Here is a 57,671-nt window from a genome sequence, read left to right on the forward strand (position 1 = left end):
TGAGTTATTTAGCCAAAACTGTTCTCTCACCCCTTTTGCTTTGTATGTAAATTTATTCTTTTGCAAACATAGGAGCCCAAACTTAAAAATAACCATAGCTTTAATATACCGGATAATGCATCGCCTTATTGATTTCAATTGGGTTATTATATTTTCTGATAACCTCCTGCATGCTTTTGGTTTGGGTATTCAGTTCATCAACATTATGAATTTCCTTTCCATTGATATTAATTCTAAGGTCATTATTGGATTTGCTGATATTATTTCTTTCAAAAGCAAAAGGATCATTATAAAATTCCATAAGCAGCTTATGTTTTTGCTTTTCGTTAATAGGAATTGCTTTATTACCAAAGCTGGATTCCAGGAAATCTGAAGTAGAGGAGACTTCCGGAAGTTCTCTGCTTTTAACGAGCGTATAAAGGAAATTTTTCTTAGCATCTGATAGCTCAAAGATTAAACCGGGTAATCCACGCAGTTTAAATGGTCCTTCATTAAATGGAATGTCTTTACAGAACCAGGCCGTCCAGCTTCTCCCTCCAAATTTTGTAGTTGCTTTTTGTAAAGTATAGTTTTCTACCTTTTTAATCTCATCAGCAATTGTCCAATTGATCTTATCCGTAGTTTTAAATGTATAATATCCATTTTTAATGTTGATGAAATTTTCATTATCAAAAGAATTGATCTTTCTTTTAACTACCTGTCCGGTCATATCAGTATAGCTGAAGTTCGTTCCGAATTTTTTATTCAGTGAGTCTCTGATAGCGAGATCTTTTCCATAGAATTTTACCTCCTTCGGGGTGATATCCAGGATCATATTCACTTTTTCATATCCAGCCTCGGTAGAATCCATTTTATACTGAAGCTCATAAATAAACCGGTGTGTCTGAGACTGCACCAAAGCTGTTACAAGCAATGCTGATAAAGTAAAAAAACTTTTCATATCATGTGATTGGTCGTTTGTTGTTACTGGTTTCCCAAAACCTTAAACCTTAAATCCTGCAATCTCGCATACCGAAACCTGCTCTTACAAAAAAGGTTTCATTTCATCTTCAATCTGCGTTCTCAGCTCCATCAGGCGTTTGGCATACATTTCAAGCTGTTTTTCTTCCTCTGTTTCCGGTGTCCATTTTGGAACAGGGAGTTTTTTTCCATTTTCATCCACAGCTACAAATACGATAATACAATGTGTTTTCTTCTCAAAGTTGGGCTGTTTTAAATTTCTTGAAAAAACATTGATGGCAATATGCATGCTTGAAGTTCCGGTATAGATCACCTGAGCGTCTACTTTTACTACTTCACCGATTTTAATAGGATCATAAAAGCGGATTCCGCCCACATAAACAGTGACAGAATAATTACCACTCCAGGTTGTCGCGCATGCATAACCGGCCTGGTCAATCCATTTCATAACACTTCCTCCATGTACATTTCCTCCGTAATTAACATCTGAAGGCTCCGAAATAAACTGAAAAGTAATAGGCTTGTTCTGCATCTTTATAAAATTTGAATAAAGTTATTTAATAATTTCCAAAGTTTTAGATTAAATCCTACTTTTGAAAGACGAAACTTTCAATGAAAGAGAATTTTAACCCATAACAGATTTAGAACCCGTAATGAAGAAAGTATTTTATCTCAATACATGCGATACATGCAGAAAAATTTTAGCCCAATTTGACCTTACAGACTGGGAACTCCGTGAAATTAAAAAAGAACCAATTACAAAAGAGGAATTGGCGGAAATGCATAAAAAAACAAAGTCATACGAAGCATTATTCAGTAAAAAATCTACTCAGATCAAACTGAGAGGTCTGGATGTAAAATCATTAACAGAAAAAGATTTTAAAGAATTGCTGCTGGACCATTATACTTTCCTGAAAAGACCTGTATTTGTTACCGATAAAGAGATTTTCGTGGGTAATGACAAAAAAAATGTTGAAGAACTGCAGAAGTTCTTTGGCGTAAATGAATAAATTTAACTGGAAACTAATTTTGCAAATAATAAACCTTATAGGTTTTTAAAACCTATAAGGTTTGGATATAAACCCAAAAGAGGCTGTGAACAAATCACAGCCTCTTTTTTGCTATTTTTTTCAATTATACAAAAGGAGCTTTCACCACTTTTGCAGGAATGTTCTTGTTTCTTACCTGAATAAAGATTTCAGATCCTAATTTGAAGTGAGGTTTGTCTACGTAAGCAAGACCTAATCCTACTTTTTTCATTGGAGACCGTGTTCCGGAAGTTACTTTTCCGATCACGTTTCCTTCAGCATCCACCACAGGATAGTCATGTCTTGGAACTCCTTTATCTGTCAGTTCGAAACCTACTAGTTTTCTTGTAACTCCTTCCTCTTTTTGTTTTGCGAAAACATCTTTAGAAACGAAGTCTTTATCAAATTTAGTGATCCACCCTAAACCGGCTTCAATTGGAGACGTTGTATCATCAATATCATTTCCGTACAGGCAGAATCCTTTTTCTAATCTTAAAGTGTCTCTGGCAGCCAATCCGCAAGGAATGATCCCTTCTTCTTTACCAGCTTCCATTACGGCATCCCAAAGTTTTTCAGCACTTTCGTTATTGAAATAAATCTCAAAACCACCGCTTCCTGTGTATCCTGTGTTTGAAATAATCACATCATTTTCTCCGGCAACGGTTCCTACTGTAAAATGATAGTAAGGAATTTCTGAAAGATTTACGTCTGTAAGTTTTTGAAGAATTTCAGTAGCTTTAGGCCCCTGAACTGCCAATAATGACATCTCATCAGAAGCATTGGTCATTTTAGCCCCGAAAGTATTGTATTTTGAAATATGATTCCAGTCTTTGTCGATGTTGGATGCGTTTACTACTACAAAATATTTGTCATCTTCCATTTTGTAAACGATAAGGTCATCTACAATTCCGCCGTTTTCGTTCGGAAGGCAGGAATATTGAGCTTTTCCGTTTTCAAGTGCATCTACATTATTGGTAGTTACATACTGCAAAAGGTCTTTTGAACCCGGCCCTTCGATGAAAAACTGTCCCATGTGGGAAACATCAAATAATCCTGCTTTTTCTCTTACTGCAAAATGCTCCTCTGTAACCCCTGAATATTGAACAGGCATTTCAAAACCTGCGAAAGGTACGATCTTAGCTCCCAAAGAAACATGTTTGTCGTACAAGGCTGTTTTCTTCATATTTAATTTTTATTTCTTTATTTTAAAACTGTTAAAAGTCTCATTGAATAGGGTCATATAGTTTCCGTTCCAGTATTTCTGGCCGCAATTAATGGAAACCAAATATAAGTTTTTATCTTTTTGAAAAGCTTTGGTTACCCAGAACAGCTTCTCTTTTTCATCGAAATGCTCATAGAAATATTCTGTATATCCTTTCTGGCTCTTTTTTTCTTTTACATTATCCTCCGGGTCTTGGGATTGATAAAGTGCCAGCATAAATTTTTTTACTTCCGCTTTGGGAAGGGGAAGATCATGATATTCCGAAATGGTAATTGCCCCTATCTGGCTGGTAGGGAAAATATTAACAATTTCACTGTCGTTGGTAGATTTCCAGCCTTCAGGAACAGTAATAGAATAATTGGAATTTTCATAGACCTTTGCTTTTTGGGCAAAAAACAGACTTCCCGTCAAAAGTGCAGAAAAAAGCAATATTTTTTTCATCGTTAAAAATGGTGTTTATATTCTTCAAGGATGATTTTGAACCATTCTGTAAAGTTTTCAGGATGTTTGGAAATTTCCTTATCCAGATCTTCCATGGAAATGAATCTTACTTCTTCCACTTCCTCTTTATTTAAATTGAAATCAGTTTCATGATTTCCCACAAATACATGATCCAGCTCGTGCTCCCAAAGACCACCGCCTACATCTGCTTTGTAAATAAAATGGAATTTTTCAGAAAGATCTGCTTCAATTCCCAGTTCTTCCTTTAGTCTGCGTACCGCTCCTTGCTGATAAGTTTCCCCGTCACGCGGGTGCGAGCATACAGCATTGGTCCATTGGTTAGGAGAATGATATTTTCCTGAAGCCCTTTTCTGAAGAAGCATTTCTCCTTTACTGTTGAAAAGAAATACAGAAAAAGCACGGTGTAACAGGCCATTGATGTGAGCCTGCTGCTTTTCCATCAGCCCTAAAACCTCATCTTCAGGATTTACTAAAACAACAAATTCTTCCATTCCTACAAATGTAAGAGTAATAAATGTATTTTGGAAATTTTTAGATAAACATCATGCTTTTTGTAATCATGGCAATGAAATTGAGGAAGTCAGAAAAGACTGGCAGGTAAATTTGTCCATTCACTGAGTAGTTGCTTTTCAGATCTCCACTTTATGATGTAAAAATAAAATGTGAAATGAAAATTTTTAACTAATTCGGCTTGAATGGTTGATAAAATATTGATATTATTCTTTGAAAATAAGTTTTTATAGTAAAATATTAACATAAAGCAAGATTAATATGCCTGATAATGGTAAAAACGCTAACTTTGTTTTTTAATATTTAGTAATGGAATTAGAATACATTGAACACATTAGTCCTATTCTAAAGGATGGAATAAAAAATTACTTAATAGATATCGACGGAACCATTACTGATGACGTTCCCAATGAAGAGCCGGAAAGAATGGTTACCTGCGAACCCTACCCTGATGCTCTGGAAACGATCAACAGATGGTATGACGAAGGACATCAGATCTGCTTTTTTACTTCAAGAACCGAAAATCTGAAACAAATTACGATCGACTGGCTGGATAAGCATGGCTTCAAATACCACAGCGTGCTTTGCGGAAAACCAAGAGGAGGAAATTATCACTGGATAGACAACCATCTGGTAAGAGCTACAAGATACAAAGGAAGATTTACGGATTTGGTAGAAAAACAAGTGACCATTGAGGTATTCAAAGAAGACGGCGAATAAAAATATAATTCAAAGATTTAAAGATTAAATGTGAACCAGTACCTTTAATTTTTAAATCTTTCATTTTTTAATATACTTGATATTTTATGAAAGTTTTAGCAAACGACGGCCTGGATCAATCTGGAATAGATGCATTGACAGAAAAAGGCTTTGAGGTGATTACTACAAAAGTTCCCCAGGAATTTTTAGTAGATTATATTAATGAGCACAAAATCCGCACCTTATTGGTGAGAAGTGCCACACAGGTAAGAAAAGATATTATTGATGGATGTCCGTCTATCGACATTATTGGAAGAGGAGGTGTTGGTATGGATAATATTGATGTAGATTATGCAAGAGAAAAAGGGATTCATGTGATCAACACTCCTTCAGCATCATCGGAATCTGTGGCTGAACTTGTTTTCGCCCATTTATTTTCCGGGGCGAGATTTCTTCAGGATTCTAACAGAAAAATGCCAGTTGTAGGAGATACTGAATTTGCAGGTCTTAAAAAAGCATATGCTGCAGGTATAGAACTGAGAGGAAAAACCATCGGTATTGTGGGAATGGGAAGAATCGGCCAGGAAGTGGCAAGAATTGCTTTAGGACTTGGGATGAGAGTGATTGCAGCTGATAATAACGTCGGAAGAGCAAGTATCAAAGTGAAATTTTACAACAACCAGTTCATCAATGTTGATATCGAAACAGAGCCGTTACAGGATGTTTTAAAACATTCAGACTTCATTACTCTGCACGTTCCTGCACAGAAGGACGGTTATATGATCGGAAAGAATGAGTTTGAAATAATGAAAGACGGAGTGGCTGTTGTCAACTGCTCAAGAGGAGGAGTTATTGATGAAGCAGCTTTAATTCAAGCTTTGGACTCAGGTAAAGTAAGATTTGCCGGATTAGATGTTTTCATTAATGAGCCAACACCTTCTAAAGAAATCCTTACTCATTCTAAAATCTCCCTCACCCCTCATACGGGAGCTTCTACGCTTGAAGCGCAGGATAGAATCGGTCTTTCTCTGGCAGAGCAGATTTCAAGCATCTTACAGATTCAGTAATTTGGAAATGATATTATAAATAAAGCACCTTGGTTAGACCGAGGTGCTTTTTATATTAAAATGTAGTTTACAAATTAGATATTTTTGCTTTTCAACAAATCTCTGATCTCAGTAAGTAATTTTTGATCTTCTGTAGGTCCGGCAGGAGCTGGAGCCTCTTTTTTGTTCACTTTATTAGCCAGTTTGATGATCCAGAAAAGAACCATCGCAATACAAAGGAAACTGATTACTGCTGAAAGGAAGTTTCCATAAGCAACACCATTCCATGTAAGTTTTGCAATATTTTCTGCACCGGCTGCTTTCAATGCCGGGTTTAAGATCAGAGGCGTGATAACATCTTCTACCAAAGACGAAACAATTTTACCAAATGCTGCCCCAATGATCACACCGACAGCCAGATCGAGAACATTGCCCTTAAAGGCAAACTCTTTAAATTCTTTAACAAATCCCATAATTTATATTTTTTTAATTAGTATATACACAAAAATATAATTTAAAAATGTAAAAAACACTACTTTTTATGGTTTTTTATTCCCAAAATATTGAATTTTATGAGAAATTTATAGAATTTGATTTAATGAATATTTCAGCTTTTTTAAGATATATTATCTCATTAGTGAGGTCTCTTTATTTTTGTTATTGACGTGGCATCATAATGAAAAATCTTTTGTAATTTGCTTAAAAGTTTGATTTGCCTATGAAAGTTTTTACAGCAGAACAGATACGCAGCTGGGATCAGTTCACGATTTCTCAAGAGCCGGTTTCCTCCATTCAACTGATGGAAAGAGCTTCAATGGCTGTTGCACATTGGATTTCGGAACATTGTAAAAATCATAAGAAACTGGCTGTATTTTGTGGTAACGGAAATAACGGAGGAGACGGCCTGGCTGTCGCAAGAATACTTTATCTGAAAGGTTTTGATGTAGATGTATTTGTAAGCGATTCCAAAAAGAAATTTTCAGAAGATGCTTCTGTTAACCTGAAAAGACTTCGTGATTTATCCGGAATTTCAGTCAGGAAATTTGATCCTAAAGAACAATATAATTTTGATGATAAAACAATCATTATCGATGCTCTTTTCGGAACAGGATTATCCAGGCCGCTGGAAGGAGAATATAAAATGCTTGTTGAGCAATTGAATACTAAAAAGAATATTAAGATATCCATTGATGTTCCTTCCGGATTGTCTGCTGATGAAATGTTTGACCATGATCCTGTTATTCTGAAAGCTGATTATACACTGACCTTTCAATGTTGGAAAAGAACCTTCCTTCATCCTGAAACAGGGAAATATACCGGAAAAGTAGTACAGCTGGATATTGATTTAAGTAAAATATACGCAGATACAACTGATTCTGATTACTCTGTAATTGATGATCAGCTGGTGGGATCGATATTTATTCCAAGACAGGAATTTTCCCATAAAGGCAGTTATGGTAAGGCAGCCATCATAGGAGGAAGCTATGGAAAAATAGGAGCGGCAGTGCTGGCAACACGATCAGCTTTGAAAACCGGAGCAGGGCTGACCTTTACACTCGCTCCGGAATGCGGATACAATATTTTGCAGACCTCATGCCCTGAAGCCATGTTTATACAAGGAGGGGAGCAGTTTATCACAAATTTTGAAATTGATAAAGACATTACCTGTGGTGCGGGTCCTGGTTTGGGAACTCATTCAGGAACCGAAAAAGACTTTCTGAATTTTCTGAAAGACTATTCAAAGCCATTGATTCTGGATGCAGATGCATTGAACATCATTTCAAAAGATAAGAAAAATTTGAAATTAATTCCTGAAAAATCAATCATTACGCCTCACCCGAAAGAGTTTGAAAGACTTTTCGGAAGTACAGATAATTCTTTCAAAAGACTTGAAATGGCAAGGAAAAAGGCAAAAGATCTTGGTCTTTATATTGTTCTTAAAGACCACCATACCCAGGTTGTTACTCCGGAGGGAAAAGTATTCTATAATATAACCGGAAATGCAGGTCTTGCGAAAGGAGGAAGCGGAGATATTCTTACCGGAATTCTCACTTCGCTTCTGGCTCAGAAATATTCTGAAGAGGAAACCTGTATTCTGGGAGTATGGCTGCATGGCAGAGCGGCCGATATTGCTTCAGAAAAACATTCAAAAGAATCGATGCTGCCCACTGATGTCATTGATGCCTTTGGGTCTGTTTTTGAAGAACTGAACAGGAAGGCGGAGAGAAATCTGTAAGTAAACAGCTAATAAAAAAGGCAAATCTGTATTTCTACAAATTTGCCTTTTTATTTTTCAGTTTAAATGGTTTATTCCGGTTTCTCGTTTTCTGCTTCAGTAATCTTAAATTTCTTGGAAACGATCATGATGACAACCCCTGCAATCATAAAAGGAATCGAAAGAACCTGACCTGTATTCAAACCGCCAATCTGGATGAACTCATCTCCCTGCGGCTCTTTAAGGAACTCAACAAAGAATCTGATCGCCCAAAGAATGATGAAAAACAGACCGAATAACCATCCCTGCTGGTATTTTTTATTTGTTTTTCTGTATAATATCCATAGTAACATGAAAAGAAGAACATATCCTACGGCTTCAAATAACTGGCTCGGATAACGGGGTACAGTAAGACCATACTCACTGCTTTGTTGTGGGAAAAGCAAAGCAAACGGAGAATTCGGGTCAGCTGGTTTTCCAACGATTTCAGAATTGAAAAAATTCCCCATTCTTACAAACGCTCCTCCTAAAGCTACGACAATACCCAATCTGTCATATACCCAAAAAGGGTTTTTCTTAATGATTTTAAATGAATAATAAAGCGTGGTGAAAATCAGGGCAATTGTAGCACCATGGCTCGCCAGTCCTGAAAAACCTGTAAATTTTAAACCGTTTTTTGTGCTTATCGGTAAAAATACACTCCAGAAATCCTCTTTAAATAGTTCCGGCTGATAAAAGATAACATGTCCTAATCTTGCTCCCAGAATAGTCCCGATCAATGTCCATGTGAACAGAGGTTCAAGGTATTTCTGGTTCACATTATCAATCTTAAAGATTCTCGTCATTAAAACATACCCGAATCCAAAGGCAAAAACAAACATCAAACTATAAAAGTGAAGCGTAAATGATCCGATGTGAATACCTTTTGAAGGATCCCAGATTTTAAATGAAGTCTTAAGTTCTACTTTATCAGAATCAGTAATAGGTTTTACAGACTTTACTGCATATTTAAAAGTGGTGATATTTTCTTTGGTAACACCAGTATCAATCAACTTAAAGTTTTTATCAAAAAACTGATACTTGGAATCCTTATACTTTGCTAAAGTTGATGCCCCATAATTGTAATAAGCAGGTTCAAAATTGGATTCATTAAGAATCACAACGAAAGACTGGTTCTTGTCTGATTCTCTGTCCGGAAAAGCTGTAAGGTCTCCCATCTCTGTGGTAGAATAGATTTTTACAGGAACATTGCTTCCATTGATATCTAAAGTTCCGTCAGATAAACCTCCAGGGTATTCCTGTGCAAAAAGAAGCTGCGTAGTGAACGCAAACAGCACAAGATAAATTCTGAAAAAGATAGTATTCATTTTTCTATTGATTTAATAGTTTGATTATTGACATTTATGTTTGGGTGGAACAGGATCATAACCGCTTCCTCCCCAGGGATGGCATCTTAAAATTCTTTTAAATCCCAGCCAGAAACCTTTAAAAACACCATGTACCTGAAGCGACTCAATCATATAGTGAGAGCAGGTAGGTTCGTAACGGCAGTTTTTGGGAAGTAAGGGCGAGATGAACCATTGGTAAAATTTGATCAAAATTACCAGTGGAAATGTAATGATTTTATTGAATGTAAGTTTCAAAACAATGCAAAAATAGGGTAAAAAAATGAAAATTAGTTTAATTTTGTTATAAGTTTCGGAGATCGGAAATCCGGGACATTGATCTTAAAAAATAGAATTACTTTGAATCAAAATATCCCATTAGCTGAAAAATTAAGACCCAAAACCCTAAACGATGTTCTGGGGCAGGAGCACCTTACCGGCGACAAAGGAACAATCAGAAAGATGATTGAAAACAATACCCTGAATTCGCTGATATTCTGGGGTCCTCCGGGAACGGGGAAAACAACACTCGCTGAAATTATCTCTGAGCAGTCGGGGAGAAAGTTTTATAAACTTTCTGCAGTTTCTTCCGGGGTGAAAGATGTGCGTGATGTCATTGAGGATGCCAAGAAGCAGAATTTGTTTTCCGGAAAATCACCGATCTTGTTTATTGATGAGATTCACAGGTTTAATAAGTCGCAGCAGGATTCATTATTGCATGCGGTAGAAAAAGGCTGGATTGTTTTGATTGGAGCAACTACTGAGAATCCAAGCTTTGAGGTGGTTTCAGCATTGCTTTCAAGAAGCCAGGTCTATGTTTTAAAAGCTTTGAGCTATGAAAAACTGGAAGAACTGATTGATATCGCATCAGAAAGATACAATAAAGATGAAGGAACAGATTTTAAAATCCTTGAAAAAGAAGCTTTCATTCAGTATTCCGGTGGTGATGCCAGAAAACTGATCAATTCCGTAGAACTGGTTTTGAATCAGTATAAAAATTCGGGTACAACGGAAATCCTGAATTCTGATGTTCTTGAAGTTCTCCAGGAAACAATGGCTTTGTATGATAAAAACGGAGAGCAGCATTATGATATCATCTCAGCTTTTATCAAGTCTATGCGTGGAGGTGATCCGAACGGAGCGGTGTATTGGCTGGCAAGAATGATTGCCGGGGGAGAAGATATTAAGTTTATTGCAAGGAGAATGCTGATTTTAGCTGCTGAGGATGTAGGGCTGGCTAACCCCAATGCTTTGGTGGTTGCCAACAACTGTTTTCAGGCGATCAATGTGATCGGGAATCCTGAAGCAAGGATTATATTAAGCGAAACAGCGGTATATCTTGCGGTTTCCCCTAAAAGTAATTCTGCGTATATGGCGATTAATGAAGCGTTGGCTCTGGTAAAGCAGACCGGAAATCTGCCTGTACCTCTTCATTTGAGAAATGCACCTACAAAATTGATGAAAGACCTTGATTACGGAAAAGAATACAAATATGCCCATTCTTACGAAGGAAACTTTGTAGAACAGGATTTTCTTCCGGAAGAAATCAGGAATGTGAAATTATATGAGCCTGGTAATAATGCTACAGAAAAGAAAATTTACGAAGAGCTCAAGAAAAAGTGGAACAATAAATACTAAAATAAAAAAGGATGCTGAAAAAACGGCATCCTTTTTATATAAAATCTGTTTTTTTTAACCTACCATTTCAACTATTATAAAGTGAAAAATAGTGGTAAATATTTTTAAACCATTAAGGAGACTGAAGAATTAAAGTATAGTTAAGATAAATCATGCTGATTTTAAGTTAAAGCGAAGCTTATCTTAATAATCTTAACAGCTTAATACGATCTTAATGTTTCAAAAAAATCAAATTATTCGGTAGTGTAAATAAACAATGTTTTCTTACCGTTATAATCTTTTGTTTCTGTTCTTTTCTTGATTTCAGGATAAATCCAAGTGTTGGTGTCCGTAAATTCATATCCTTCAATAAATACAGGATTGTCTGCCGGAATATTGTATTGTGCATTCATATTGGATAACGTCATTCTATCAAGTACATTTTCTCCGTTCTTGAACTTATATTCGGTCACTCCTTTCGTAAAAACAGAACTGTATTTTTTTAAGCTTTGGGGAAGACTGGCTGGAGTATTGTATACTTTAGAAACCTGTAATACGTTCTTTTTTGTATTGAACAATTCTACTGTCCCAATGGCATTGTCAGCCACTGCAAACTTTACAGCAGGATTTTTTTGCTGGGCCAATAAAGTAGCAGAGGATAGAAGTAAAAAAGAATAGAATAGTTTTTTCATAATTGGAATATGTAACTGTTAAAAACGTGATAAATATAGTTATTTTTTATAAAATCTGAATAAAATCTTGAATTGTTTTACATTCTATTTATAAATAAAAACTTTTTTTCTGATTATCAGTCTGTGCTTTCATCTTTTTTATCCTTTTTATCTACCATATTTCTGATCATATTTTTCAGTCGCTGGAAAGTAAAAGAGCTTAATAATAAAATAACCCCGAGAGCAATAAAGGCACTGATTCTTGAGATATTATCCATTTGCCATACATCATAACCATAAAGTTTCAATACCATCAGGCCAACCAACGCAAAGCCAATCTTGTTATATTCCTGAATATTCTTTTTCAAACCGGTATAAATAAAAATACTGGCAAGAATTGTCCAGATAACAGGCAGATAAAGAATATTGAAATGTTCACTTGCTTTATAAGAATGCGGGAGATCATTGGAAACCATTAAAATATAAGAATGATGCAGCTCGCAGCTTACAGAAATGATTAGCGCCAGAGCCTGTATCCAGTAAGAAATCTTTTGCTTATGAAACGCTGAAGTAGGAATAATTCTGTATCCTATATATATAAAAGGAATCCATTGCAGAAGATGAAGGAAATAAAAGCTTAAATGGAGCTTTTTTGTTAAGACAGCGGTCACAACCAGAAGAGTCGAAACCGATGTATTTATTACGATCAGGAAGAAAAACAGATAAATCAGTAGGTTTTGAACATCATTTCTGATGCTCAGCAGTTTCCTGAAAAGCAATAAAATAAAAATATAATAAATGCTGAATAAAAATCCTGTGCTGGTAATGGCTGACCATGGCATTTCCGAAATATGATAAGTGATTTCAAGAAGAAAAGTAATATAGATAACCCCATAACTGATCACAGTAATAAGATCTTCAAAAAAGTTATTGCTTTTTTCCTGTGTCTCTTTCACGGTATTCCTTAGCAAATACAGATTAATCATGATGGAAACAATAGTAAAGGAACTTGTGATAAACGGAGGATTGAATATGATATTGAAATCTTTTGTTCCAAAATATTCAGTCCAGGTTATAAGCTGGGCGATCATCACCAATGGAAACAGGATATAAAAGAAAGTTTTGAAAATCTTATGACCTGTTTTTTTCCAGATAAAAAGAAGGAGGGTGGTTTCTATGGCCCAGATGCTGGTGATGAGATGCGTTTTAAACTGAATAGCAATCGCAATGGTTATAAGGCTGGTAACAAGCCCTGCAAATACAGAGTAAGCTACTCCAAAGCTTTTGCGGGTATATTCTCTGAAAAGTAAAATAGCATTTACAGCAGCAAAAATAAGCGGAAAAACAATCGGGGGTTCATATTTTAATGTATCAAAAATGTAAAGAAGCCCCAGAATACTTGAAAAATTAGCGAGAGCAAGTATTAAAATATCAGAGGTTGAAAGGATATTTCTTCTGAAGTAATCGTACAGACCAAAAATATAGAAAATTGCATAACTGATCAGATAAAAAGTAATGCTTAAAAGCTCCGGGCTTTCATGAGTCCAGAATAAAAGGTAGCCTGTTGTAAAAATATAAGCTGTCCATCCCACACTTTTCCAGTGCTGCAGAAAAGAGGCAGCCAGCATTCCTGTATTTAAAAGAGTAATATAAATAAAAAGGAAAAGATAATTACTTTGTCCTGTACTGATCATGAAAGGAGCTGCAAAACCTCCTATCAGTGAAAAGATAATCAATACTTCACTTTTATAGTAATAGGACAGGATGATAGAGGCTGCGGTAATCAGTGCCGTTATAATAAAAGCTGTATTTTGGGTAAACAGATGATATTCACGAAAGGCAATGGTAGCTGTGAAATACAGAACAGCAACACCGCCTCCTGTAATGATGGAAGAAAAAGCCTGATAATTTTTTCTGAGAAAATGCCCGGTGATGATGATTCCTGCTCCGGTACAAAAACCGATTCCCGCTCTTGCTGCTTCGCCGATCCAGTTTTTATCAATGGCATATTTTACAAAATAACCAATTCCGAGAACAAGGGTAAAAATTCCGATAATGGTAAGAACATTTTGTTTTAAAAAATCAGAAACAGGAGCAAGCCAGTCTTTTTGAACTGGTGTTGAGGTTTCTTCACTTTTTTCACGGTATGGTATATCTTCATGCTGAACCTGTTGAGGTACCTCTTGCTGCGGAATCAAACTGTTTTCCGTTGAGGTTGTTTTATGAATTACTTTTGTCTGAGCCTGAGCAGTCTCGTTGATTTTATAATGAAGATCTGAAATCTCCTTTTTCAATTTTCTGATTTTGCTGTTCAGATTATTGAAAATGATGAAGATAATTATAAAGATGATAACTGCAACAAACTCATTCATTTCATTAGTTTTTTATCAAATATAAAGAAATGTTTCAAATGCTATTTAAAAATTAACCCATCGCGGTATAAGCGATGGGTTAAATGGTATAGATAACTAACAATATGTTTTACTAGTTTGATACTTTGTAAATGTAGAATGACGCAATACTGGATCCTAATAATCCTGCCGTGATAACACCGGAATCTACAAGTCCGAAAGAAACTTTGTCACCCGCCTGGAATGAATACAAAGAATTGATGCTGGAATCGGAAAGTGTTAAGTTAACTGCTAATGCAAGATTGACCCCACTGAATGGACGAGTGTCTATCAAAGTGGTTACTGCAGATCTGGTTCTTGCGATAGCGATACCGGGAGATCCTGACAATAAAGAAGCCTGTAAACCTGTACCATATCTGAACGCAAATCCAACAGCATATACTCCGGTTGATGGAATATTATAAGAACCATCAGCATTGGTAAATAACGCCGCAGTTCCTATCGTTCTGTCGGCTTGTACAAAGCTGACAGGCTGGAAATCAGCAGGTAAAACCCCTAAATTCAGCAGGGTTATACCAGTTGTTTTTTTCGCAGAATATACAGAAGTGTTGGTTCCGGCAGCTGCACTTAGCAATGACGGGTCAACTGAGAATACCTGGGTAGTTCCCTGGTTAACAGCTAAAATCTGATATCCGGGTAGGGCTGTAGCGGCAGGGGTATCACGAACTTTCAAAGTTCCATTAACATCTAGAGTTGCAGATGGGTTGGCTGTATTGATACCCACCTGTGAGAATAATGGTAACGCTGCACATGCTAACATTAAGCTGTAAAGTTTAGTTTTCATGATCAAGATTTTTAAATTAGTTGCTAAGCAAATATACAACAAAAATTATACCCTGCATTGTGAAATTTTTAAAATTAACATTATTATGATGTAATATATTTAAACATATGTTTATATTTTAGTTAATATTTAGTCATAATTTGGTTGCGACTTATTATATTTATTTTTAATTTAACATATTGTTTATCAGTGTTTTGGTAAAAGATAATTCTCCCTATTGTGTGGGTTATTTATTGGTTTAAACAGAAGGTGTTATCCATAGATAATTTATTATAAAAGTTTTTTTGAATTTAATATTTCTCAAATGAATAAAAAAAACACTGCCGTAACGACAGTGTTTTTGAACAGATTTATTTGTTTTCTTAGCTTTCCAACAGGAATTCTTTATAATTCCCAAGAAAATCTACATTAGCGTTGATTGATTCAAGCTCTTTGAGTGCATTTTCATGCAAAACCTCCTTCCATGGTCCTTCTACATTGATAAAAAAGAAATAATTTCCCAAACCTGTTTTTAAGGTTCTGGATTCTATTTTGCTAAGGTTCATTTTTCTCCATGCAAAAACCGATAAAACCTGATGTAAACCTCCTGGATGATCTTCCGGAAGCGTGATGAGCATTCCTGATTTTTCACCCAGCGTTTCCAGTTGGTCATTTTGATATTGGTTCTGTTCTTTGGAAATAATGATAAACCGGGTATGGTTTTGTTCAAAATCCTGAATATTACGGTTCACAATTTTTAAGCCATATAAATTGGCAGCATACTGATTGGCTACTGCAGCAATAGGAGTCTCCGGGTTTTCAGAAACAAATTTTGCGGCCGCTGCAGTGGAGGAAAAATCCTGTTTCGGAATCTCTTTGTAATGAGTGTCCAGAAAATGGAAGCTCTGTGCAAGAGCCTGTGGGTGAGAATATATTCTTTCGATATTCTCAATAGAATTTTCCGGATGAATCATCAGGTGATGCGCAATAGGCATTACTGCTTCTGCTTCTATCTTAATAGACGGAGTCTTATATAAATAATCCAGCGTCATCGATACGGTTCCTTCAATAGAGTTTTCCAAAGGTACTACTGCTTTTACTACCTCTCCGTTTTCAACGGCATCAAAACAATCCAGAATGCTGGCTTGAGGTACTATTTCGTCATCAGGGAAAAGCTGTGCTGTAGCAAGCTGGGTGAAACTGGCATGAGGTCCCAAAAATGCAATCTTCATAATATAATATATAAGGGATGATTAAAATAATGGTACAAAGGTGCGAATTAATTCATAAACAGAGAGGGTGTAGAGTTTAAAGTTTAGAGTTTAAAGTGTAATGTTTTTAGTTGCGAGTTACGGGTTACGAGTTGCGGGTTTATTTTGTGACCGGATAATTTGAGATAGATATTTTAACTCTATTGAAAATTCACCCTTCACCTTTATAAAACCTCTACCCAATATTTCGTCGGGTATCTCCCTAATTCCTACAACCTACTACCTGCTACCTATCCTTTCCAGTTCTTCTCAATCAGTTCCATCAGAAAATCCGGACACCTGATTACTTTATTAGTTTTTGAATCTAAAAAGAATAGAGTAGTGGAAGCTTCTGTTATTTTAATATGCTCTTCATTGTAAATTTCATATTCAAATTCAATCCTTACCCCCGGAATTTTTTTAACATAAGTATGGATTTCTAATTTTTGATCATATAAAGCAGGGCGGATATATTTAATTTTGTAGTCCGAAACGGGAAGCCAAATTCCTTGGTTTTCAATTTCATCGTATGAAATTCCTATGCTTCTGAAGAGTTCAACTCTCGCTACTTCGAAGTACGTTGCATAGTTTCCGTAGTATACGTATTTCATTGGATCTGTTTCTGCGTAACGTACTCGTATTGAGTGTGTTGTGTGTATCATTTTAGGTGTTAAATTATACATACAAATATATTTTTAAATAATCAATACCTGCAATATTTTTTTTTGAAAAGAAAAAATTAGACCTTTGTCTTCCTTCTAAACACAGTACAAACAAAGAATAATCGGGGCTTAAAAAATGGATGACAATTTAATGATGATATGGCAGAAATGCCTTCAGTTTATGCGCGATAACCTGAACGCTGCTGAAGACAATTCTGACCTTAAAAAACTTGAAAAATCTTTCGATATGCTATTCGATAAGGTTCAGCCGCTTTCATTGGTGGCCAACAACCTTACGCTGATCGTTCCGAGTGATTTTTACAAGGAATATATAGAGGACAATTACCTGTCCTTACTTTCTGCTGCCCTGAAGAAAAATATTGGAAAAGGAGTGAAATTATGGTATTCTGTGATGGAAAACAGACCAAAAGGTGAAGAAAAACCTGTTACCATGAACATCAAGGGACAAAGCGTTCCTACTCCGAAAACACAGGAAACAATGCCGCAAGGTTTTTCTGCTAATATTGTAAACCCGTTTGTCGTTCCTGGAATTAGAAAAGTAAATATAGATTCTAACCTGAAGCCTGACTATTCATTTGATAGTTATGTAGAAGGAGAAAGCAATAAATTTGCAGCCACTGTAGCCAGATCCATTGCCAAAAGACCTGGAGCAACAGCTTTCAACCCGTTATTCCTATATGGAGGTTATGGAGTTGGAAAAACCCACCTGGGACAGGCTGTCGGTCTTGAAGTAAAAAATCAGTTTCCTGATAAAGTAGTTCTTTATCTGTCTTCTGAAAAATTTATCCAGCAGTTTATCTCTGCGGCTAAAGCTCATAAGCAGACTGAGTTTGCTAATTTCTATCAAATGGTAGATGTACTGATTATTGATGATATTCAGTTCCTGTCCGGAAAATCGGCAACACAGGACAGTTTCTTCCATATTTTTGATCACCTGCATCAGAATGGAAAACAGATTATCCTTACTTCAGATAAGGCTCCTGCAGATATTATGGATATCCAGGACAGAATTGTTTCCCGTTTCAAATGGGGGCTTTCTGCAGAAATTAAATCTCCGGATCTATCTACAAGAAGACAGATCATTGAAGATAAGCTAAGCAGAGACGGAATTGTTCTTCCTGGCGATATGCTTGACTTCCTTGCTGCTGAAGCAAAAACGAATGTAAGAGAACTTATCGGGGTTATCAACTCAGTGATTGCTTACTCTACAGTATATAAAAGAGACCTTAGTCTTGAGTTGCTTAAAGAAACCATCAACAGAATTGCTGCTAACCAAAAGAAAGTTATCAATATTCCTTACATTCAGGAAGTGGTTTGTGATTATTTTGGAATCAAAAAAGAGCAGCTGCTTTCAAAAACAAGAAAAAGAGAGATTGCATTACCAAGACAGCTTGCGATGTACTTCTCCAAAGAGTTTACCAATTCTACATTTACCAAAATTGGTGAGGAAATGGGAGGAAAAGATCACTCTACGGTAATGTACGCTTGTGATACGATTAAAGACGTTTCGAAAATTGATAAAGAAATCAAGAAATACGTAAAAGACCTTACTGAAAGAATCAAACAATAAATAAGGTTGAGCTTACATAAATTAAAATGAAGGATAGTTTTATTCTTCATTTTTTATTTAGTTTTGTCGTAACAAAAGACTTTTTTTAAAAAACAGGATATGAAAATTTTAATGGTTTGTCTGGGAAATATATGCAGAAGCCCACTGGCAGAAGGAATTATGAAAACGAAACTACCGGATCATTATCTCGTAGATTCTGCCGGAACTATTTCAATGCATGAAGGCGAACATCCGGATAAAAGAGCCATTAAAACTGCTGCCAATCATCATATTGATATATCGCAGCAAAGATCAAGACCTATCACCAGGAAAGATTTTGAAACCTTTGATAAAATCTACTGTATGGATGTTGATGTACTCGGAGATGTTGTTTCTAAAACTAAAAATGAAGAAGAACGTCAGAAAGTATCATTGTTTTTAGAGGTGTTGGGAGATCACAAAAATGCTGAAGTGCCGGATCCTTATTGGGGCGATATGAACGATTTTGAAAAGGTTTTCCAGCTTTTGGATAAAGGATGTGAGGCTATCAAAAATCAATTATCAAAATAATAAGCATGAAAATGCAAAATATTTCCCACAACCTTCACTTAACGAAAGAACAAAAAAAATAATACAATGCTTTTTTTACTCCCTGCTTATTTATCAGAAAATACTTCTATCAACCACTTTTCCCCTGTTCTGAAGGATTATATCATGCAGACGGACTATTTCTTTGTGGAAAATGAGAAGACAGCTCGAAAAGTTGTTAAATTTTTCGCTCCCGAAAAAAAACAGGCTGATCTGAAGTTATTTCTATTGGATAAATACACAGAAAATGCAGATATTAAGGAGGCTCAGGAGCTCATGCTGAAAGGGCAGGACTTCGGATTACTGTCAGAAGCAGGACTGCCATGTATTGCAGATCCCGGAAATCTGATTGTGAAATGGTGTCATGAAAAAAATATCAGAGTAGTTCCTGTTTCAGGGCCTTCATCCATTATTCTTGCCTTGATTTCCAGTGGTTTTAATGGGCAGGAATTCACCTTCCATGGTTATCTTCCTATTGATAAAGGAGAGAAAAAGAAACAGATCATGAACCTGGAAAGCTTTGTTCAGAAAACCGGATATTCACAGATTTTTATGGAAACTCCTTACAGAAATAACCAGCTTTTTGAAGATTTATGCAAATTTTTATCACCCAATACAAAGCTTTGTATTGCTGCCAATATCAACGATTCGGAACATGAATTTATCAAAACAAAAACCATAAAAGACTGGCAGAAACAAAAGCCGGAACTTCATAAAATTCCTGCAGTCTTCGTACTTGGGAAATAAACTTTGCTCCTGTAGTTGACAATAAGTACGAGAGTTTTTGAGTACAAAATAGAAAAAGGCTGTGATTATTTCGCGGCCTTTGCTTTTTTATTTAGAATGGGTTGGAATATTATAAATACGATTTATAAGTTTTCTTTTTTCGTTCTTTCATTTATTGATGTATAATTTTAACTAAAAATATTTCAATAATTAGTGATAAATATCATAGCATTTATATATTTTTGTAATGTAAAATGTTATAATTTTATATTTAAATATAACGCATTATGAATTTTAAAATTTTAATGTAATTGATAATATTTATGATCTTGTTTTATATAGTTTGATTTTTTATTATACATATCATAATTAAACTGATTTAAACGCTGCAAGTTAATTTAGCTTGTATTTATTGAATTACAAATGATGTAAGTTCCGTTTTGCTTACAATCAATTCAGCCCAATCAACACCAAAATATTAAAATATGATGACACGTAAAATTTTTTTTCCGGTATTGCTGATGCTGGCCATGCTGGTACCTTCTTTAATTCATGTATCTGCCCATGGATATGTAATGAGCCCTGCTTCACGAGGATATCAGGGAAGTCTGGACAAGGCTTCACTAGGTTATTCTGCCGCATTTAGTATCTATGGATCTGTTATTAATGAACCTGGATCTCTTGAAGCCCCAAAAGGGTTTCCTGCGGCGGGTCCTGCAGATGGAAAGATTGCCTCTGCTAATGGAAGCATCGGTGGAGACACTACACTGGATATCCAGACTGCCGACCGTTGGAAGAAAACCAATATTTCCACTGGTGTGAATGCCTTTATCTGGAAATATTCGGCGTATCATGCGACAGCAAAATGGCATTATTATATGACAAAGCAGGGCTGGAATCCCAATCAGCCTCTTTCCCGTCAGGATCTTGAGCTTATTGGAACTGTTGCACATAATGGGACACCTCCGCAGGATAATGTTTCTCATCAGATTACCGTTCCTGCAAACCGTAGCGGCTATCATATTATTTTGGCGGTCTGGGATGTAGCAGATACCACCAATGCATTTTATAATGTAATTGATGTTAACGTAACCTCCGGAACAGGAGTTTCTGCACCTGCCACCCCGACAGGCTTAGCACAGGTAGGAATAACAAGCACTTCTGCCAAAATAAGCTGGAATGCACAGTCTGATGCGGTATCCTATAACGTTTTCCGCAACGGACAAAACATTCAGCAGGTAACTACGGCTACATTCCACGATACTGGTTTAACAGCCAATACGACATATACCTATGAAATTCAGGCGAAGGGATCTTCAGGGCTTACTTCAGCGAAAAGTGCGCCACTCAATGTAAAGATAAACAGTGAGGGCACTCCTGAAAAGCCAACAGCACCCTCCAACCTGCATTCAATGGCAGTTACTGAAAACTCTGTTTCATTAATGTGGACAGCTTCCACCCATTCGCAGGGAATCAAGAATTACCAGGTATTTGAGAATGGAATCAAAGTAGGAGAGACTGTGCAAACAAGCTTTTTATGAACCGGATTGGCACAGGACACAGAATATACTTATACGGTAAAATCTGTTGCAATGAACGATCAGCTTTCTGATGTAAGTAATGAATTAAAAGTCAGAACAAAAAAAATTACATCAGGAAATGGTCAGACTTACTGTGGAGCAGAGCAGTATAACGCTGCCAATGCTTATCCTGCAGCCGGAACGAAAGTTTTTTACTCCTGTAAAATCTGGAAAAACAAATGGTATGCAAATCCGGGAGAAATGCCTGGAATCAATATGGTATGGGAGGAAATAAGTACATGTACTGAAGGGACAGGCTGCGCATCAGGCGGTGCGGTTACTTATTGTGGCGCACAGGAATATAATCCTGCGAAAACGTATTCAACTACAGGAACAAAGGTTTTCTATACCTGCAAAATCTGGGAAAACAAATGGTACGCAAATCCGGGGGAAACACCGGGAAATAATGCTGTCTGGAAAATTGTAAGCGATTGCAATGAAGGACAGAACTGTCAGACATCAGCTCTTACCAATAAAGAAAATGATCTTTCAGTAATTGTATCCGAACATATGATCAATTTTGCACCGGAAACGTATTATGCTCAAATAAGCAGGGTAGATGTCATTACCCCTCACGGACTTCAGATCATGACTTTTATAAATCCCGATAAAAACAGTATGAACATCAGCCGTCTTCAATCCGGAATCTATTTTGTGAAAATTCTTTATAAGGACGGAAAAAATATTACTAAAACCATCAGAAAATAACAAAAACGATCTGAAACATTAAAAAAGCCGTCCTTATTTTGTGGACGGCTTTTTTGGCAGAATTTATAAAAATATTTAACAGCCCTTAACAAGACTATTGCATTATTCTTGTTTTTTAGTATTCATCACTTAAAATTATATGATTATGTCTGATAAAAAATTAGCAGGAATCTGGATTGATACAGAGAAAGCCATTGTAGCCAGGAATCACGATGCACAAAATGTTTCTGAATTTATCCTTTGCAAACCGGTGAAAGCAGAGATACAGCATGGAAACTCCAGTGAAAATGCAGGAAATAATGCTGAAATTACCAACAGAAACAAGTTTTTTAAAGAAATTGAAAAGTTACTGACCAATTCTCAGGAAGTGTATATTACAGGACCGGGTGTAACACAAGAGGAGCTTAAGCACTTCCTTCATGATACGGCTCAGTTCAGAGATTTGAAAATTACATTGGGAACCTCACAGAAAATGGCAGATGAAAAGGTCCTCGAAACAGTAAAAGAATATTTTAATAGTTAAATTGTAGATAATGCAGTGAAAATCCGGGCATCGAAGATGCCCGGATTTTTAATAAGTTAATTTTAATCCTTTTTCTTTGATCTCCATTTCCTCCAAATAAAAATAATAACAGGAATAAGCAAAAAGAAAGGCCACAGAGAAATGATTCCAAGCATAAAGCTTACAAAACTGTTCCAGCCTTCCGTTACCGAATCTACAAAACGGCTTCCAAAACCTATTTTTGAAGTGGCGGAACTTCTCACTTTTTCTTTGTATAAATTCAAATTCAGAGTACTGTAATTTACCCGGTCATCAATAAAACGAAGTCTGCCTTCGGCCACATCAATCTCATCTTCCAGTTCACGGATATTTTCCTGAATTTCCAGCATATCTTTTGTGGTAGCAGCACTTCTAAGCATATCACGGTATTTTTCCAGATATATCTTTTTATTGGCCAGCTTTATCGCTACATCGGTATATTCCTCTGTGACATCATTGGATGAAATATTTTTAGATAAAACAGTTCCTACGCCATCTGAAAAAGAATTGATCAGAGCATCAAAATTTTTATGAGGTACACGGATAATCAGACTAAGGTTATCATCCATATCCGTATTTTGAAATTCTTCTTTCTGGATATAAGCATTGTTTTTTCTAATGATTTCATTAACCTGGCTCTGTGTTTTTTTAATATCACCCACCTGAATCTTCATATCTCCGTTTTTGATGATTTTTTTGGAGATTGTATCTGTTTTCTTTGAGGGGTGAACATCTTTGTTGGTTCCATTTTCATCAGATACCAGCTTTTCGGAAACAGAAATTGGTGAATATGAAGCTGCGGAAGAAGGCGCTTTATCCTCGGTTATAACTTCCATCATGTCGGCTTTCGCTTCGTGTTTTTCGCCGCCTGATTTGCTGCAGTTGATTAGAATAAGACCTGATAACAGGAAAATAATTTTTTTCATGGGTTAATTAGTTTTTTATGGGTATGATCAAAAAGTGTGCTCAAAAATGATTATAAGGTAAGATTGATTAAAATTTAAAAATAATTCGCTGTAAAACCAATCTGAAAATTGCTGAGACTGGTAAATAATTTCTATTTTTAATTCATGAAAAAAAGTCTTTTAGCATTAGCGTTTTCTCCATTTCTGATGTATGCCCAGGAAGCTCCGAAACTTACAGACGAAATGGCAATGAAATTATCCGACAAGCCTCTTCACTGTATCAAGCAGGAATATCCTAATAAAACTGCCCATATCATCAATAATGCAGGCGAAGTTCCTTTGACTCCAAAAGATCTTCACCCTAGTTTTTATGGATGTTTCGACTGGCATAGCTCTGTTCACGGTCATTGGATGCTGACCAGACTTTTGAAAACGAAACCCAATCTCTCCAATGCCAAAGAGATTGAAAAAATTCTGGATGAATCATTTCAAAAAGAAAAACTTCAGACAGAAGCAGATTACTTTACAAAATATCAGCTGACAGGAACTTTTGAAAGAACCTATGGCTGGGCGTGGATCTTAAAACTAGATGAAGAACTCACAACCTGGGATCATCCGAAAGCTAAAATATGGCACCAAAATCTGAAACCGCTGACAGATCAGATCCTGAAATCATGGAAAACTTATCTTCCAAAGCAAACATATCCTAACAGAACCGGAGTTCATCCTAACACGGCATTTGCCATGTCTTTTGCCATCGATTGGGCCAGAGCCAATAAAGATAAGGAGTTTGAAAGCCAGTTGACGGAAAAGGCAAAATACTTTTTCTTGAAAGAACTGAAAACACCTGCTTATCTGGAACCGGACGGATCCGATTTCTTTTCGCCAAGTCTTGAAATTGCAGACCTGATGCGAAGAGTGCTTCCTCAAAAAGAATTTGTACAGTGGCTGAATGCTTTCTACGAAAAGAGAAGTCTTGAAAATGTTGAAAAAATTCCTGTAGTAAGTGATCTGAGCGATTACCAAACCGTTCATCTTGTAGGGCTATCTTTTTCTAAAGCATGGTGTATGAAAGGAATCTCAAATGCACTTCCCGCTAATCATCCCCTGAAAAAAGATTTTAAGAAAACAGCTGATGTATTTCTCAATAATGGATTACCATTACTTTTTCAGGGAAATTATGGCGGGGATCACTGGCTGGCCAGTTTTGCGGTATATGCGCTGGAAGATTAATATCTGATTCCTGTCTTTTTAAGAACAAAGCCTAAAAGCCATATGGGTCCTATCAGAAGAAACTGGAGATCTTTAAGGAAAGTAGGCTTTTTTCCTTCAATTTTATGCCCAATAAACTGAAAAATCCATGTGATGATAAACACAGAAAGGTAAACCATCCATGATTGTCTTCCGAAACTGATATTGGCCAGATAGATGAAATGTTCCATCATGAGCATGACCACGATCATGATAACAGCGATCAATAAAGACAGCCTTATATAGAAAAGGGTGATCAGAATAATCACAATAAGGCTTACGATACTGGCACATCCGAAATAGGAAGCGCAGAAATGAGGGGAAGGAATCAGGGAGGCGAACCCCAGAATCGTCCAGAAAATTAAGGGTACACAAATCCAGTGAATGAACTTGTTGGTCGGGTTTCTATGGCTTTTACTGTATTCTGCAAATAATAGATCAACCTTTCTCATACTAAAGGGAAATTGGATTCCTGCTAAAATAATAAAATTTTGTAATCACTGGTAAGATTGCTTACATTTGTCTTATGTCTGCCCTGGAAAAATTTGGCGTCGATATTTTTACGGAACGGAATATTTTCGAGCGAATAGCTGTAGGTAAACCGTTTCGTCCCGAAAATCCTGCATTTATATTTATTAAATCAGGAACTATAAAACTTCGCCAGCACTTCAGTGATCTGGAGGTTTCTGCCAACATGTTTATGGTAACCGATCCCCAAACTATTTATGAAGTGGTAGGAGTAACGGCTGACTTTCAGTCGAGGATGGTTTCTTATAAAAGAGAATTTATTTCTGCCTTATCATTAAAATTTAATCGTCTGATTACTTACCGATATTTCAGACAGCAGATGAATAAAGGAGTTCCTTTTCCTGAAGACGAAATGGAAGTCGTTTGGAAAAGCGTCAATTTCCTGAAATATATCCTGGATTCTGATACCGAAATGCTTTATAAGAAGGAAATGGTAGAGCACCTTTTTTCTGTTTTCTGCTATCAGATGGCAGGAATTATTTCCAAGGAGGATAACAGCTCTATGAACCAGATGTCCAGACAGGAAGAAATTGTATTTGTCTTTCTTACCGATCTTGCAGAGCATCATCTTACTGAAAGAACCGTTGAATTCTATGCCGAACGGCAGTCAATTACAACCAGACATCTTTCTTCTGTAGTAAAGACCATTACGGGAAAATCTGCAAGTCAGATCATTGCTTTAATTGTTATTAATGAAGCGAAAGTGCTCTTAAACTCTTCCAATAAACCGGTTTCGGAGATTTCCTCAATTCTCGGATTCAGCGATCAATACTCATTTTCTCATTTTTTTAAGAAGCATCTTGAGGTAAGCCCTAGACAGTACAGACATCAGTTCGAAAATTAAAATCTTACATTTGAACATCTTTTTCCAAAAATCAAACATTTGATTGATTTTGTTGCTGACCTAACTTTGCATCTGTAAAACAAGGTAAAATGACAAAGAAAATAAAAACAGCACTATCAGTATTGATAGCAGCTTTTCCTGCGCTGTTTTTTTCACAACAGATCAAACAGATGACCGCAGGTGAGGTGGCGGAACTCGCTGTTCAGAATCACCAGCAGCTCAAAGTCTCCGCACAGAATATTGATATTGCAAAGCAGAACACCAATGTGGTTAAGCTTCAGAAACTTCCTACAATTACAGCTTCTACAAGCCAGTTCTATTTAGGAGATGCAGTAGCCATTGATAAAGATTTTTCGAATTCTACAAACGTTCCGATGCCGCATTACGGAAGTTCGTATGCGGTACAGGCAACACAGCTGATCTTCAAAGGAGGATTGGTGAATAAGTCCATCGAAATGGCAGGGCTTCGCGAACAACTTTCGGAACTGGATTTAGAGAAAAATAAACAGGATGTGAAATTTTTAGTGATTTCCAATTATCTGGATGTCTATAAAATCATCAATCAGGAAGAAGTATTTCAGAATAACAAAAAACTGGCTCTGGAACGTCTGAAAAATATCCAGAAGTTTTATCAGCAGGGAATGGTAACCCGAAACGAAGTGATTCGTGGAGAATTGGCCATCAAAAACCTGGATCAGGGGATTCTTACCCTTACCAACAATAAAAAAATCCTTAATTATAATCTGAATATTGCCTTAGGATTATCTTCTGACACGGAGATTGTGCCTACTGAAAGTCTGGAGAATAAAGAAGCAGGAATAGGTATGGAGTACTACACAGATCTTGCACACGAAAGCAATCCTTTGCTGAAATCTGCTCAAAAAAACATTGCGGTAGCAGATAAGAATATTGAAATCATCAAAACAGACAATTCACCTACGCTGGCCGGATTTGGTGGATATACGCTTCAAAGACCAATTACTACGAGAAATCCTGTTTTGGATATGTACTCAGGGGGCTGGCAGACTGGGGTTTCTCTGAGTTACAACATTGATACTCTCTATAAAACAAAAGAAAAAGTAAAATTAGGAGAACTGCAAAAGAATCAGGCAAATGATGCCATGACTCTGGTGCAGCAGAATGTAGATATGGCAGTGAATGCTGCCTATACCAAATATCAGGAAGCGATTCAGCAGGCAGATATTCTGAATGATTCCAAAAGACTGGCGGAAGAAAACTACAAGATTACGGAAGCCAAATATCTGAATCAGCTGGCCGTGCAGGCGGAAATGATTGATGCACAGAACCAGAAACTGCAGGCAGAGCTCGATTATGCCAATGCTGAAATCAATGTTTTATATCAGTATTACAACCTTTTGAAATCTACAGGAACACTTTAATTTAAAACTGAAAATCAACACAATGGAAAACAAGGGACAAACTACTCAAAATACAACACCTACTCCGGCAGCATCTGCTGCAGAGAATAAGAAAAAGAAAAATAAAACCAATAAAATCAGAGCCATTATATCCAATATCATCGTTTTTCTGGTGATCGGTTTCGGATTATTCTGGTTAATACGCGAATATTTCCATATCGGAAGCAAAACCTATACGGAAGCGGCACAGGTAGAAGAATTCATCAATCCTATCAATACCAGAGTTTCTGCCTATATCAAAGAAATTAAGTTTATTGAACATCAGCGTGTAAAAAAAGGAGATACTTTGGTCATCCTTGACGACCGTGAAATTCTTACGCAACTGGGACAGGCTGAAGCCGCTTATCAGAATGCTATGGCTCAAAAAACAGCTACAAGCTCTTCTGTGAACACGGTTTCCAACAATATCAACGTGATGCAGTCCAATATTGCAGGAGCAAAAGCAAGATTGTGGAATGCCGAACAGAATTTAAACCGATATAAAAATCTTTTGGCAGCCGAAGCCGTTACGAGACAACAATATGATCAGGTGAAGACAGAATATGATGCTCAGAAGGCTGCTTATGAAACCTTAGTCAATCAAAAGCAATCTGCAAACCTTTCTACAACTGAAGTAAAAAGCAGATTGGGAATCAATGATGCTGAAATTAAAAGAACAAAATCTGCTTTGGATATGGCGAGGATCAATCTTTCGTATACTGTGATTACAGCGCCTTATGATGGAGTAATGGGAAGAAGAACTATTTCTGAAGGCCAGCTCATCCAACCAGGACAGCAGGTTGCGACAATCGTTCTGAACGGCCAGAAGTGGGTAACTGCCAATTTCCTGGAAAGCCAGATGCCGAATATCAAAGTAGGAGAAAAAATTTCTATGACAGCGGATGCTTTAGGAGGGAAACAATTCGAAGGAATTGTGACTGCTGTTTCAGCGGCTACCGGATCAAGATACTCAAGCGTGCCTACAGACAATTCTACCGGAAACTTTATCAAAGTACAACAGAGAATCCCTGTAAGAATTGAGTTTACAGCTTCCAACAAAAAAGAAGATCTGGATAAGCTGAGCGCCGGAATGAATATGAATGTGAATATTAATAAAGACTAAAAGATGAAAGATATCAGATGCCGGGTATTATGCGTATGGAAAGCTAACGCTGAATGTTGAAAGTCTGCCATCTGATATCTGAAATCTATTCCCTAAAAAATCATGTACAACAAAGGATTATATAGCGATTGGGTACCTAAACCCGTACAGCTGCTGCTGATTGTATTACTGCTTGCCGTGGTAATGCCCATCGGCGGGGTGTATACGGGAAATATCAGTTCTCTGGTAAGTGGTACCGGCGCCATGACAGAATATTTTATGTGGGCCAATTACGCCACTACCATTGGGATGGGAGCTTGCATGCCTGTTGTCCTGAGAATCAAAATGAGATTCAAAGTAAGGGACAAAATGGTGTTGCTTCTGGTACTTTTAGGGTTGCTGAGCTATGTGAACGGGACTACTTTACAGCCAATGATTTTTATTTTTACTTCTTTAATGATTGGCTTTATGAAAATGATGGTTACCATAGAACTGTTTCTGCCATTAATGGTTATGATCGGAAATCGTGGAGTATTTTACGGAGCTTTCTATACCTTCGTCCTTGTCATGAACCAGGTGGCAACCTATTATGCCGCTGAGTTTGCTCTTCTTTACAACTGGCAGCAGTTCTATCTGCTCACAGCAGTTTTATGCTTTATTTTAGCATTGATACACTGGATTTTTATGCATGACAAATATTTTGCATTAAAAGTACCGCTACATTATATTGACTGGCTGAGTATTTTGCTTTTCATTTCAACATTCATGTTTTCGGCTTATGTGTATTCATTTGGAAGACAGCAGGACTGGTTCAACTCCAGGAACATCATCTATGGAAGTATTGCAGCTTTTGTCAGCTTTGCACTGCTTTCTATCCGTCAGCTGACTTTAAAACGCCCCTACCTTTCGTTTAAAATTTTCACAAAAAATAATGTGCAGCACGGTTTGTTCATGCTTTTCTGGCTGGGAATGTTTCTGGGAACAGCTTCTATTCAGAATACGTTTGCGGTAGGAGTTTTGGGATATGATCAATTGACCAATACCAGGCTGAGTCTACTGATGATCCCCGGAATTATCTTAGCCGGAGCTCTTGCTATTTTCTGGTTTAAAAAAGAAAAGCCATTGAAAATGTATATTTTTTCCGGTTTTGCCGCCATGGTTGGATATGCTATTATTATGTACTTTTCCATGGTGCTGGAGTTTAGTTATGACAACTGGTATCTGCCCATGTTTTTAAAAGGCTACGGAATGTGTTCACTGTTTATTTCCGTATGGTTTTATACGCTGGATAAGCTTGAAATGGATGAAATGCTGGCAGCTATCGGACTTGTTCTGGTTTGGAGAACTTTCCTCGCTGTAGGAATCTTTTCGACCCTGTACTCTTGGTTTCAATACCGTTTTCAGGTGATGGCAATAGGAGATCTTGCCGTTTATATGGACGGAATGACGGTGACTCCTCAGAATGTAGCAGCCAATATGAAAGTCATTCAGCTTAATGCCATTATCATTGCCACCAAGAAGATATTCGGATATATTATTTTAGTCGGATTGGGAGTACTGATTTATGTTGCGACTCATCATTTCGGGGCAAAACGATTCCAATATTTCAGATTTGTAAGAGTTCTTGGCGGTAAATCGGTCATAGCGAGAAGAAGACTTCGCGAAAGAAAAAAAATATTAGAAGAAATAAAAGATGCTGCAGGACCTGCAGTATAAAAAGAAACCTTGTTTTTACCAGTAAAATCCTGGTCCTTCGTTGGGCTGGGATTTTACGTTTTTGCTAGGGAAGCTGGATGCTGGAAGAAGGAAGTTCTAAAAGACGATTTATAACTATTTGTTTTAATTTAACATTTTTATTCCAAAAGAGGTTCTTAGAACTTGTCTTGATTTACAGGTCATCAATAACTTCCTCCTTCCATAAAAAAAAGAAAAATCTCCTATTTTATTATTTTTATTCTTTCTAAATAAGAATTATCTTTGCAAGATTATAAAACGTTGAATAGAAAGAATGAAAAAGCAGTACGCGTTCATAGGTCTTTTGGTTTCGGGATTGATGCTTTCCCAGACCGTAAAAGATTCTATTGCCTCTAAAGGTATTGAAGATGTGGTAATCGTAGCCTCCAGAAAACCTACAAAAATCTCTGAAGTTCCGGGAACGGTCTGGGTAGTACAGAAAGAAAAGATTCAGGAACAGGCCAAAAGCGGAGTTCCGATCAAAGAAATGTTATCAATTCTGATACCTTCCATGGATATTGGTCCGCAGGGAAGAACTAATTATGGTCAGAATATGAGAGGACGTTCTGCCCTGGTGATGATAGACGGCGTTTCTCTGAACAGTATCCGTGCGATCAGCCGTCAGCTGGATGCTATTGATCCTTTTAATATCGAAAGAATTGAAGTGCTTTCAGGAGCAAGTTCAATTTATGGAGGTAATGCTACCGGTGGTATTATCAATATCATTACAAAAACACCTTCCAAAAAAGGAATCAGCGGTGAAACTGAACTGGGTGTACGTACAGGATTTATGGGAAAAGATGACCATGACTTCCGTGCTGCTCAGTCTATTGCGGCTAAAGGAGATAAGTTTTTCGGAAGACTGGGAGTAGCTTATCAGCAGAATGGTGGAGTGTATGGAGCAGATCAGAAACAGCTTTTTACCGATATTACCCAGACTGACCTTCAGTATAATCAGTCTATTGATATCCTGGCTACCGGAGGATATCAGTTTAACAATAAACATAAAATAACAGCCTCTGTTCAGTATTACAATTCTAAATTTAATGGAGACAGAAGTTTATTTTTAGGTGAAAATCTGAGTGCATTTACAACAAAAAATGCTTCATTACTCGAAATGAGAGATGGGTTTTCATCTGATAAAAATGTAGGTACAGAACGTTATATGGCAACTGTAGCTTATAACGCAAACGGAATTTTAGGCGGCCAGGATTTATATGTGCAATTGGCTACCCGAGGTGAAAAATTAGGATTCTATCCATTCCCGGGAAATGTGACCTTACAGACGGGAAAAATACCTTATATGTCTTCTTCTCAGCAGGATACTTATTATTCCGGGATTAAAGCTTTATTGTCAAAATCATGGAGAGGCCTGAACGTTACCTATGGAGCAGACTTCGATTTTGAAAAATTTGAAGGAACACAATCTGTTTATGATATTGCCAAAACAATGTCCAGCGGTGGTTTAGTGAATGAAACAAAGTACAGCTTGGGAAGATATCCGACCAATCATTCACAGAGCTATGCAGGATATGTTCAGGCAAAATATAATATTCTGCCGAAATTACAATTGAATGCAGGAATCCGTTATCAGCATATCAATGTAAAAATGGATGACTTTGTAGGCTCAGAGCAGCAGACACAGATTGCTATGGGGTATGGAAGTTCAGCATCTGCAATTCCGGGAGGTGAAAGTTCTTATAATGTGACTTTAGCTAATGCAGGTTTATTATATAAATTCAATGAGCAGCATCAGGTTTGGGGAACATTTTCCCAGGGAGCAAGCTTAGCAGATCCTGCCAAATTTTATGGAATAGGACAGTACAAATTGGTAGGAACAAACTGGGATGTAGTATCCAGTATCAATGTGAAAGAACAACCGCTTCAGGCTATCAAAACCAATCAGTTTGAAGTAGGATACCGTGTGAACAGAGGAGGTTTAAGAGCGCAGATTGCCGGATTTTTGAGTAATTCAGACAAAACCGTTGCTGTAGATAAAAAGACGTTCCAGATTCTTGTGAATGATTTGAAATTAAGAAACATGGGAATTGAAGCTGAGGTTTCCTATTCTTTAAGCAATGGAGTGTATTTCGGTGCCAGCGGACTTTTGATCAAATCTGAGGTAGACAAGGAAGGAGAATGGCAGAAGCAGGAAATTTACAATGCTTCCCCTTCAAAATTGGTGACGTATATCGGGTATAATATTAAGAACTGGTCATTCAGATTCCAGTCGTTACAGAATTTCACGCAGAAAGACGAGCTTAATAATGTTGTTGAGGGCTACAATACCTCAGATCTGATGATGGGATACCGTTTCAACTGGGGAAAATTCAACTTAGGAATTCAGAACCTGTTTAATACCGATTACCAGACGATCTGGAGCAAACGTTCTCAGGTTTTATATGCTACTTACGGACTTCCGGAATTGTTTAATTATAAAGGAAGAGGAAGAACATTCAACCTTTCCTACACTTTTGAATTTTAAAAAAATGATCGGGATTTAAAATACCCTGATCTGAAAACATATTGTATTTCAAATCCGGTTTCTGAGTTTGATCGGAAACCGGATTTTAATTTAAAAAATCAGTTATGGCTAAAATTTCAACAGGGCAGATCGTTGCCGAAGTCACCAGAAAAGAATACATTACTGACCATTTTATCAGAGTGTATCTCTACTCGCCGGAAGTTCAGGTATTCAAAAATACGGTGGTGGGTGATAATAATAAAATTGCAGTTCCTCCGGCTGGTCTCAATGAGATTCATTTTCCGACGCTGGATGAAAACCATCAGTGGGTGTATCCGCCAAAAGATGTGGCTCCTTCCATCAGAACCTATACCCACAGAGGAATTGATCTGGAAAAAAATGAGCTGATCATCGATTTTGTAGATCATGGAGACGGCGGACCTGCTTCCAGATGGGTAAGAGAAGCTGAAGCAGGCTCCAAACTGGGAGTGATGATGCGCATGGAAGGTAAAGAGCTGTACCCTGCAGCAGATTGGTACCTGCTGGCCGGTGATGCTACGGCCATTCCGGTGATCAGCGCTATTCTGGAAACACTTCCCGAAACAGCAAAAGGAACCTGTATTATTGAAGTTCATGGAAAAGAAGACGAACAGCTGCTTGAAACTAAAGCACAGATTGATTTTAAGTGGCTGCACAATGCGCAGCCTCAGATCAGCAGTGAAATTACCCATGCGGTAAAAAGTATTGAGATCCCTGAAACTTCAAAATTCGGTTACGTTGCCTGTGAGTTTTCAAGTGTAAAAGAAATCCGAACTTATCTAAGAAAAGAGAAAAACTGGACTTCACAGGAATTGTACGCCTATTCTTACTGGAAGGCAGGTGTAGCAGAAAACGAATCTCAGGCTGACAGACATAAGGAGAAGGAATCGATGGAGTAGATTTAGGGGGAGTTTGAGAGTTTAAAGTTCATGGTTCAAGGTTTAAGGTTTAAGGTTACAGGAACACCGAATCTTGTACCTCGAAACTCGTGACCCGCACCTCGAAACCCGCAACATTCCATCAAAAACTTTGAATTTTGAACATTGAACTACTATCTTTGCACTATGAAAGATTTAATGGGCAGAGCGATCTGGGATTATTACCACAATGAAAATCCGGAGGATCTGCAGACTGAAACGTCAATTTCTGAGCTGGATGAACTTCCGGTGGATTATTTATTCAGAGATTTTGAAGAAATGAATGATATTGAGCAGAAAGCACTGCATTTATCCAACGGAAAAGTTCTGGATATCGGGGCGGGTGCAGGTTCTCATTCTTTATACCTTCAGAATGAAAGAAATCTTGAGGTTACCGCATTGGATATTTCACCCAAATCTGTTGAAGTTTGCAAGCTGAGAGGCATTAAAAAAGCAGTTTGTGAGAATATGCTTGACTTTTCAGGAGAGACTTTTGATACGATTTTACTATTGATGAATGGTACCGGAGTTTTTGAAAGCCTGGCAAAAATAGATACCTATCTTCAGAAACTGCATACTTTATTGAATGATGGCGGACAGGTTTTAATTGACAGTACGGATATCCTGTATATGTTTGATCGTGATAAAGATGGCGGAGTATACATTCCTGCAGGCGGATATTATGGCGAGCTGGATTATGTGGTTCATTATAAAGGCGAATCTGAAGAACCGATCACCTGGTTGTATCTGGACTTCAATACCTTGAAAAATGCTGCCACAAATAATGGCTTCAAAATAGAAAGAGTGTTGAAAGATGAAGATTCTTACCTGGCAAAGCTGACCAAAAAATAATTTATAACAAGTCATTGCGAGCTGAAAGCGAAGCAATCTCACGAATTCATACATTGTCATTCTGTACACCGGGATGACTTTTTTTGTACTTATCCTAGCCCCGATAGAAACGGTTACCCCGCAGCAAAGAACAGGCCCTTCGACTACGCTCAGGGTGACGGCCGGGAGCGAGGAGTAAAAGTGGATAGCGGGAATCAGCTTCTTAATTATTGTCTGAATATATTGATAACCGTTGCCAGCGGATAAAAAGAAAACCATTCTGGGAAATAGAAATACATCATAACAACAGTTACTGCACATAAAATTACCGGAAATACATAGGATTTTGCACGGTAAGGGAGTTTTTGAGGAGTTACTAAAACGCTGATGACAAGTAAACCCAAAGCTCCTGCTGCAATGACCCCAATTTCGGGACTGTATCGGGAAGTTGTACCAAAATTAAAATGAGAAACCAGAACGTACTTCTGAAATATTAAAAAAAGGAAGCCAAATACCACCGTAAGAAACGCAGGAAAGTATTTTTTGAGTTTGATTAAATTAAACGCGAGTAGAATAGCTCCGGGAATTGTACTGAAAAGAATACTGCTGACAAAAATAGTCATTCGTGAATAAAGCCTGATAGCATCCGGATCTTCTGTAATATAATCTTTCCAGACCTCTACTTCTTCTGCATGTTTTGCTTTCTCTTCTTCTTTTTTACGTTGAATCAACTGCTGAACAGCCGTTTTTTCCTGCTCGCTGAAAACCCATCCTCTTTCTTCCAGAATTTCCAAAGCTGCCTGAACAGCCTCCGGAACAAAGCGGTTGCCTTCTTTTAAATATCCTTCTAATTCCAGATTGGAAAGCTTTCTTAAAACATTTTTGTTAACCATAAGCTGTAGATAAAAGAAAGGCTGCTTCCAGAGAAACAGCCTGTGATCTTATAAAGATGGTCATTATCCGATTTCAATACCGTTTTCAACATTGCTGTCGTCCGGTGTAACGAAAGATAATTTTCCGTCTGGTTTTGTTGTTAATAATAACATTCCCTGAGATTCAATTCCTCTGATTTTTCTTGGGGCAAGGTTCAGAAGGATCATTACCTGCTTCCCGATTAATTCCTCAGGAGTGAAACTTTCTGCAATTCCGGAAACAACAGTTCTTACATCTACCCCTGTATCTACAGTAAGCTTTAATAATTTGTCTGCTTTTTCTACTTTTTCAGCTTCTAAAATGGTTGCTGTTCTAAGGTCTATTTTAGTAAAGTCATCAAACGTGATCTCCTCTTTCATAGGGTTTGCGTTAGGGTTTGTTTTTTTATTGTTTTGTTTTGTGTTTTCCAGTTTTTGGATCTGAGCCTCGATGACATCGTCCGAAATTTGAGAGAATAAAATTGGAGCATTAGCCATTATTGAATGGCCAGCTTCAATTAATACTTTTGAATTCTCAACTTCAGACCATGTTTTTTGTTCTACATTAAAAATTTCATATAATTTTTGTGCTGTAAAAGGTAAAAATGGTTCAGCTAAATTTGCTAGTGCAACTGAAATTTGAGCTCCAATAAATAATGTATTTTTGGTTTTCTCAATGTCATTTTTAACCGTTTTCCAAGGCTCTTCATTCTGCAAGTATTGATTTCCAAATCTTGCAAGATTCATAAATGCTGTTAATGCATTTCTGAATTCATAATTTTCAAGAGAGTTTCTGATTTCTACAGCTCTTTTGCTGATTTCTTCTAATTCTGGTGCATTTACATCTCCTTCAGGAACTTTTCCTTCAAAGTTTTTGTTAATTAATACTGCAACACGATTAATGAAGTTGCCAAAAATATTAGCTAACTCAGAATTATTCTTAGTCTGGAAATCCTTCCATGTAAAGTTATTATCCTTTGTTTCCGGAGCAGATGAAAGAAGCGCATATCTTAAAACATCCTGCTGTCCGGGGAAGTCTTCCACATATTCATGAGCCCAAACTGCCCAGTTTCTTGATGTTGAGATCTTATCGTTCTCAAGGTTCAGGAATTCAAAAGCAGGAACATTAGCCGGCATGATATAATCTCCGTGTGCTTTCATCATCGAAGGGAAAATAATACAGTGGAATACAATATTATCCTTTCCGATAAAATGTACCAGATCACTTTCTGGACTCTGCCAGTAGTCTTTCCAGTCTTTTCCGTTTTTCTCTGCCCATTCTTTGGTGAAAGAGATATACCCGATAGGAGCATCAAACCATACATATAATACTTTTCCTTCAGCATTCGGAAGAGGAACCGGAACTCCCCAGTTCAGGTCTCTGGTCATGGCACGAGGCTTAAGACCGTCATTTAACCAAGATTTAACCTGTCCGTATACGTTAGGCTTCCAATCGTCTTTATGACCTTCAATGATCCACTCATTTAAAAAGTCTTCGTATTCATTTAATGGAAGATACCAGTTTTTTGTTTCTTTAAGGATAGGAACATTTCCGCTAAGCATTGATTTCGGATTGATCAGCTCAGAAGGAGAAAGGGTAGAGCCACATTTCTCACACTGGTCTCCGTAAGCGTTTTCGTTACCACAATTAGGGCAAGTTCCTACAATATAACGGTCAGCAAGGAATTCTCCTGCCTGCTCATCAAAATACTGCTCAGAAACTTCTTCCGTGAATTTTCCTTTCTCGTATAAAACCTTGAAGAAATCCTGGCTGGTTTCATAATGCTTCTTAGATGTTGTTCGGGAATATTCATCAAATGAAATTCCCAGATCAGAAAAAGACTTTTTGATGATTTCGTGATATTTGTCCACGATATCCTGAGGAGTTACTCCTTCTTTTTTAGCTCTTATGGTGATAGGAATCCCATGCTCATCTGAACCACAGATAAACGCTACATCTTTTCCTAATCTTCTCTGAAATCTTGCGTAAACATCCGCAGGAATATAAACACCTGCCAAATGTCCTATATGAACCGGCCCGTTTGCGTAAGGCAAAGCTGCCGTAATCATCTTTCTGTTTGACATTTATAGTAAAGTTTTGACTGCAAAGATAAGGAATATCTGTTGAATACCGCTATTGGTGGTGTTATTATGCTGCAGAATACAAATTTTAAGGGCCGAACACCAAATTAAGTTAAACAATTGTTTAACATTTTCTTAAATTAAAACAAATGTTATGTAATGCATAAGACGTTGTAAAATATTGTATCCTAAAAAACTAACTAAAATCGGTTTCGTAATATACATAATTTTAACTAAAATTATATTAAATTTATAATAATTCTAATTTTTTTTTAAATTGCGAGTCTGGCTTGAGGCCTGAACATGACTAAAAAAACGAAACTATAAAAAAATAAGATTGTGAAGAATTTTACAACAGTATTAAAAATCGCGCCCGCTTTTTTACTGGCCAGTACAGTAATGCACGCGCAGAAAAAAGATTCTCTTCCTCAGGAGAAGAAGATTGACGAGGTTGTATTAATTGGATATGGGGCTAAAAAGAAATCGGACCTGACAGGATCTATCACTGCTGTCTCTGAGAAAGATTTTAATAAAGGAGCTATCGTATCTGCAGATCAGCTAATCAACGGTAAAGCTCCCGGTGTAAGAATTACTAACGATGGAGGTTCTCCGGATTCAAAACCAAACATCAGGATCAGAGGTGGAGCTTCCCTGAATGCCCAGAATAATCCATTGATTGTAATTGACGGAGTTCCTCTTGATTCCAGTAATCCTGCTGGTGTTGGAAACCCTTTGAATCTGGTAAACCCGAATGATATTGAATCTTTCTCGATTTTGAAAGATGCTTCAGCTACCGCTATTTATGGTTCCCGTGCCTCAAACGGTGTAATAATTATTACAACTAAAAAGGGAGGTGGGAAGCTGAAAATTAACTTAAGTACCAATGTATCGGTAGGTGAAGTAACAAAGTATATGGACGTAATGAAGTCTTCAGACTTTGTAAACTACATCAATACATACTATCCTCAGTACAACTACAGATTGGGAGTAGGTGGAAGTCCGGACAATCCTACAATTCCGGGGCAAATATATGATACCGACTGGCAAAGAGCGATCTATAGAACATCTGTTTCCAGTGATAATAACTTAAGTATTTCAGGAAACTTATTCAAAAAACTTCCAATCAGATTATCATTGGGATATAATAGAACAGAGGGAGTTGTAAAGACCAGTGATTATGAAAGGTTTTCAGGGTCTTTAAAAATAACACCTACTTTCTTTGATAACCATTTAAAAGTTGATATTAACGCAAAAGGGATTATTTCCGACTTAAATGCTATTGACGCAGGTGCAGCCATTGGTGGTGCTATTAATATTAATCCTACTTTACCGATTTATTCCAATAATCTTCCATATGGAGTTGACTTCGGAGGATATTATCAGAATATTGATAATAATAATAACCCTTACAAAAAGATTGGACAGGATAATCCTGTAGCAGCTTTATTGCAGCGTTCTGCGCCTCAAAGGGTTAATAAATTTCTAGGAAATGTTGAGTTTGATTATAAAATGCATTTTTTACCGGATCTTAGGGCTGTATTGAATTTAGGATTGGAATCATCAAAATCTGATCTTAAAACAATATTTGGTAATAACGCAATACAAACTTACAGATTGCCTACAGATGGCTCAGCACCTTACGTTTTTAATCCAGGTATTGATTATCGTGAAATACAAAATATTTCCAATAAAACGATGGATGCTTATTTGGTCTATAACAAAAAGCTTTCAGGATTTATCTCTAATTTCCTGATCCAGGGTGGATATTCATATCAGAATTTTAGAAATGAAGGCGATAAAGACCGTTATAAATATGATGACGGGGATCCAAGCACAGGTTTAAGAGTTCCGATTGTATTACCATTCCTGAATCCGGAAGATAAATATTTAAATGAATTAAATCTGCAATCATTTATTGCCAGATCTAATATTGATCTTTTAAATAAATACCTATTTACTGTTACATTCAGAGCAGATGCATCTTCACTGTTCAAAAAAGATTCCCGATGGGGGTACTTTCCGGCAGTAGGTTTTGCATGGAAAGTGAATGAAGAGAACTTCCTGAAGGATGTTTCTTCAGTTAGAGAGCTTAAGCTTAGATTGGGATGGGGGAAAACAGGACAACAGGATATTACCGGTATTGTAGGGTTCTATCCATCAAGACCGTTGTTCCAGATTGGAAGCACAAACTCCCAATACTTTCCTGCAATAGGAACTTATAGTGCACTTCCTTTTAATGAAAATCTTACATGGGAAACAACCACAACAATCAACGGAGGTTTAGATTTCACAATCCTGAAAAATGGGATGCTAACAGGTAGCTTTGATGTATACGACAGAAAAACTACAAATCTTCTGGCAAGAAGATCTATACCACCAGGACAGGGGTTAACTAACAGCTTTGTTGATAATGTAGGAGAAATGAATAACAGAGGATTTGAAGCCAACTTAACGTTTACTCCTATAAAAAGAGAAGACCTGAGCTGGAGTATTTCTGGAAATATATCTTATAATAAAGGAAAGGTAACGAAACTGGAATCGGTTCTTCTTGCGCAGGATGGAGGTCTTCCTGTAGGTACAGGAACACAGCTGGCATATCATGTGGAGGGGTATCAACCTTATTCCGCTTGGGTATTCCAGCAGGTATATGACAGTGCAGGAAATCCTTTACCAGATGTATATGTTGATAGAAACGGTGATGGTAAAATCAATAACGATGACAGATATTATACGGCTTTAAGACCGAACTGGACTTACGGATTCAGTACTACCCTGAATTACAAGAACTGGGACTTGAGTGCTAATTTCAGAGGACAGATAGGAGGTAAGGTATTTAACTCAAGAAAACTTGCACAAGGCTTTAAATCATACGCGGTTCCGCAAAACGATGTTGCTTTGAATAATGTTCTGAATTATACAGCAAATTCACCGTTTATGAATTTGACAGACAATACCTATTTTTCTGATTTCTTTTTGGAAGATGCCTCATTCTTAAGATTAGACAATGCTACAATTGGATATCTTGTTAAAAATATGTTTGGTAGCACGAATGTTAGAATATACGGTTCTGTAAGTAATGCGTTTGTTATCACAAAATATAAAGGACAAGATCCTGAAAATTTTAATGCTATTGATAACAATTTTTATCCAAGACCAAGAATATATACACTTGGTTTCAATTTTAATTTCTAAAATTTAAAATTAGAGAAATGAAAAACATTAAATTTAAAATAAAATTCATTGCAATAGCCTCTATGTTGGCTTTTGTTACTACATCTTGTCTGAATGATCTGGATACGGAACCAAAATATGATTTGACCCTGGAAAATCTATTACAGCAAGACCCCAAAGCAGTTGAAGGATTACTTTCAAGATTATATGCAAGTTTCGCACTTTCCAGTGTGGAAGGTCCGGATAAATCTGATATAGAAGGAGCTAATGCGGGAGAATCACCTTTTATCAGAGGTATTGTAAATTTGAATGACTTTACTGCTGATGCAATGAAAAACAGATGGGGAGATAATGGCTTGGATCAACTTACCACTACCACAAACTGGACCAGTAATAATAAATTTTTTAAATACGTATACGATAGAATTTATTATACCATTCCACAATCTACCAACCTTATCCTGATCATGAAAAAAGGCAATATAAATTATGCCAATAAAGACCAGGTTATTAATGAACTTAGATTCCTTAGAGCGCTTTCTTATTATTATCTGATAGATTTATTTGGAAAAGGACCTTTGGTTACAGATGATAACTTTAACTCAAGTACACCATTACCGGAAGCTTCAAGAAAGGACTTGTTCAATTATGTAGAAAGTGAATTATTGGCTATTGAAGCCCAGCTTCCTCTTTCTAATTCTTACGGAAGAGCCAATAAATCAGTAGTGAGAATGTTGTTGGCAAAGCTATATTTGAATGCTGAAGTTTATACGGGAACAGCAAGATATAATGATGCAGGCACTTATATTACTAAAGTCATTAATGAAGGCGGATATCAATTGGAATCTAATTTTAGAAAAAATTTCTCGGCAGATAATAATACCTCAAAAGAGATAATTTTCCCATTAATTGCAGATGCGGTTTCCAGCCAAAGTTATGGAAATACAACCTACCTTGTTAACGGAAGCTTGAGTACAGAAACAATGGTTTTAGCAAATTTTGGAGCAACTGACGGATGGGCCGGACACAGAGCTACAAAAGCGTGGTATGGCTTATTTGGTAATAATGCTACTGATCTTAAGAATAGTAATGATGTTAGAGCGAGATTATTCTGGACTCAGGGACATCAGTGGGAAATGGATGATTACAAAACCTGGAATAACGGTTTCCCTTCAGATAAATTCTGGAATAAAAATTCTGATGGAACAGGTGGAGCCACAGCTTTCTCATCAACAGATTTCCCTTTATTCAGATTAAGTGATGCCTACCTTATTTATGCAGAATGTGCCCTTAGAGGAGCCGCTTCAGCTAATACAGCCCAGGCTTTAACATATGTAAATCAGGTGAGAGCCAGAGCAGGAGCATCTGCATTAGGCTCAATTACATTACAGTCTGTTCTGGATGAAAGAGCACGTGAGCTGAATTTGGAAGGTGTAAGAAGACAGGATCTTATCAGATATGGAATGTTTACCGGATCTTCTTATTTATGGCCTTGGAAAGGAGGTGTTAAAAATGGTACATCTATTTCAGATAACTACAAAGTGTTTCCAATACCCACAACAGCCCTTCAGGCAAACCCTAATTTAACTCAAAATCCAGGTTATTAATTTAAAAAACTAAAAAATGAAAAAAATATTCAATGTTTTATTAGTGGCTCTGGTAGGTTTATACCTTATCTCATGCTCTAAAGAGGATGATAAAATAGAGTTGAATAATACTTCACAGGCTAAAATAACTTCAGATAAAACTTCTGTAGTACTTGATGAAACTAAAGCGGGACAAAATGCGCTGACTGTTACCTGGGAAAATCCAACTTTTACTCCAAGTGTAGGTTTTAACAATTCTCTACAGTTTGCAGTAGCTGGAACAGGTTTCGCAACAAATGTACTTCAGGATCTGCCTTCAGATCAGAAAACTTTCTCACTTACTCATTTACAGCTTAATAACATCCTTGCGCAGCTGAATGTTGCGCCTGATACCGCTAAGCCTATTGAAGTGAGAATGAGAACTGCACTCAACAGTACTACTTTCTTTTATTCTAATGTAGTTACTGTGAATATGACCGGGTATAAGCCAAATCCAGATCTTATCTATCCAAAAATAAATGTTCCGGGAGGATATGCCGGAGCAGCAGGATATGCAGATTGGGATCCAGCGAACTCACCAAATTTGTTTTCGCCTGAGAAGAATGATAAATACAGAGGCTTTATTTATGTTACGAATCCTAACAGTGAGTATAAGTTTACAATCAATCAAAGTTATACAGGAGATAAAGGAGATGATGGTACTTTTACAGGGAAATTAGTGGAAACAGGAGAGGTTAACATAAAAGCTGTTACAGCAGGAACTTATTATTTAAAAGTAGACTGGGCTGCCAATACCTACTCTTCAGTTTTAGCCAACTTCGGAGTTATTGGTGATGCAACGCCTACGGGATGGGGATCAGATACGGATTTTGTTTATAATCCTGCAACCAAAACCTATGTTATCAATTCAATTGCTTTATCCAATACAGGAGTATTTAAATTCAGAGCCAATGATGACTGGGCAATAAAGTTCCAGCCAAAAGATGCAGAGCAGACTTTGGTTTCAGGAACAGGTGTTCAAGCCTATTTAAGCTCAGAGGGAACTGTTACAGGAGATCCTGGATATAAAGTTTCTCAGGCAGGAAATTATAAAATTGAACTGGATTTACACAATTCAGCATATTACAAATTAACCGTTACTAAATTGTAAATCAAACTCAACTCAAATAAAGCAAAGTGCTGCTTTACCGCAGCACTTTATTTTTTAAGTTAATAAATAGTCATTATGAAGAAAATTACAGTTGGAGCGCTTTTGCTCTCAATGATGTTTACAGGTGTGAAAGCCCAATCTTTAAAGTCTCCGGACGGAAAGTTCGAAATGAACTTTCAGCTGAAAGAAGGAGTACCTTACTATAACCTGAAATACAATGGGGCAGTAGTGGTGGAAGATTCTAAATTGGGATTGAGATTATTTAAAGACACAGCCATAAAATTCGCTTCTGAGATTGCCAAACCAGAAGATGCAAAATACGATCTGAACAACGGTTTTGCAAAAACAGATGAAAAAAGAGACTCTAAAAATGAAACCTGGCAGCCGGTTTTAGGAGAAAAGAAAAATTATATCAATCATTACAACGAGCTGGCAGTTACCCTGAACCAGGCTTCTACAGACAGGAGTATTGTGGTAAAGTTCAGATTATTCAATGATGGATTGGGTTTCAGATATGAATTCCCACAGCAGAAAAACCTTAATTACTTTGTGATCAGAGAAGAAGACTCTGAAATCGATTTCCCTACCGATATGAAGGCATGGTGGATGGTTGCCGATTACGACTCTCAGGAGTATCAGTATCAGGAAACTAAAGTATCCGAGATTCCTTCAAAATGGGATAAAGCATATGATGCCAACGCTTCCCAGTCATTGGTGAAAAATGCAGTTCAGTCTCCTTTAATGCTTAAAAAAGAAGGAAAAGAACCATTGTATATCAATGTTGCAGAAGCAGCCGTATTGGATTATCCGGCTTCACATCTTGAGGTAGATGCACAGAATTATAAATTCAAAACGCATTTGACTGCCGACAGACAGGGAGCGAAAGGATATATTCAGACTCCGTCAGTAACGCCTTGGAGAACGATTATTGTAGCTCCGAAAGCAGAACAGGTAATGGATTCTAAAATGATCTTCAACCTGAATGAGCCTACGAAGTACACCGATACATCTTACATTCACCCTACAAAATACATGGGAGTCTGGTGGGAAATGATTATCGGAAAATCACAATGGGCTTATTCTACTGCTGAAAATGTGCATTTGGGTAAAACAGATTTTGCTAAGCTTACTCCAAACGGAAAGCATGCAGCCAACAATACAAAAGTTAAGGAGTACATTGACTTTGCGGCAGAAAACGGATTCCAGGGATTACTGATCGAAGGATGGAACATCGGTTGGGAAGACTGGTTCGGACATTCAAAAGAGTTTGTTTTCGATTTCATCACTCCTTACCCGGATTTTGATATTAAAATGTTGAATGAATACGCGCATTCAAAAGGAATCAAGCTGATCATGCACCATGAAACTTCTGGTTCTGCCACGAACTATGAAAGATGGGCGGATAAAGCTTTCCAAACCATGAATAAGTATGGATATGATGCCGTGAAAACAGGATATGTAGGAGATATCATTCCTAGAGGAGAACATCATTACTCTCAATGGACCATTAACCATTATTATAGAATTGCAGAAAAAGCAAATGACTATAAAATCATGGTGAATTCTCACGAATCCGTACGTCCTACAGGAGAAAGCCGTACTTATCCAAACTATATTTCTGCAGAAGCAGCACGTGGAACGGAATATGAAGCTTTCGGAGGAAATAAGCCGGATCATCAGACGGTTCTTCCGTTTACAAGATGGATGGGAGGTTCGATGGATTACACGCCGGGAATTTTCCAGACGAAACTTGACTATTATTTCCCTGGAGATAACCGTTTCGTAAAAACTACGCTGGTAAAACAGTTGGCGCTTTATGTAACGATGTATATGCCGCTTCAGATGGCTGCAGACCTACCTGAAAACTACAAAAAGCATATGGATGCGTTCCAGTTTATCAAGGATGTGGCAGCAGATTGGGATGATACAAAAATCTTATCCGCAGAACCTGGTGATTATGTGGTGACAGCAAGAAAAGCAAAAGGAACTGAAAACTGGTTTGTAGGAGGTATTACCGATGAAAACAAACGTGAATATACAGTAGATTTCTCATTCCTGGATAAAGGAAAGAAATATGAGGCAACCATCTATGAAGATGGAAAAGATGCCGATTATATCGATAATCCTCAAAGCTATAACATCTACAAGAAAGAGATTACAGGAAAATCAAAAATTAATTTTAAAATGGCAAGAAGCGGCGGTTTCGCAATTTCTATTAAACCAGTAAAATAATTGTAAGATACACTAAGGTGCCCCGGTTCATTGATTTTTTAATGTTCCGGGGTATTTTTTTAGTATTTGTCCGCTGTCTGGCTGATTTTCCCATTTTGTCCAAATCCAATTATTCATGATGAAGTCTATATGAAGATACGTAATCTTATCGTTGTTGTAAAAAGAGATAAAAAATAGACTTTCTCTTATATTTTTCGATGTATATATAAAAATTTAATGCTAAATTGAACACTAATATGAAGACAATATATGCAGCATTCACGCTTTCGATAGCTTCTTTTGCTTTTTCCCAGAAAAATCTGGAAAGAGTAGAGCCGGCTTTCTGGTGGAAGGGAATGAAAAATCCTGAACTTCAGATTCTTGTATACGGAAAAGAAGTGGCTAATAACGAGATTACGCTTTCTGATGGCATACAGATCAAAGACATCAGGAAAGTAGATAATCCTAACTATGTTTTTATTACAGTCAATACCAACGAAATAAACGTTCCGAAGTTTGCTATCAATATTAAAAAAGGTAAAAAGAATCTTGGTTCATACACTTATGAATTAAAGCAAAGAAATCCCGGATCTGCGAGCCGCGAGTCTTTTACTTCAAAAGACTTTATGTATCTGATCATGCCGGACCGATTTGCCAACGGGGATGAAAAGAATGATTCAAAACCGGAACTTACCGAAAAAGCAGATCGTAGTCTTCCCAACGGCAGGCATGGTGGAGATCTTCGTGGAATTATCAACAACCTTGATTATATTCAGAATCTGGGGGCTACAGCGGTCTGGCTTACTCCTGTGAATGAGGATAACGAAAAAGTGTATTCCTACCACGGCTATGCCCAGACTGATCTCTATAAAATAGATGGCCGCTACGGCACCAATGAAGACTATAAAACATTATCCCAGGAGTTGAATAAGCGAAATATGAAGCTGGTGATGGATTATGTAACCAACCACTGGGGCGGATCACACTGGATGATCAAAGACCTTCCTTCAAAAGACTGGATTCATTGGTTTGATGAAGGAGAGAAAGGGTTTAAACGTTCCAATTATAAAACGACAACACAGTTTGATACCAATGCTTCAGATATTGATAAAAAATATGCACTGGACGGATGGTTTGATACGACCATGCCTGATATCAACCAAAAAAATCCATTGGTTCTGAAGTATCTGATTCAAAATGCAATCTGGTGGATAGAATATGCAGAACTGGGAGGATTTCGTGTAGATACTTATCCCTACAATGATAAAGATGCCATGGCAAAATGGGCCAAAGCGATCACCGATGAATATCCGAAATTCAATATCGTAGGGGAAACATGGCTGTATACAGCAGCTCAAATTGCAGCATGGCAGAAAAATTCGAAGATAGGAGAAATAGAAGGGTACAATTCAAATTTACCTTCTGTGATGGATTTTATGCTGTTTGAAAATATGCCTAAAGCACTCAAAGAAAAAGAAAGCTGGGATAAAGGAATGATTCGTATTTACGATTCTTTTACCAGCGATTTCCTTTATCCGGATATCAATAATACCCTTGTTTTCTTTGAAAATCATGATACCGAAAGATGGAACGAAATCTTTAATGCAAATCCAGATGCCTATAAAATGGCGCTCACTCTGATCTCGACAGTAAGAGGAATTCCGCAGATTTATTACGGATCTGAAATAGGAATGAGAGGAGATAAAAAGACCGGTGGTGACGCAGATATCCGCAGAGACTTTCCTGGTGGCTGGAAATCTGACACACAAAACGCTTTCAATCCATCCGCTCAAACTGCGGAGCAGAAAGAATTTTTCCGGTTTACTCAGAAGTTATTGAACTGGAGAAAAGGCAAAGACGTGATACATCATGGAAAAACTAAAAATTTCGTTCCTCAGGATGGTGTTTTTGTTTATTTCAGATATAATGAAAAAGAAACGGTAATGGTGGTGGTCAACAATAATGAAAAAGATCAGACGTTAGATCTGAAACGGTTTGCAGAATCGCTGAATGGATTTACAAAAGGAAAAGAAATTATTTCAGACAAAGAAATTTCATTGCAAAAGAGCATGAATATTCCGGCAAAAACGCCATTCATCATTGAACTAGAAAAATAATAATTACCTATGAAAAAACTAACGACTGCTTATACATTAATCCTTTTTTTACTGGGGGTTTCTTTACTTACAGCACAGTCGAAGACCGGATTTGAAAAAGAAAAATCGGAAATCACTACCATGCTTGATACCTTCAATGCAATGGCGGCAAAAGCAGATTATGATGCCTATTTTAATCTGTTTGCAGATGAATCTACCTTTATCGGTACAGACGCTACTGAAATCTGGGACAAAAAAGCATTTATGGTATGGGCAAAACCTTATTTTGACAAAAAGAAAACCTGGAATTTTAAAGCCCTTAAAAGAAATATTTACTTCAGCAAAGACGGAAAACTGGCCTGGTTTGACGAATTGCTGGATACACAGATGAAGATCTGCAGAGGCTCAGGAGTGGTAGAGAAAATCAACGGAAGCTGGAAGGTAAAACAATATGTTCTTTCTGTGACAGTGCCTAATGAGGTTGTTGATAAAGTGGTTATTGAGAAGGCCCCTATCGAAGATGCATTAATTCAAAAACTGAAGTCGTAATGGCAATAATGATGGGGAAATACGATACTGGGAAGGTAGGAAAAAGGAAAAAGCCAGACTTATCCATGCTCCAGATTATCAATATGAGCATGGGATTCCTGGGAATTCAGATGGCATTCGGATTACAGAATGGAAATGCGAGCCGTATTCTGGGGAATTTAGGAGCAGATGTTCACGAATTATCCTGGTTCTGGCTGGTGGCTCCTATTACAGGACTCATTGTTCAACCTATTATCGGCCATATGGGTGATAATACATGGAGTCCGTTGGGAAGGAGAAAGCCTTATTTCCTTATTGGCGCTGTTTTGTGTGCGATAGGATTGGTTCTCCTTCCAAATGCAGCATCCGTTACTCAGATGTTTGCCGCCAATGCACTTTTGTTAGCGGTAATATTTTTAGCCATGATGGATGCTTCAGTGAATATTGCCATGGAACCTTTCCGGGCTTTGGTAGGAGATATGCTCCCGAAACATCAGGGTACGATAGGATTTTCTGTACAAACAATTCTGATTGGAATCGGAGCGGTATTAGGCTCTTATCTTCCGGACTGGTTAACAAAAATGGGGATTTCCAATGAAGCACCGGCAGGATTTGTAGCAGATAATGTTATTTACTCTTTTTATATTGGCGCGGGATTGCTTATCATATCAATTCTATACACGATCATGACAACCAGAGAATATTCTCCACAGGAATTTGCTGATTTTGAAGATGGAAAAGACGCAGACCAACATAATTCTAAGTTTTCAGATATTTTCAAAGATTTTGCAGCAATTCCTTTGCAGATGAAAAAGCTGGGAATTGTTCAGTTTTTCTCATGGTTCGCATTGTTTACCATGTGGGTATTTACCACCAGTGCTCTGGCCACTCATCATTTCGGACTTTCCCCGGAAGATACCCATTCCAAGGCATTCAATGATGCAGGTGACCTTACCGGAAAGCTCTTCGGAATGTACAATCTCTGGGCGATTCCGTTCGCATTTCTGCTGACTCCAATAGCAAAAAAGATTGGTAAAAAGCAGACTCATGCTTTAGCTTTATTATGTGGAGGTTTGGGATTGGTTTCCATGTATTTCATTAAAGATGTCAACAATTTATGGATCTCAATGATCGGATTAGGCTTTGCCTGGGCAAGTATTTTAGCAATGCCTTATGCAATGCTTATTGAGGTGATTCCACAACGGAAAATGGGCGTTTATATGGGAATATTCAATTTCTTTATTGTGATTCCTCAGATCATCAATGGTTTGTTCGGAGGTCCCATCGTAAGCGGGATTTTCGGAAAACAGGCGATGGATTATGTTGTGGTAGGAGGCGTTTGCATGCTGATTGGAGCTGTAGTGACCATGATTTTTGTGAAATCTGAAGATGAAACCGCTAAGGAAATTGAAGAAGAAATCAAGCAGGTACATTTTTAACTAGAAATTAGAAGTTAGAAGCTAGAAATTAGAAGTTAGAAATTAGAAGTTGCATTGAAAACTTTAATTTAGATTTAATACTATAATGAAATTCAATAGAAGCGGGCTTTAGCCCGCTTTCTTTTTAAACATCCATCAATTGGCTTTAGAGCCAAAACTTAAAACCTATCCTTCGTATGCTTATTATTTTTTGATCTTAAGATTGCAATAATCTCCCGCAGATTTTCACAGATATCACAGATGCTTGCACTTGTTTAATCATTGGAAGAAAAAATATCCAGTATAAAATTTTATCCCAGATAAAATCCTTGCGCCCTAAAAACATATCAAATGCAAAAAATCGCGTCTTTGCGTAATCCAACCTAGCCTATATTTTCACTTTTTCACCCTTTTTACTTCTCCAATTTCCTTTCTTAACCTACATCAACTTTTTAAACACCCACATCCCGTACATTTGTACCATAAATAATCACAGAAAATGAAAACAGTATATCATAAAGCAGATTCAAGAGGCCATGCCAACCACGGATGGTTAAATTCTTACCATACATTCAGTTTTGCCAACTATCAAAACAGAGATAGAACCAACTTCGGCGTTTTAAGAGTATTGAACGATGACACCGTTTCGCAGGGAATGGGCTTCGGAACACACCCGCACAGAGATATGGAAATTATATCCATTCCTCTGGAAGGAGATCTGGAACATAAAGACTCCATGGGAACCACAGCGGTGATCAGAAAAGGAGAAATTCAGGTGATGAGTGCCGGAACCGGTGTTATGCACAGCGAATACAATAAAAATAAAGATGAAGAAGTAAAATTCCTTCAGATCTGGGTGTTCCCAAAAGAACAGAATGTTGAACCGAGATACGATCAGAAAAGTATCAAAGAAGGAGAAAAAATCAATGGATTCCAACAGATCTTATCTCCCAATAAAAATGATGACGGAGTTTGGATTCATCAGGATGCATGGTTCAACTTGGCCAACTTTAAAAAAGGAAACGGCAAAAATTATATGCTCAACAAAAAAGGAAACGGAGTCTATGCGTTTGTTTTAAAAGGAAGCGCAAAAATCGGAGACCGCGTTCTGAACGAAAGAGACGGATTAGGAATCTGGGATACACAGAGTTTTAATATCGAAGCCGTAGAAGACACCGAAGTATTATTAATGGAAGTACCAATGGAACTGCCGTCTTATCTTAAATAAAAAACTAAATTTGTAATCTTAAAAATAAACCTCACCTATGAAAATTTTAGCAATAGCAGGAAGTAATTCAGAAGTTTCAATGAACAAACAGTTGGTATCCTATGCATCAACTTTATTTGAAAATGCAGACGTAGAAGTGATCGATTTAAATCCTTTCGAAATGCCAATCTATAAACACGAAAGAGAATTAGCGGGCGGTGTTCCACAGGAAGCTCATGATTTCGCAGCAAAAATTGACGGTGCTGATGTATTACTGGTTTCTTTGGGAGAGCACAACGGAACGTATTCTACAGCATTCAAAAATGTGTTCGACTGGGTATCCAGAATCAAAGACAGAACTGTCTGGAACGAAGTACCAATGCTATTGATGTCTACATCTCCGGGCGGTAGAGGTGGAGCAGGTGTTTTGGAAGCAGCATCAAAGCGTTTCCCTTTCCACGGAGGAAATGTGGTGGAAACATTTTCACTTCCTTTCTTTAATGATAACTTTGATAAAGCCGCTCAGAAAATTTCTAATGAAGAGAAAGACAGTGAGTTAAAAGAAAAAATTAAGAAGATTGCAGCCATTGAAACAATCCTTGAAAAATAGAATTTGAATATTCATTTAAAATTACTATTTTTGCAAAAAGAAAAGAGATGAAAATTCAGACCTCCTATAAACAATGTTTTTCTCATAAAGGGAAAGTTGTGGGCTCTGAAATTCTGAGATAAAATAACGGCCGATAATCTGAAAAGATTGTCGGCTTTTTTGTTTTCTAAAATCGAGTATAAAAGTAAATATATAATGTACCAATTGATCAATGTATCAATCTAACAATTCAATTTATTGTTACACTAATTAGATTATTACATTGTTAGATTATTATAAATTATTAGACATGAGCAACACTTACAAATCAGCAGGAGTAGACAAAGAAGAAGGATACAAAACGGTTGACAAGATCAAAAAAGCGGTCGGTGAAACCCACAATTCCAATGTACTGAACCACTTGGGAAGTTTTGGTGCTTTCTATGAAATCGGAGGATACAAAAATCCGGTTCTTGTATCAGGAACAGATGGAGTAGGAACAAAGCTGAAAGTAGCTTTAGATACAAAAAAATATGATTCTATCGGGGTAGATTGCTTCGCAATGTGTGCCAACGATATTCTTTGCCACGGTGCTAAACCTTTATTCTTCCTGGATTATCTGGCTTGTGGAAAGCTTGATTCAGAAATCGCTGCAGAAATCGTTTTAGGAATGGTTGCCGCTTGTAAGGATAACAACTGTGCATTGATTGGTGGTGAAACTGCTGAAATGCCTGGAATGTACCAGCCCGGAGATTATGATGTTGCAGGATTCTGTGTAGGAATCGTAGAAAAAGACCAGATTATTGACGGTTCTAAGATCAAAGCAGGAAACAAAATTATTGCGTTGCCAAGCTCAGGATTCCACTCAAACGGATTCTCTTTAGTAAGAAAAGTATTCCCGGACTTTGAAGAAGAGTTTGAAGGAAAACCATTATACGAGACGCTTTTAGTTCCTACAAGACTATACTACAAAGATATTCACAAAGTATTGGAAGAAGTAAGAGTAGAAGGAATTGCCCACATCACAGGAGGTGGTCTTTACGAAAACGTTCCAAGAATTATTCCTGAAGGACTTTGTGCTTCTATCGACGAATCAAAAATCAGAATTCCTAGTGTGATGCTTGAACTTGAAAAAAGAGGTGGAGTGGCACGTGAAGAAATGCACGGAACATTCAACATGGGTGTAGGAATGGTAATCGTTGTAGATGCTGAACATGCTGAAAAAGTATTACACCTTTTAGATGACGCTTACGAAATCGGTGAAATCACTGAAGGAGCAGAGAAAATCAATTTGAAATTTTAAATGACATCAGATTTCAGATCTTAGATATCAGACGTAAGTCTGTAATCTTTAATCTGACATCTAACATCTGAATAATGAAGAACATTGTTGTACTCGTATCCGGTTCAGGAACCAACCTGCAGAGAATCATTAATACTATTGACTCAGGAGAAATCCAGAATGCAAAAGTAACTCTGGTGGTAGCAGACAGAGAATGTTTCGGACTGGAAAGAGCAAAGAATCACAATATAGAAAACATACTCATTCCGAGAGGAAAGAACTTCAGCAGCGAATTGGCCAAAGTAATCCCTGAAAATACAGATCTGATTGTATTGGCAGGATTTTTATCCATCTTAAAATCTGAATTCTGTGAAAACTGGAATGGTAAAATAATCAATATTCACCCGGCTTTGCTTCCGAAATTCGGAGGAAAAGGAATGTGGGGAATGAACGTTCACAATGCAGTTATTGAAGCCAAAGAAGTAGAGAGTGGGGCAACTGTACATTTTGTGACACCAGGGATTGATGAAGGAGAAGCTATTCTTCAGAAGTCTTTCGAAGTAACCGCTGAGGATACTCCTGAAACCCTGGCTCAGAAAGTTCACCAGATTGAATATGAAATATTTCCGATTGCGATCAATAAGGTCCTGGGAAATGAATAAATATAACAATGTACCAGTGTACCAATTTACCAATGTTGAAGGTATTGTTACATTGCTGGACTGATACATTGTTACATTAATAAAAAGAAATCTAAGTAAAATAAGTAAGTTCGGAGGTGAAAGACCCGGACACAGTTTGAAATAGCTGTAAAAAGTAAAAAATTGAAAGTAAAATGAGTAAAAAGAGAGTTTTAATCAGTGTTTCTGACAAAAGTGGATTAATTGAATTCGCGCAGTTTTTGGAAGCTCAGAATTATGAGTTGATCTCTACAGGAGGAACGTTCAAACATTTGAAAGACGCTGGTTTAAATCCTATTCAGATTGATGAGGTTACCAATTTCCCTGAAATGTTGGATGGAAGAGTGAAAACTTTACACCCGAAAGTTCACGGTGGATTGCTGGCTGTTCGTAACAATGAAGAGCACATGAAAACCGTTCAGGAACACGGAATTGGTCTGATTGACATGGTGATCGTAAATCTTTATCCTTTCTTTGAAAATGTAAACAAAGACATTTCTTTACATGAGAAAGTAGAGTTTATCGATATCGGAGGTCCTTCAATGCTTCGTTCTGCAGCGAAAAACTTTGATTCTGTAACGGTAATCACTGATGTGGAAGACTATGCAGCAGTGAAAATTGAAATGGAGCAAAACGGTGATACATACATCGAAACCCGTAAAAAACTTGCAGGAAAAGTATTCAACCTTACCTCTGCGTATGATGCGGCTATTTCCAGAATGCTTTTAGATGAAGAATATCCTACTTACCTGAATGCTTCTTATAAAAAAGTAGCAGATCTAAGATATGGAGAGAATCCTCACCAGACAGCAGCTTACTACGTTTCTACTTTCGAAAACGGAGCAATGAAAGATTTCGAACAGCTTGGAGGTAAAGAACTTTCTTTCAACAATCTTCGTGATATGGACCTTTGCTGGAAAGTGGTAACGGAGTTCAAAGAAGAAATGGCTTGTTGTGCCGTAAAACACTCTACCCCTTGTGGCGTTGCGATCGGAACTTCAGCTTTGGAAACGTATCAGAAAACTTTCGAATGTGATCCGGTTTCCATCTTTGGCGGAATTGTTGCAATGAACTATACAATTGATGCAGCTACAGCTGAAGAATTAAATAAAACTTTCCTTGAAATTGTAATGGCTCCTGAATTTGATGAAGAAGCCCTAGAAATTTTAAGAAAAAAGAAAAACCTGAGAATCATCAAAATCGTAAACCCTGTTTCAGACAAACAGACCTGGGTGAAAGTAGACGGAGGTATCCTTGTTCAGGATAATGACCTTCACTTCTCAGATGATATCAAAGTGGTAACGGAAGTACAGCCTACAGAAGAACAGAAAAAAGCATTACTTTTCTCTCAGAGAGTAGTAAAATATGTGAAGTCAAATGCGATTGTAGTTTCCAACGGAATTCAGGCATTCGGAATCGGAGGCGGTCAGGTAAACAGAATCTGGGCAACTCAGCAGGCTATCGAAAGAGCAAAAGAAAAATTCTCCGGAGATCTGGTATTGGCTTCAGATGCATTTTTCCCTTTCCGCGATGTGGTAGATTTCTGCGCTCAGGAAGGTATCAAGGCGATTATTCAGCCGGGTGGAAGTGTAAAAGATCAGGATAGTATTGAGGCTGCCAACGAGCACAAAATCCCGATGATGTTTACAGGTGTCAGACACTTTTTCCACTAATTAAAATAGAATTAAAAAATAATTAGGGATTGTATTTTTAGCATTCAAAATTATATATTTGTAAAATAAGACTAGATAATAAATAAAGTATGAGAATATTAATCATAGGTGAAGGCGGTAGAGAATCTGCTTTAGCGGCAAAGCTTCAGAATGACCCAAGAATTTCTAAAATGTTTTTTGCCAACGGGAATGCTACTACCGATGTAATAGGGAAAAATGTTCATTTATCAGAAATCAAAGAACTTAGAGATTTCGCGATTAAAGAAAAAATTGATCTTACGATCGTAGGTCCTGAAGCTCCTCTTGTAGCGGGTATCAAGGACGAATTTAAAAAGCATGATCTTAAGGTTTTCGGGCCTACTCAGAAAGTAGCGAGCCTGGAAGGAAGTAAAGCTTTCTCTAAGAAATTTATGCAGACCTATGATATCAAAACAGCTAAGGCTGTCGTATTTGATTCATACAATGATGCTAAAGAATATGTGCAGACACAGCAGTATCCTTTGGTAATCAAAGCTAGTGGTTTAGCAGGCGGAAAAGGGGTGGTTATCTGTGACAACCTTGAAGAAGCTGAAGCTACAATCCACGATTTCATGATCAGAAGAATCTATGGTGATGCCGGTATTCGTTTAGTTATTGAAGAATATTTACAAGGTTTTGAAGCGTCTATCATTGCTTTCTCTAACGGGGAAAAATTGTTCCCTTGTGTAGCAGCAAAAGACTATAAAAAAGCAGGAAACGGAGATACAGGGCCTAATACAGGAGGTATGGGTTCGGTAGCGCCAAGCCCGGAATTTACTCAGGAGCACTATGCAGATTTTGAGAAAAACATCTTAGAACCTACTGTTAAAGGTCTTAAAGCTGAAGGTTTCGGATTTAAAGGAATCATCTTCTTCGGATTGATGGTAACGAAAAACGGAGCTTACCTTCTTGAATACAACATGAGATTCGGAGATCCTGAAACTCAGGTGTTGATGGCATTAATGGAAAACAATCTTTTAGATATTATCCAGGACTGTATGGAAGGGAAAGACATTGAGCTTAAGTTTAAAGACGAAAAAGCAGTTTGCCTTGTTATGTGTTCAGGAGGTTATCCGAGAAATATCGAAATAGGTTTCGAAATTACAGGAGAAGACAAACTGAAACATAGTAAACTTTTATATGCAGGAGCAGTCACGAAAGGTGATAAAGTGGTTTCCAATGGCGGTAGAGTACTGAACATTGTGGCTACAGGAGCTACCTACGAAGATGCCCGCAAAAAAGTTTACGAAGATGCAGCGCACGTACATTTCGATTACGGCTTCTACAGAGAAGACATCGGAAAGTTTTAATAAAAATCACGAAAAAAGATTTGGAGTCATTCCAAGTCTTTTTTTGTAAAACAGTTAAGTAAGCGATAAGCTTTAGGCTACAGGCAATATGTTTATTGCAGTATAGAAAGCTTATAGCCTGAAGCCTATAGCTTAAAGCTTTTAATTTAATCATCATTTATCAATTATCAAAAATGAACAACGGTATTATTATTTTAGATTTCGGATCCCAGTACAACCAGCTTATCGGAAGAAGAATCCGTGAGATGGGCGTGTACTCTGAAATCTTGCCTTACAATACACCATTACAAGATATTTTAGCAAAACAGCCAAAAGGAATCATCCTTTCCGGTGGACCAAGTTCTGTAAATGCAGAAAATGCCCACCTGGTTGAAAAAGAATTATATGAGCAGGGAGTTCCTGTATTGGGAATCTGCTACGGAATGCAGATGACGGCACACCTTTTAGGAGGAAAAGTAAACAAAGGAGAGAAAGGAGAATACGGTAAAGCCAATTTAGAGATCGTTAAAGAAAGCTCTTTATTAAAAGGGGTAACTCAGAACTCTGTCGTTTGGATGAGCCACTTTGATGAAGTAGGAGAATTGCCTGCAGGTTTTGAATTAAATGCAAAATCAGGCGTAATTGCTTCTATCTCCAATGAAGATAAAAAAATCTTCTGCGTTCAGTTCCACCCGGAAGTTTCTCATACAGAAGAAGGAGGGAAAATGCTTGAAAATTTCGTTTTCAGCATCTGTAACTCAGAGAAAAACTGGAAACTGACTAACTATATTGAAAAAACAGTTGAGGAAATCCGCGAGAAAGTAGGTAACAACAAAGTGATCCTTGGTCTTTCCGGAGGAGTAGACTCTTCTGTAGCTGCTGTTTTGATCCACAAAGCCATCGGTGATCAGTTAACTTGTATTTTCGTAGATACGGGATTATTGAGAAAGGATGAAGGGAAAAAAGTAATGGATCAGTATGGAGAGCATTTCCATATGAACATTAAAATGGTAGATGCTAAAGAAAGATTCCTTTCAAAACTAGCCGGAGTAGACGATCCGGAAGCAAAGAGAAAAATCATCGGAAACGAATTCATCCACGTATTTGACGAAGAATCTCACAAGATTGAAGGT

Annotated in this window: 50 protein-coding genes (1 of these 50 running past the window's edge); 33 read left to right on the plus strand and 17 right to left on the minus strand. The window is 37.3% G+C overall.

The genetic code is table 11. From position 1 onward, the window contains the following. Positions 1–100: 100 nt before the first annotated feature. A complete protein-coding gene (locus AC59HC_RS21255; RefSeq protein WP_202844015.1) occupies positions 101–940 on the minus strand; it encodes a GLPGLI family protein in 840 nt (279 codons plus the stop codon). An 84-nt stretch (positions 941–1,024) separates the two neighbouring features. After that, complete coding sequence (locus AC59HC_RS21260; RefSeq protein WP_002980508.1) at positions 1,025–1,492, minus strand: acyl-CoA thioesterase; 468 nt, start codon at positions 1,490–1,492, stop codon at positions 1,025–1,027. Between the two features lie 121 nt (positions 1,493–1,613). On the opposite strand from AC59HC_RS21260, the gene AC59HC_RS21265 reads away from it, so the two are divergent. Beyond that, positions 1,614–1,970, plus strand: a complete 357-nt coding sequence (locus tag AC59HC_RS21265; RefSeq protein WP_110009391.1) for an arsenate reductase family protein — start codon at positions 1,614–1,616, stop codon at positions 1,968–1,970. Positions 1,971–2,094: 124 nt separating this feature from the next. On the opposite strand, the gene gcvT is transcribed toward AC59HC_RS21265, so the two are convergent. The 3 genes from gcvT to idi are packed head-to-tail and all read right to left on the minus strand — an operon-like array spanning position 2,095 to position 4,163. Then, the gene (gene gcvT, locus AC59HC_RS21270; RefSeq protein WP_496559310.1) at positions 2,095–3,171 is read right to left on the minus strand and encodes a glycine cleavage system aminomethyltransferase GcvT; all 1,077 of its coding nucleotides are present in this window, start codon (positions 3,169–3,171) and stop codon (positions 2,095–2,097) included. A gap of 9 nt (positions 3,172–3,180) precedes the next feature. Continuing rightward, the gene (locus tag AC59HC_RS21275) at positions 3,181–3,651 is read right to left on the minus strand and encodes a hypothetical protein (RefSeq protein WP_395973032.1); all 471 of its coding nucleotides are present in this window, start codon (positions 3,649–3,651) and stop codon (positions 3,181–3,183) included. A gap of 2 nt (positions 3,652–3,653) precedes the next feature. Then, on the minus strand, positions 3,654–4,163 hold the full coding sequence (gene idi / locus AC59HC_RS21280; RefSeq protein ID WP_202844007.1) for an isopentenyl-diphosphate Delta-isomerase: 510 nt from the start codon (positions 4,161–4,163) through the stop codon (positions 3,654–3,656). Between the two features lie 328 nt (positions 4,164–4,491). Here idi and AC59HC_RS21285 point away from each other — a divergent pair, with 328 nt between their 5' ends. After that, positions 4,492–4,902 (plus strand): LNS2 domain-containing protein, encoded by a 411-nt coding sequence (locus AC59HC_RS21285; RefSeq protein ID WP_002980498.1) that lies wholly within the window; start codon positions 4,492–4,494, stop codon positions 4,900–4,902. An 86-nt stretch (positions 4,903–4,988) separates the two neighbouring features. Beyond that, on the plus strand, positions 4,989–5,948 hold the full coding sequence (locus tag AC59HC_RS21290) for a D-2-hydroxyacid dehydrogenase (RefSeq protein WP_062670879.1): 960 nt from the start codon (positions 4,989–4,991) through the stop codon (positions 5,946–5,948). A 74-nt stretch (positions 5,949–6,022) separates the two neighbouring features. Here the strand turns inward: AC59HC_RS21290 and mscL are convergent, their stop codons facing one another. Then, positions 6,023–6,400 carry a large conductance mechanosensitive channel protein MscL gene (gene mscL, locus AC59HC_RS21295; RefSeq protein ID WP_034695945.1) on the minus strand — a complete coding sequence of 126 codons (378 nt, stop codon included), beginning with the start codon at positions 6,398–6,400 and terminating at the stop codon, positions 6,023–6,025. A 245-nt stretch (positions 6,401–6,645) separates the two neighbouring features. Here mscL and AC59HC_RS21300 point away from each other — a divergent pair, with 245 nt between their 5' ends. After that, on the plus strand, positions 6,646–8,163 hold the full coding sequence (locus AC59HC_RS21300) for an NAD(P)H-hydrate dehydratase (RefSeq protein ID WP_496559311.1): 1,518 nt from the start codon (positions 6,646–6,648) through the stop codon (positions 8,161–8,163). 71 nt (positions 8,164–8,234) lie between these two features. Here AC59HC_RS21300 and lgt read toward each other — a convergent pair whose 3' ends face one another. Together lgt and yidD are read right to left on the minus strand one after the other, a co-directional pair. Continuing rightward, a complete protein-coding gene (lgt, locus tag AC59HC_RS21305; protein WP_343639918.1) occupies positions 8,235–9,083 on the minus strand; it encodes a prolipoprotein diacylglyceryl transferase in 849 nt (282 codons plus the stop codon). A 450-nt stretch (positions 9,084–9,533) separates the two neighbouring features. After that, positions 9,534–9,785, minus strand: coding sequence for a membrane protein insertion efficiency factor YidD (yidD, locus tag AC59HC_RS21310; protein WP_034695943.1), 252 nt, complete (start codon positions 9,783–9,785; stop codon positions 9,534–9,536). Between the two features lie 102 nt (positions 9,786–9,887). On the opposite strand from yidD, the gene AC59HC_RS21315 reads away from it, so the two are divergent. Beyond that, complete coding sequence (locus tag AC59HC_RS21315) at positions 9,888–11,165, plus strand: replication-associated recombination protein A (RefSeq protein ID WP_110009494.1); 1,278 nt, start codon at positions 9,888–9,890, stop codon at positions 11,163–11,165. A gap of 233 nt (positions 11,166–11,398) precedes the next feature. On the opposite strand, the gene AC59HC_RS21320 is transcribed toward AC59HC_RS21315, so the two are convergent. The 5 genes from AC59HC_RS21320 to AC59HC_RS21340 form a co-directional block, all read right to left on the minus strand. Next, positions 11,399–11,836, minus strand: coding sequence for a hypothetical protein (locus AC59HC_RS21320; protein ID WP_343639807.1), 438 nt, complete (start codon positions 11,834–11,836; stop codon positions 11,399–11,401). 116 nt (positions 11,837–11,952) lie between these two features. Then, positions 11,953–14,187 (minus strand): DUF2339 domain-containing protein, encoded by a 2,235-nt coding sequence (locus AC59HC_RS21325; protein ID WP_496559312.1) that lies wholly within the window; start codon positions 14,185–14,187, stop codon positions 11,953–11,955. Between the two features lie 112 nt (positions 14,188–14,299). Beyond that, the gene (locus tag AC59HC_RS21330) at positions 14,300–15,010 is read right to left on the minus strand and encodes a hypothetical protein (protein ID WP_110009380.1); all 711 of its coding nucleotides are present in this window, start codon (positions 15,008–15,010) and stop codon (positions 14,300–14,302) included. A gap of 362 nt (positions 15,011–15,372) precedes the next feature. Next, the gene (pheA, locus tag AC59HC_RS21335) at positions 15,373–16,221 is read right to left on the minus strand and encodes a prephenate dehydratase (protein ID WP_202843998.1); all 849 of its coding nucleotides are present in this window, start codon (positions 16,219–16,221) and stop codon (positions 15,373–15,375) included. Positions 16,222–16,490: 269 nt separating this feature from the next. Next, positions 16,491–16,901 carry an acyl-CoA thioesterase gene (locus AC59HC_RS21340; protein ID WP_202844268.1) on the minus strand — a complete coding sequence of 137 codons (411 nt, stop codon included), beginning with the start codon at positions 16,899–16,901 and terminating at the stop codon, positions 16,491–16,493. Between the two features lie 136 nt (positions 16,902–17,037). On the opposite strand from AC59HC_RS21340, the gene dnaA reads away from it, so the two are divergent. The 6 genes from dnaA (at position 17,038) to AC59HC_RS21370 (ending at position 22,596) form a co-directional block, all read left to right on the plus strand. Next, positions 17,038–18,492 carry a chromosomal replication initiator protein DnaA gene (dnaA, locus tag AC59HC_RS21345; RefSeq protein ID WP_002980474.1) on the plus strand — a complete coding sequence of 485 codons (1,455 nt, stop codon included), beginning with the start codon at positions 17,038–17,040 and terminating at the stop codon, positions 18,490–18,492. 99 nt (positions 18,493–18,591) lie between these two features. Then, a complete protein-coding gene (locus tag AC59HC_RS21350) occupies positions 18,592–19,041 on the plus strand; it encodes a low molecular weight protein-tyrosine-phosphatase (RefSeq protein ID WP_202843996.1) in 450 nt (149 codons plus the stop codon). Positions 19,042–19,107: 66 nt separating this feature from the next. Next, positions 19,108–19,806 carry an SAM-dependent methyltransferase gene (locus tag AC59HC_RS21355; RefSeq protein ID WP_411413692.1) on the plus strand — a complete coding sequence of 233 codons (699 nt, stop codon included), beginning with the start codon at positions 19,108–19,110 and terminating at the stop codon, positions 19,804–19,806. A gap of 464 nt (positions 19,807–20,270) precedes the next feature. Next, positions 20,271–21,326, plus strand: coding sequence for a lytic polysaccharide monooxygenase (locus AC59HC_RS21360; RefSeq protein WP_496559313.1), 1,056 nt, complete (start codon positions 20,271–20,273; stop codon positions 21,324–21,326). 51 nt (positions 21,327–21,377) lie between these two features. Further along, positions 21,378–22,073: a T9SS type A sorting domain-containing protein gene (locus tag AC59HC_RS21365; protein ID WP_496559314.1), complete on the plus strand. Its 696-nt coding sequence runs from the start codon at positions 21,378–21,380 to the stop codon at positions 22,071–22,073. Between the two features lie 145 nt (positions 22,074–22,218). Next, positions 22,219–22,596, plus strand: a complete 378-nt coding sequence (locus AC59HC_RS21370; protein ID WP_110009374.1) for a hypothetical protein — start codon at positions 22,219–22,221, stop codon at positions 22,594–22,596. A gap of 62 nt (positions 22,597–22,658) precedes the next feature. Here the strand turns inward: AC59HC_RS21370 and AC59HC_RS21375 are convergent, their stop codons facing one another. Then, positions 22,659–23,540, minus strand: a complete 882-nt coding sequence (locus AC59HC_RS21375; protein WP_110009373.1) for a DUF4349 domain-containing protein — start codon at positions 23,538–23,540, stop codon at positions 22,659–22,661. Positions 23,541–23,684: 144 nt separating this feature from the next. Between AC59HC_RS21375 and AC59HC_RS21380 the strand changes: the two genes are divergently transcribed. Next, complete coding sequence (locus AC59HC_RS21380) at positions 23,685–24,752, plus strand: DUF2891 domain-containing protein (RefSeq protein ID WP_110009372.1); 1,068 nt, start codon at positions 23,685–23,687, stop codon at positions 24,750–24,752. Here the strand turns inward: AC59HC_RS21380 and AC59HC_RS21385 are convergent. Next, positions 24,749–25,222 carry an Mpo1 family 2-hydroxy fatty acid dioxygenase gene (locus AC59HC_RS21385; protein ID WP_137904198.1) on the minus strand — a complete coding sequence of 158 codons (474 nt, stop codon included), beginning with the start codon at positions 25,220–25,222 and terminating at the stop codon, positions 24,749–24,751. The genes AC59HC_RS21380 and AC59HC_RS21385 overlap by 4 nt on opposite strands. 74 nt (positions 25,223–25,296) lie before the next feature. On the opposite strand from AC59HC_RS21385, the gene AC59HC_RS21390 reads away from it, so the two are divergent. From AC59HC_RS21390 to AC59HC_RS21420, 7 genes are all read left to right on the plus strand, one after another. Then, positions 25,297–26,142 carry a helix-turn-helix domain-containing protein gene (locus tag AC59HC_RS21390; protein WP_110009370.1) on the plus strand — a complete coding sequence of 282 codons (846 nt, stop codon included), beginning with the start codon at positions 25,297–25,299 and terminating at the stop codon, positions 26,140–26,142. 89 nt (positions 26,143–26,231) lie between these two features. Next, positions 26,232–27,542: a TolC family protein gene (locus tag AC59HC_RS21395; protein ID WP_496559315.1), complete on the plus strand. Its 1,311-nt coding sequence runs from the start codon at positions 26,232–26,234 to the stop codon at positions 27,540–27,542. A gap of 22 nt (positions 27,543–27,564) precedes the next feature. Next, positions 27,565–28,683, plus strand: a complete 1,119-nt coding sequence (locus AC59HC_RS21400; protein ID WP_496559316.1) for an HlyD family secretion protein — start codon at positions 27,565–27,567, stop codon at positions 28,681–28,683. 102 nt (positions 28,684–28,785) lie between these two features. Beyond that, positions 28,786–30,378: an MFS transporter gene (locus tag AC59HC_RS21405; protein ID WP_496559317.1), complete on the plus strand. Its 1,593-nt coding sequence runs from the start codon at positions 28,786–28,788 to the stop codon at positions 30,376–30,378. Positions 30,379–30,670: 292 nt separating this feature from the next. Beyond that, positions 30,671–32,881 carry a TonB-dependent receptor gene (locus AC59HC_RS21410; protein ID WP_496559318.1) on the plus strand — a complete coding sequence of 737 codons (2,211 nt, stop codon included), beginning with the start codon at positions 30,671–30,673 and terminating at the stop codon, positions 32,879–32,881. 104 nt (positions 32,882–32,985) lie between these two features. Beyond that, complete coding sequence (locus AC59HC_RS21415) at positions 32,986–33,798, plus strand: siderophore-interacting protein (protein WP_496559319.1); 813 nt, start codon at positions 32,986–32,988, stop codon at positions 33,796–33,798. Positions 33,799–33,963: 165 nt separating this feature from the next. Further along, positions 33,964–34,668: a class I SAM-dependent methyltransferase gene (locus AC59HC_RS21420; RefSeq protein ID WP_496559320.1), complete on the plus strand. Its 705-nt coding sequence runs from the start codon at positions 33,964–33,966 to the stop codon at positions 34,666–34,668. Between the two features lie 206 nt (positions 34,669–34,874). On the opposite strand, the gene AC59HC_RS21425 is transcribed toward AC59HC_RS21420, so the two are convergent. Both AC59HC_RS21425 and metG read right to left on the minus strand, forming a co-directional pair. After that, positions 34,875–35,540: a hypothetical protein gene (locus AC59HC_RS21425; RefSeq protein ID WP_202843975.1), complete on the minus strand. Its 666-nt coding sequence runs from the start codon at positions 35,538–35,540 to the stop codon at positions 34,875–34,877. A gap of 63 nt (positions 35,541–35,603) precedes the next feature. Next, the gene (gene metG, locus AC59HC_RS21430; RefSeq protein WP_429815560.1) at positions 35,604–37,643 is read right to left on the minus strand and encodes a methionine--tRNA ligase; all 2,040 of its coding nucleotides are present in this window, start codon (positions 37,641–37,643) and stop codon (positions 35,604–35,606) included. A 336-nt stretch (positions 37,644–37,979) separates the two neighbouring features. On the opposite strand from metG, the gene AC59HC_RS21435 reads away from it, so the two are divergent. From AC59HC_RS21435 to guaA, 14 genes are all read left to right on the plus strand, one after another. Further along, complete coding sequence (locus tag AC59HC_RS21435; RefSeq protein ID WP_496559321.1) at positions 37,980–40,832, plus strand: SusC/RagA family TonB-linked outer membrane protein; 2,853 nt, start codon at positions 37,980–37,982, stop codon at positions 40,830–40,832. 17 nt (positions 40,833–40,849) lie between these two features. Beyond that, positions 40,850–42,418: a RagB/SusD family nutrient uptake outer membrane protein gene (locus tag AC59HC_RS21440; protein ID WP_496559322.1), complete on the plus strand. Its 1,569-nt coding sequence runs from the start codon at positions 40,850–40,852 to the stop codon at positions 42,416–42,418. A gap of 16 nt (positions 42,419–42,434) precedes the next feature. Next, the gene (locus AC59HC_RS21445) at positions 42,435–43,547 is read left to right on the plus strand and encodes a SusE domain-containing protein (protein ID WP_496559323.1); all 1,113 of its coding nucleotides are present in this window, start codon (positions 42,435–42,437) and stop codon (positions 43,545–43,547) included. 75 nt (positions 43,548–43,622) lie between these two features. Next, entirely contained in the window at positions 43,623–45,779 is a 2,157-nt protein-coding gene (locus tag AC59HC_RS21450) for a glycoside hydrolase family 97 protein (RefSeq protein ID WP_110009357.1), read from the plus strand. A gap of 236 nt (positions 45,780–46,015) precedes the next feature. Beyond that, a complete protein-coding gene (locus AC59HC_RS21455) occupies positions 46,016–47,875 on the plus strand; it encodes a glycoside hydrolase family 13 protein (RefSeq protein WP_343639848.1) in 1,860 nt (619 codons plus the stop codon). Between the two features lie 9 nt (positions 47,876–47,884). Next, positions 47,885–48,403 (plus strand): nuclear transport factor 2 family protein, encoded by a 519-nt coding sequence (locus tag AC59HC_RS21460; RefSeq protein WP_202843956.1) that lies wholly within the window; start codon positions 47,885–47,887, stop codon positions 48,401–48,403. After that, complete coding sequence (locus AC59HC_RS21465) at positions 48,403–49,821, plus strand: MFS transporter (protein WP_395973058.1); 1,419 nt, start codon at positions 48,403–48,405, stop codon at positions 49,819–49,821. The genes AC59HC_RS21460 and AC59HC_RS21465 overlap by 1 nt, the downstream gene beginning before the upstream one ends. A 478-nt stretch (positions 49,822–50,299) precedes the next feature. Beyond that, on the plus strand, positions 50,300–51,028 hold the full coding sequence (locus AC59HC_RS21470) for a pirin family protein (RefSeq protein WP_034696330.1): 729 nt from the start codon (positions 50,300–50,302) through the stop codon (positions 51,026–51,028). A gap of 37 nt (positions 51,029–51,065) precedes the next feature. Next, the gene (locus AC59HC_RS21475) at positions 51,066–51,617 is read left to right on the plus strand and encodes an NADPH-dependent FMN reductase (protein ID WP_496559324.1); all 552 of its coding nucleotides are present in this window, start codon (positions 51,066–51,068) and stop codon (positions 51,615–51,617) included. A 289-nt stretch (positions 51,618–51,906) separates the two neighbouring features. Continuing rightward, the gene (gene purM / locus AC59HC_RS21480) at positions 51,907–52,899 is read left to right on the plus strand and encodes a phosphoribosylformylglycinamidine cyclo-ligase (protein ID WP_062670814.1); all 993 of its coding nucleotides are present in this window, start codon (positions 51,907–51,909) and stop codon (positions 52,897–52,899) included. Positions 52,900–52,973: 74 nt separating this feature from the next. Beyond that, on the plus strand, positions 52,974–53,540 hold the full coding sequence (gene purN / locus AC59HC_RS21485) for a phosphoribosylglycinamide formyltransferase (protein WP_496559325.1): 567 nt from the start codon (positions 52,974–52,976) through the stop codon (positions 53,538–53,540). Positions 53,541–53,713: 173 nt separating this feature from the next. Beyond that, positions 53,714–55,231, plus strand: a complete 1,518-nt coding sequence (gene purH, locus AC59HC_RS21490) for a bifunctional phosphoribosylaminoimidazolecarboxamide formyltransferase/IMP cyclohydrolase (protein ID WP_202843950.1) — start codon at positions 53,714–53,716, stop codon at positions 55,229–55,231. 89 nt (positions 55,232–55,320) lie between these two features. Then, positions 55,321–56,559: a phosphoribosylamine--glycine ligase gene (gene purD, locus AC59HC_RS21495; protein ID WP_482399427.1), complete on the plus strand. Its 1,239-nt coding sequence runs from the start codon at positions 55,321–55,323 to the stop codon at positions 56,557–56,559. 173 nt (positions 56,560–56,732) lie between these two features. After that, positions 56,733–57,671, plus strand: partial view of a glutamine-hydrolyzing GMP synthase gene (gene guaA, locus AC59HC_RS21500; RefSeq protein WP_131433019.1) — the 5' portion only. The gene runs 591 nt beyond the window's last position; 939 of the gene's 1,530 nt are visible here — the first part of the coding sequence; it begins with the start codon at positions 56,733–56,735; the stop codon falls past the right edge of the window.

It is taken from the genome of Chryseobacterium sp. DZ-32, assembly GCF_059587025.1.

What these genes read in the sequence shown, in the direction of transcription:
- AC59HC_RS21255 (WP_202844015.1), bottom strand. Translation starts at nt 940, where the DNA reads ATGAAAAGTTTTTTTACTTTATCAGCATTGCTTGTAACAGCTTTGGTG.
- AC59HC_RS21260 (WP_002980508.1), bottom strand. Translation starts at nt 1,492, where the DNA reads ATGCAGAACAAGCCTATTACTTTTCAGTTTATTTCGGAGCCTTCAGAT.
- AC59HC_RS21265 (WP_110009391.1), top strand. Translation starts at nt 1,614, where the DNA reads ATGAAGAAAGTATTTTATCTCAATACATGCGATACATGCAGAAAAATT.
- gcvT (WP_496559310.1), bottom strand. Translation starts at nt 3,171, where the DNA reads ATGAAGAAAACAGCCTTGTACGACAAACATGTTTCTTTGGGAGCTAAG.
- AC59HC_RS21275 (WP_395973032.1), bottom strand. Translation starts at nt 3,651, where the DNA reads ATGAAAAAAATATTGCTTTTTTCTGCACTTTTGACGGGAAGTCTGTTT.
- idi (WP_202844007.1), bottom strand. Translation starts at nt 4,163, where the DNA reads ATGGAAGAATTTGTTGTTTTAGTAAATCCTGAAGATGAGGTTTTAGGG.
- AC59HC_RS21285 (WP_002980498.1), top strand. Translation starts at nt 4,492, where the DNA reads ATGGAATTAGAATACATTGAACACATTAGTCCTATTCTAAAGGATGGA.
- AC59HC_RS21290 (WP_062670879.1), top strand. Translation starts at nt 4,989, where the DNA reads ATGAAAGTTTTAGCAAACGACGGCCTGGATCAATCTGGAATAGATGCA.
- mscL (WP_034695945.1), bottom strand. Translation starts at nt 6,400, where the DNA reads ATGGGATTTGTTAAAGAATTTAAAGAGTTTGCCTTTAAGGGCAATGTT.
- AC59HC_RS21300 (WP_496559311.1), top strand. Translation starts at nt 6,646, where the DNA reads ATGAAAGTTTTTACAGCAGAACAGATACGCAGCTGGGATCAGTTCACG.
- AC59HC_RS21320 (WP_343639807.1), bottom strand. Translation starts at nt 11,836, where the DNA reads ATGAAAAAACTATTCTATTCTTTTTTACTTCTATCCTCTGCTACTTTA.
- AC59HC_RS21325 (WP_496559312.1), bottom strand. Translation starts at nt 14,187, where the DNA reads ATGAATGAGTTTGTTGCAGTTATCATCTTTATAATTATCTTCATCATT.
- AC59HC_RS21330 (WP_110009380.1), bottom strand. Translation starts at nt 15,010, where the DNA reads ATGAAAACTAAACTTTACAGCTTAATGTTAGCATGTGCAGCGTTACCA.
- pheA (WP_202843998.1), bottom strand. Translation starts at nt 16,221, where the DNA reads ATGAAGATTGCATTTTTGGGACCTCATGCCAGTTTCACCCAGCTTGCT.
- AC59HC_RS21340 (WP_202844268.1), bottom strand. Translation starts at nt 16,901, where the DNA reads ATGATACACACAACACACTCAATACGAGTACGTTACGCAGAAACAGAT.
- dnaA (WP_002980474.1), top strand. Translation starts at nt 17,038, where the DNA reads ATGGATGACAATTTAATGATGATATGGCAGAAATGCCTTCAGTTTATG.
- AC59HC_RS21350 (WP_202843996.1), top strand. Translation starts at nt 18,592, where the DNA reads ATGAAAATTTTAATGGTTTGTCTGGGAAATATATGCAGAAGCCCACTG.
- AC59HC_RS21355 (WP_411413692.1), top strand. Translation starts at nt 19,108, where the DNA reads ATGCTTTTTTTACTCCCTGCTTATTTATCAGAAAATACTTCTATCAAC.
- AC59HC_RS21360 (WP_496559313.1), top strand. Translation starts at nt 20,271, where the DNA reads ATGATGACACGTAAAATTTTTTTTCCGGTATTGCTGATGCTGGCCATG.
- AC59HC_RS21365 (WP_496559314.1), top strand. Translation starts at nt 21,378, where the DNA reads ATGAACGATCAGCTTTCTGATGTAAGTAATGAATTAAAAGTCAGAACA.
- AC59HC_RS21370 (WP_110009374.1), top strand. Translation starts at nt 22,219, where the DNA reads ATGTCTGATAAAAAATTAGCAGGAATCTGGATTGATACAGAGAAAGCC.
- AC59HC_RS21375 (WP_110009373.1), bottom strand. Translation starts at nt 23,540, where the DNA reads ATGAAAAAAATTATTTTCCTGTTATCAGGTCTTATTCTAATCAACTGC.
- AC59HC_RS21380 (WP_110009372.1), top strand. Translation starts at nt 23,685, where the DNA reads ATGAAAAAAAGTCTTTTAGCATTAGCGTTTTCTCCATTTCTGATGTAT.
- AC59HC_RS21385 (WP_137904198.1), bottom strand. Translation starts at nt 25,222, where the DNA reads ATGAGAAAGGTTGATCTATTATTTGCAGAATACAGTAAAAGCCATAGA.
- AC59HC_RS21390 (WP_110009370.1), top strand. Translation starts at nt 25,297, where the DNA reads ATGTCTGCCCTGGAAAAATTTGGCGTCGATATTTTTACGGAACGGAAT.
- AC59HC_RS21395 (WP_496559315.1), top strand. Translation starts at nt 26,232, where the DNA reads ATGACAAAGAAAATAAAAACAGCACTATCAGTATTGATAGCAGCTTTT.
- AC59HC_RS21400 (WP_496559316.1), top strand. Translation starts at nt 27,565, where the DNA reads ATGGAAAACAAGGGACAAACTACTCAAAATACAACACCTACTCCGGCA.
- AC59HC_RS21405 (WP_496559317.1), top strand. Translation starts at nt 28,786, where the DNA reads ATGTACAACAAAGGATTATATAGCGATTGGGTACCTAAACCCGTACAG.
- AC59HC_RS21410 (WP_496559318.1), top strand. Translation starts at nt 30,671, where the DNA reads ATGAAAAAGCAGTACGCGTTCATAGGTCTTTTGGTTTCGGGATTGATG.
- AC59HC_RS21415 (WP_496559319.1), top strand. Translation starts at nt 32,986, where the DNA reads ATGGCTAAAATTTCAACAGGGCAGATCGTTGCCGAAGTCACCAGAAAA.
- AC59HC_RS21420 (WP_496559320.1), top strand. Translation starts at nt 33,964, where the DNA reads ATGAAAGATTTAATGGGCAGAGCGATCTGGGATTATTACCACAATGAA.
- AC59HC_RS21425 (WP_202843975.1), bottom strand. Translation starts at nt 35,540, where the DNA reads ATGGTTAACAAAAATGTTTTAAGAAAGCTTTCCAATCTGGAATTAGAA.
- metG (WP_429815560.1), bottom strand. Translation starts at nt 37,643, where the DNA reads ATGTCAAACAGAAAGATGATTACGGCAGCTTTGCCTTACGCAAACGGG.
- AC59HC_RS21440 (WP_496559322.1), top strand. Translation starts at nt 40,850, where the DNA reads ATGAAAAACATTAAATTTAAAATAAAATTCATTGCAATAGCCTCTATG.
- AC59HC_RS21445 (WP_496559323.1), top strand. Translation starts at nt 42,435, where the DNA reads ATGAAAAAAATATTCAATGTTTTATTAGTGGCTCTGGTAGGTTTATAC.
- AC59HC_RS21450 (WP_110009357.1), top strand. Translation starts at nt 43,623, where the DNA reads ATGAAGAAAATTACAGTTGGAGCGCTTTTGCTCTCAATGATGTTTACA.
- AC59HC_RS21455 (WP_343639848.1), top strand. Translation starts at nt 46,016, where the DNA reads ATGAAGACAATATATGCAGCATTCACGCTTTCGATAGCTTCTTTTGCT.
- AC59HC_RS21460 (WP_202843956.1), top strand. Translation starts at nt 47,885, where the DNA reads ATGAAAAAACTAACGACTGCTTATACATTAATCCTTTTTTTACTGGGG.
- AC59HC_RS21465 (WP_395973058.1), top strand. Translation starts at nt 48,403, where the DNA reads ATGGCAATAATGATGGGGAAATACGATACTGGGAAGGTAGGAAAAAGG.
- AC59HC_RS21470 (WP_034696330.1), top strand. Translation starts at nt 50,300, where the DNA reads ATGAAAACAGTATATCATAAAGCAGATTCAAGAGGCCATGCCAACCAC.
- AC59HC_RS21475 (WP_496559324.1), top strand. Translation starts at nt 51,066, where the DNA reads ATGAAAATTTTAGCAATAGCAGGAAGTAATTCAGAAGTTTCAATGAAC.
- purM (WP_062670814.1), top strand. Translation starts at nt 51,907, where the DNA reads ATGAGCAACACTTACAAATCAGCAGGAGTAGACAAAGAAGAAGGATAC.
- purN (WP_496559325.1), top strand. Translation starts at nt 52,974, where the DNA reads ATGAAGAACATTGTTGTACTCGTATCCGGTTCAGGAACCAACCTGCAG.
- purH (WP_202843950.1), top strand. Translation starts at nt 53,714, where the DNA reads ATGAGTAAAAAGAGAGTTTTAATCAGTGTTTCTGACAAAAGTGGATTA.
- purD (WP_482399427.1), top strand. Translation starts at nt 55,321, where the DNA reads ATGAGAATATTAATCATAGGTGAAGGCGGTAGAGAATCTGCTTTAGCG.